The 57671-nt window shown below is 70.1% G+C and carries 44 protein-coding genes and 2 pseudogenes (1 of these 46 only partly in view); 26 read left to right on the top strand and 20 right to left on the bottom strand.

From position 1 onward, the window contains the following. Nucleotides 1–90: 90 nt before the first annotated feature. The gene (locus tag ACFRKB_RS21505; RefSeq protein WP_383107833.1) at nucleotides 91–348 is read right to left on the bottom strand and encodes a hypothetical protein; all 258 of its coding nucleotides are present in this window, start codon (nucleotides 346–348) and stop codon (nucleotides 91–93) included. Between the two features lie 64 nt (nucleotides 349–412). On the opposite strand from ACFRKB_RS21505, the gene ACFRKB_RS21500 reads away from it, so the two are divergent. After that, complete coding sequence (locus tag ACFRKB_RS21500) at nucleotides 413–778, top strand: hypothetical protein (protein ID WP_383107832.1); 366 nt, start codon at nucleotides 413–415, stop codon at nucleotides 776–778. Here ACFRKB_RS21500 and ACFRKB_RS21495 read toward each other — a convergent pair. The 3 genes and pseudogenes from ACFRKB_RS21495 to ACFRKB_RS21485 form a co-directional block, all read right to left on the bottom strand. Further along, the gene (locus tag ACFRKB_RS21495) at nucleotides 775–1251 is read right to left on the bottom strand and encodes a transposase (protein WP_383107831.1); all 477 of its coding nucleotides are present in this window, start codon (nucleotides 1249–1251) and stop codon (nucleotides 775–777) included. The genes ACFRKB_RS21500 and ACFRKB_RS21495 overlap by 4 nt on opposite strands. Before the next feature lie 379 nt (nucleotides 1252–1630). Then, a pseudogene (locus tag ACFRKB_RS21490) lies at nucleotides 1631–1762 on the bottom strand (transposase); the annotation flags it as partial. 141 nt (nucleotides 1763–1903) lie between these two features. Continuing rightward, complete coding sequence (locus tag ACFRKB_RS21485) at nucleotides 1904–2560, bottom strand: MarR family winged helix-turn-helix transcriptional regulator (protein WP_383107829.1); 657 nt, start codon at nucleotides 2558–2560, stop codon at nucleotides 1904–1906. A gap of 203 nt (nucleotides 2561–2763) precedes the next feature. On the opposite strand from ACFRKB_RS21485, the gene ACFRKB_RS21480 reads away from it, so the two are divergent. The 5 genes from ACFRKB_RS21480 to ACFRKB_RS21460 all read left to right on the top strand — a co-directional run bounded on the left by ACFRKB_RS21480 (nucleotide 2764) and on the right by ACFRKB_RS21460 (nucleotide 8492). Next, nucleotides 2764–3735, top strand: coding sequence for an aldo/keto reductase (locus ACFRKB_RS21480; RefSeq protein ID WP_383107828.1), 972 nt, complete (start codon nucleotides 2764–2766; stop codon nucleotides 3733–3735). A 42-nt stretch (nucleotides 3736–3777) separates the two neighbouring features. Beyond that, nucleotides 3778–4956, top strand: a complete 1179-nt coding sequence (locus ACFRKB_RS21475; RefSeq protein WP_383107827.1) for a Gfo/Idh/MocA family protein — start codon at nucleotides 3778–3780, stop codon at nucleotides 4954–4956. 237 nt (nucleotides 4957–5193) lie between these two features. Further along, complete coding sequence (locus ACFRKB_RS21470) at nucleotides 5194–6309, top strand: NAD(P)-dependent alcohol dehydrogenase (protein WP_383107825.1); 1116 nt, start codon at nucleotides 5194–5196, stop codon at nucleotides 6307–6309. 48 nt (nucleotides 6310–6357) lie between these two features. Then, complete coding sequence (locus ACFRKB_RS21465; protein ID WP_383107824.1) at nucleotides 6358–7440, top strand: MBL fold metallo-hydrolase; 1083 nt, start codon at nucleotides 6358–6360, stop codon at nucleotides 7438–7440. A 143-nt stretch (nucleotides 7441–7583) separates the two neighbouring features. Continuing rightward, entirely contained in the window at nucleotides 7584–8492 is a 909-nt protein-coding gene (locus tag ACFRKB_RS21460; protein WP_383107823.1) for a TIGR03619 family F420-dependent LLM class oxidoreductase, read from the top strand. A gap of 160 nt (nucleotides 8493–8652) precedes the next feature. Here the strand turns inward: ACFRKB_RS21460 and ACFRKB_RS21455 are convergent, their stop codons facing one another. The 6 genes from ACFRKB_RS21455 to ACFRKB_RS21430 all read right to left on the bottom strand — a co-directional run bounded on the left by ACFRKB_RS21455 (nucleotide 8653) and on the right by ACFRKB_RS21430 (nucleotide 16671). Continuing rightward, a complete protein-coding gene (locus ACFRKB_RS21455) occupies nucleotides 8653–9243 on the bottom strand; it encodes an antibiotic biosynthesis monooxygenase (protein WP_383107821.1) in 591 nt (196 codons plus the stop codon). Nucleotides 9244–9270: 27 nt separating this feature from the next. Next, nucleotides 9271–10710 carry an aldehyde dehydrogenase family protein gene (locus tag ACFRKB_RS21450; RefSeq protein WP_383107820.1) on the bottom strand — a complete coding sequence of 480 codons (1440 nt, stop codon included), beginning with the start codon at nucleotides 10708–10710 and terminating at the stop codon, nucleotides 9271–9273. Between the two features lie 157 nt (nucleotides 10711–10867). After that, entirely contained in the window at nucleotides 10868–13579 is a 2712-nt protein-coding gene (locus tag ACFRKB_RS21445; RefSeq protein WP_383107819.1) for an AAA family ATPase, read from the bottom strand. Between the two features lie 59 nt (nucleotides 13580–13638). Further along, nucleotides 13639–14433, bottom strand: coding sequence for an LLM class flavin-dependent oxidoreductase (locus ACFRKB_RS21440; protein WP_383107817.1), 795 nt, complete (start codon nucleotides 14431–14433; stop codon nucleotides 13639–13641). Then, the gene (locus ACFRKB_RS21435) at nucleotides 14430–14933 is read right to left on the bottom strand and encodes a hypothetical protein (RefSeq protein ID WP_383107816.1); all 504 of its coding nucleotides are present in this window, start codon (nucleotides 14931–14933) and stop codon (nucleotides 14430–14432) included. Before ACFRKB_RS21435 ends, ACFRKB_RS21440 begins: the two co-directional genes overlap by 4 nt. Further along, nucleotides 14851–16671 carry an LLM class flavin-dependent oxidoreductase gene (locus tag ACFRKB_RS21430; protein ID WP_383107815.1) on the bottom strand — a complete coding sequence of 607 codons (1821 nt, stop codon included), beginning with the start codon at nucleotides 16669–16671 and terminating at the stop codon, nucleotides 14851–14853. The genes ACFRKB_RS21435 and ACFRKB_RS21430 overlap by 83 nt, the downstream gene beginning before the upstream one ends. A 119-nt stretch (nucleotides 16672–16790) precedes the next feature. Here ACFRKB_RS21430 and ACFRKB_RS21425 point away from each other — a divergent pair, with 119 nt between their 5' ends. Then, nucleotides 16791–17195, top strand: coding sequence for a winged helix-turn-helix transcriptional regulator (locus tag ACFRKB_RS21425; protein ID WP_383107813.1), 405 nt, complete (start codon nucleotides 16791–16793; stop codon nucleotides 17193–17195). 388 nt (nucleotides 17196–17583) lie between these two features. Here the strand turns inward: ACFRKB_RS21425 and ACFRKB_RS21420 are convergent, their stop codons facing one another. Beyond that, a complete protein-coding gene (locus tag ACFRKB_RS21420) occupies nucleotides 17584–18480 on the bottom strand; it encodes a quinone oxidoreductase family protein (protein ID WP_463291746.1) in 897 nt (298 codons plus the stop codon). A gap of 191 nt (nucleotides 18481–18671) precedes the next feature. On the opposite strand from ACFRKB_RS21420, the pseudogene ACFRKB_RS21415 reads away from it, so the two are divergent. After that, nucleotides 18672–19040, top strand: a pseudogene (locus ACFRKB_RS21415) (IS701 family transposase); the annotation flags it as partial. 160 nt (nucleotides 19041–19200) lie between these two features. On the opposite strand, the gene ACFRKB_RS21410 reads toward ACFRKB_RS21415, so the two are convergent. Continuing rightward, on the bottom strand, nucleotides 19201–23058 hold the full coding sequence (locus tag ACFRKB_RS21410) for a CHAT domain-containing tetratricopeptide repeat protein (protein WP_383107812.1): 3858 nt from the start codon (nucleotides 23056–23058) through the stop codon (nucleotides 19201–19203). Nucleotides 23059–23119: 61 nt separating this feature from the next. Here ACFRKB_RS21410 and ACFRKB_RS21405 point away from each other — a divergent pair, with 61 nt between their 5' ends. Together ACFRKB_RS21405 and ACFRKB_RS21400 are read left to right on the top strand one after the other, a co-directional pair. Next, on the top strand, nucleotides 23120–23515 hold the full coding sequence (locus tag ACFRKB_RS21405) for a hypothetical protein (protein ID WP_383107810.1): 396 nt from the start codon (nucleotides 23120–23122) through the stop codon (nucleotides 23513–23515). Between the two features lie 21 nt (nucleotides 23516–23536). After that, entirely contained in the window at nucleotides 23537–24463 is a 927-nt protein-coding gene (locus ACFRKB_RS21400; protein WP_383107808.1) for a hypothetical protein, read from the top strand. 63 nt (nucleotides 24464–24526) lie between these two features. Here ACFRKB_RS21400 and ACFRKB_RS21395 read toward each other — a convergent pair whose 3' ends face one another. The 3 genes from ACFRKB_RS21395 to ACFRKB_RS21385 form a co-directional block, all read right to left on the bottom strand. After that, entirely contained in the window at nucleotides 24527–25624 is a 1098-nt protein-coding gene (locus tag ACFRKB_RS21395; RefSeq protein WP_383107807.1) for a carboxylate-amine ligase, read from the bottom strand. A gap of 405 nt (nucleotides 25625–26029) precedes the next feature. Further along, nucleotides 26030–26602, bottom strand: a complete 573-nt coding sequence (locus ACFRKB_RS21390; protein ID WP_383107805.1) for a snapalysin family zinc-dependent metalloprotease — start codon at nucleotides 26600–26602, stop codon at nucleotides 26030–26032. Between the two features lie 1116 nt (nucleotides 26603–27718). Then, a complete protein-coding gene (locus tag ACFRKB_RS21385) occupies nucleotides 27719–28069 on the bottom strand; it encodes a VOC family protein (RefSeq protein ID WP_383107804.1) in 351 nt (116 codons plus the stop codon). A gap of 201 nt (nucleotides 28070–28270) precedes the next feature. Here ACFRKB_RS21385 and ACFRKB_RS21380 point away from each other — a divergent pair, with 201 nt between their 5' ends. Continuing rightward, complete coding sequence (locus ACFRKB_RS21380; RefSeq protein WP_383107802.1) at nucleotides 28271–29089, top strand: phosphotransferase family protein; 819 nt, start codon at nucleotides 28271–28273, stop codon at nucleotides 29087–29089. Nucleotides 29090–29328: 239 nt separating this feature from the next. Here the strand turns inward: ACFRKB_RS21380 and ACFRKB_RS21375 are convergent, their stop codons facing one another. Further along, complete coding sequence (locus ACFRKB_RS21375) at nucleotides 29329–29757, bottom strand: hypothetical protein (RefSeq protein ID WP_383107801.1); 429 nt, start codon at nucleotides 29755–29757, stop codon at nucleotides 29329–29331. A 263-nt stretch (nucleotides 29758–30020) separates the two neighbouring features. Here ACFRKB_RS21375 and ACFRKB_RS21370 point away from each other — a divergent pair, with 263 nt between their 5' ends. Beyond that, nucleotides 30021–32240, top strand: a complete 2220-nt coding sequence (locus ACFRKB_RS21370; protein ID WP_383107800.1) for a beta-N-acetylhexosaminidase family protein — start codon at nucleotides 30021–30023, stop codon at nucleotides 32238–32240. A 34-nt stretch (nucleotides 32241–32274) separates the two neighbouring features. Then, entirely contained in the window at nucleotides 32275–33294 is a 1020-nt protein-coding gene (locus tag ACFRKB_RS21365; protein ID WP_383107798.1) for a BtrH N-terminal domain-containing protein, read from the top strand. Nucleotides 33295–33343: 49 nt separating this feature from the next. Here the strand turns inward: ACFRKB_RS21365 and ACFRKB_RS21360 are convergent, their stop codons facing one another. Continuing rightward, the gene (locus tag ACFRKB_RS21360; RefSeq protein ID WP_383107797.1) at nucleotides 33344–34204 is read right to left on the bottom strand and encodes a helix-turn-helix transcriptional regulator; all 861 of its coding nucleotides are present in this window, start codon (nucleotides 34202–34204) and stop codon (nucleotides 33344–33346) included. Nucleotides 34205–34331: 127 nt separating this feature from the next. Here ACFRKB_RS21360 and ACFRKB_RS21355 point away from each other — a divergent pair, with 127 nt between their 5' ends. From ACFRKB_RS21355 to ACFRKB_RS21335, 5 genes are all read left to right on the top strand, one after another. Next, nucleotides 34332–35327, top strand: a complete 996-nt coding sequence (locus tag ACFRKB_RS21355; RefSeq protein WP_383107796.1) for an aldo/keto reductase — start codon at nucleotides 34332–34334, stop codon at nucleotides 35325–35327. 153 nt (nucleotides 35328–35480) lie between these two features. Next, nucleotides 35481–39767 carry an nSTAND1 domain-containing NTPase gene (locus tag ACFRKB_RS21350; protein ID WP_383107794.1) on the top strand — a complete coding sequence of 1429 codons (4287 nt, stop codon included), beginning with the start codon at nucleotides 35481–35483 and terminating at the stop codon, nucleotides 39765–39767. Nucleotides 39768–39852: 85 nt separating this feature from the next. Then, the gene (locus tag ACFRKB_RS21345; protein ID WP_383107792.1) at nucleotides 39853–40830 is read left to right on the top strand and encodes an aminoglycoside phosphotransferase family protein; all 978 of its coding nucleotides are present in this window, start codon (nucleotides 39853–39855) and stop codon (nucleotides 40828–40830) included. Nucleotides 40831–40840: 10 nt separating this feature from the next. Then, nucleotides 40841–41365, top strand: coding sequence for an SMI1/KNR4 family protein (locus tag ACFRKB_RS21340; RefSeq protein WP_383107790.1), 525 nt, complete (start codon nucleotides 40841–40843; stop codon nucleotides 41363–41365). Nucleotides 41366–41505: 140 nt separating this feature from the next. Continuing rightward, nucleotides 41506–41982 carry a hypothetical protein gene (locus tag ACFRKB_RS21335; RefSeq protein ID WP_383107788.1) on the top strand — a complete coding sequence of 159 codons (477 nt, stop codon included), beginning with the start codon at nucleotides 41506–41508 and terminating at the stop codon, nucleotides 41980–41982. Between the two features lie 85 nt (nucleotides 41983–42067). Here ACFRKB_RS21335 and ACFRKB_RS21330 read toward each other — a convergent pair whose 3' ends face one another. Continuing rightward, on the bottom strand, nucleotides 42068–42700 hold the full coding sequence (locus tag ACFRKB_RS21330) for a TetR/AcrR family transcriptional regulator (RefSeq protein WP_383107787.1): 633 nt from the start codon (nucleotides 42698–42700) through the stop codon (nucleotides 42068–42070). A gap of 92 nt (nucleotides 42701–42792) precedes the next feature. Here ACFRKB_RS21330 and ACFRKB_RS21325 point away from each other — a divergent pair, with 92 nt between their 5' ends. The 6 genes from ACFRKB_RS21325 to ACFRKB_RS21300 all read left to right on the top strand — a co-directional run bounded on the left by ACFRKB_RS21325 (nucleotide 42793) and on the right by ACFRKB_RS21300 (nucleotide 47744). Beyond that, nucleotides 42793–44289, top strand: a complete 1497-nt coding sequence (locus ACFRKB_RS21325; RefSeq protein ID WP_383107785.1) for an FAD-dependent monooxygenase — start codon at nucleotides 42793–42795, stop codon at nucleotides 44287–44289. 185 nt (nucleotides 44290–44474) lie between these two features. Beyond that, nucleotides 44475–45086, top strand: a complete 612-nt coding sequence (locus ACFRKB_RS21320; RefSeq protein ID WP_383107783.1) for a hypothetical protein — start codon at nucleotides 44475–44477, stop codon at nucleotides 45084–45086. 112 nt (nucleotides 45087–45198) lie between these two features. Then, nucleotides 45199–45783: a GNAT family N-acetyltransferase gene (locus tag ACFRKB_RS21315; RefSeq protein ID WP_383107781.1), complete on the top strand. Its 585-nt coding sequence runs from the start codon at nucleotides 45199–45201 to the stop codon at nucleotides 45781–45783. After that, nucleotides 45767–46720: a phosphotransferase family protein gene (locus tag ACFRKB_RS21310; protein WP_383107779.1), complete on the top strand. Its 954-nt coding sequence runs from the start codon at nucleotides 45767–45769 to the stop codon at nucleotides 46718–46720. The genes ACFRKB_RS21315 and ACFRKB_RS21310 overlap by 17 nt, the downstream gene beginning before the upstream one ends. Before the next feature lie 103 nt (nucleotides 46721–46823). Beyond that, a complete protein-coding gene (locus ACFRKB_RS21305; protein ID WP_383107777.1) occupies nucleotides 46824–47198 on the top strand; it encodes a VOC family protein in 375 nt (124 codons plus the stop codon). Nucleotides 47199–47333: 135 nt separating this feature from the next. After that, nucleotides 47334–47744: an ester cyclase gene (locus ACFRKB_RS21300; protein ID WP_383107775.1), complete on the top strand. Its 411-nt coding sequence runs from the start codon at nucleotides 47334–47336 to the stop codon at nucleotides 47742–47744. A gap of 18 nt (nucleotides 47745–47762) precedes the next feature. Here the strand turns inward: ACFRKB_RS21300 and ACFRKB_RS21295 are convergent, their stop codons facing one another. Continuing rightward, the gene (locus tag ACFRKB_RS21295; protein WP_383107773.1) at nucleotides 47763–49466 is read right to left on the bottom strand and encodes an alpha-keto acid decarboxylase family protein; all 1704 of its coding nucleotides are present in this window, start codon (nucleotides 49464–49466) and stop codon (nucleotides 47763–47765) included. 247 nt (nucleotides 49467–49713) lie between these two features. Between ACFRKB_RS21295 and ACFRKB_RS21290 the strand changes: the two genes are divergently transcribed. Beyond that, nucleotides 49714–50232 (top strand): DUF4232 domain-containing protein, encoded by a 519-nt coding sequence (locus ACFRKB_RS21290; RefSeq protein ID WP_383107771.1) that lies wholly within the window; start codon nucleotides 49714–49716, stop codon nucleotides 50230–50232. Nucleotides 50233–50405: 173 nt separating this feature from the next. Next, nucleotides 50406–57062, top strand: coding sequence for an SDR family NAD(P)-dependent oxidoreductase (locus ACFRKB_RS21285; protein ID WP_383107769.1), 6657 nt, complete (start codon nucleotides 50406–50408; stop codon nucleotides 57060–57062). Nucleotides 57063–57164: 102 nt separating this feature from the next. Here ACFRKB_RS21285 and ACFRKB_RS21280 read toward each other — a convergent pair whose 3' ends face one another. After that, on the bottom strand, nucleotides 57165–57671 hold the end of the coding sequence (locus tag ACFRKB_RS21280) for a glycoside hydrolase 5 family protein (RefSeq protein WP_383107767.1). Its footprint extends 714 nt past the window's final position; the window shows 507 of its 1221 coding nt (coding positions 715–1221); its start codon lies off the right edge, out of view; the stop codon is at nucleotides 57165–57167.

Below are 57671 nucleotides of genomic sequence, written 5' to 3'. Positions count from 1 at the left end.
GGCACGCGAACCAGCCGGATCATCGACCTCGAAGGCCGGCTGACCGAGGTGACCCGACACCCCGGTCGCCTGCTGCGGCAGATGCGGATCTCACAGGACGCCGGAGGCATCGAGATGGTCGGCGACACGATCGACCTCCGGCGCCTGGACGCGGCCACGGCGGCGCGTTACACCGCCGTGGCCGTACGGCACCGGGCTTTTCCCGAGGACCGGGCGCCGGTGACCGAGCCGGGCGAGGAGTCCCGGTGGATCGTGGACAGCCTCCCGGGTGAAGCGGCGGCGTTCGGCTCCGTCGGCCGACGGTGGTCGCGCCGCGGTGGCGTTCTGGTGCGGGCCCGGTTCCTGCACATGACCCCCACGTACACCTTCCAGGACCACGGGCCGGTCCTCGACACGGTGTTGCGCATCCATCTTGCGGACGGCCCCCCCGTTCGACGCCGCCCGACGGCTGACGGTGCCGATGAACTACCTCGCGGTCCTGCACCGCACGAGGGACGTCATCCTCTACGCCAGCCCGAACGGCAGGTCGTACGTCATCGACTGGGCGCGCACCAATCTCCTCGCCGGCACCACCACGGCCAAGGTCATCGCCCCCGACGGCCAGGAACTCCCCGTGCGGGGACGCCCGGACGTGATCTGGGCCCTGATGAACCTGCCGGCATCCCAGGGCCTTTCGTGCCCGACACCTGTCCTGGATCTCCGCAAGCACCGGATGAGCGCGGTGGCGGGGACGTTGATGGACGTGATGCGGGGCGGGACTTCGGACTTACTCGTCTAGGGCCTGTGGGGAGTCGCGATCAAGGTGTCGGTTGGAGACTGTGAAGCCAGATGACGGTGCCGCGGAGGTGGAGGGCGGCGAGGTAGCTGTCCGGCGTCTTGTCGTACCGGGCGGCGATCCCGCGCCACGCTTTGAGCTTGTTGATCAGGCGTTCGACGGTGTTGCGGTCCTTGTACAGGTCCGCATCGTGAGTGACCGGCCGTCTGCCCCGCCGTCCCCTTCTTCTTCCGGTTGGCCGCCTGGTCCTTTTTCTCCGGGATGACGGCCTTGATGCCGCGTTCACGCAGGTGGGCGCGGTTGGCGCGGGAGGAGTACGCCTTGTCGCCAGCCACCGCGTCGGGGCGGGTGCGGGGGCGGCCGGGCCGGCCGCGGACCCGGACCTTGGCCAGGACCGGGACGAACTGGGGGCTGTCGGCGGCCTGTCCCGGGGTGAGGGTGAAGGCCAGTGGGCGGCAGCGGCGGTCGGCTGCCACGTGGACCTTGCTGGTCAGCCCGCCGCGTGAGCGGCCCAGGGCGGCTGCTTTCAGCCGTGCCCGGCGTCGTCGGTACAGGCGTCGGCGCTCGTCCCGGGGGCGGCTTCGGCCGCATCGCCAGGTTCTGCGGCACCTTGATCCTTTTGTTCCTTGCCGCGGCCCCCCTTTCCTCCGCCGGTGCCTTCTCCAGCGCTGACAGCGTCTTGGTGTCCACCCTCATGCCGGCCGCGTCGTGATGCGCTCTCGTTGTGGTGGAGTCCACGCTGACCAGGGAAAGGTCCACCTGGTCCCGCCGTGCGGCCTCAGCGATCACCGCCTCCATCAGGGCCTGGAAGACGCCCGCGTCGCGCCACTGGCGGAACCGGTCGTAGCCCGTGGACCAGTTCCCGAACTCCTCCGGGACCTCCCGCCACTGGGCCCCGGAGCGAAACCTCCAGATCACGCCCTCGAAGTGATCCCGCAGGCGGTGCGGATACGGGCCGTAGGCGCCTGTCGGGAGCAGCGGCTCCACCAACGCCCATTCGTCATTGCTCAGTTCACGCCTCGCCACACGAGTGTTCCACCAACCGAATGATCACGACCCCTACAGGCCCTAGAACGCCGAGGACCGCGCCGCGGACGTGCTGGCGGACCGCGTGGCGCTGCTCCTCCATCAGTCCGCGGTACGCCTCGGTCCGCTGTGGATCGTCGGTGCTTCGGGCGGAGGCGAAGCCGCAGAGCCCGCGTCGGGATGCTCTCGCTTGATGGCTGCGTCCACTGCGGCACCGATGCGGCGCAGTGCCGCCAGCTCTTGGGGCTCGAGATCATCGATCAGGTACTCGCGGACTGCGGCGACGTGTCCCGGCGCCGCTGCCACGACTACCTCGTAACCGGCCTCGGTCAGCGTCGCAGTGGTGCGCCTTCCGGAACCAGGGATCCGGTTCCGTGCGAGCAGTTCGCGCTTCTCAAGCCGACCGACGACATGGGACAGCCTCGACAGTGACGCCGCCGTTCGCGCGGCCAGGGCGCTCATCTGCATGGTGCGAGCCGGCTGCTCGGACAGGACCGAGAGCACCATGTACTCGAAGAAGGTCAGCTGAGCCTCGCGCTGCATTCGCGCATCCAGCGCAGCCGGCAGGCTGATCATGATCGCGGAGTTGGCCAGCCACGCCGCCAGCTCGTCGCCGTTCAGCCATCGCGTCTCGGCAATCGGACCAGTGGACTTCCTCAAGCCGGAGCTTTCTTCGGCAACCGCCGTCGCCTCGGATGTCGACCCGTTCCGTGCACGCCGGCGGTGCTGGCCGTTCGTGTCATCTGCCGTGCTCGCCATGAGGACATCCTAGACGCACTTATTGACGCGTCAAGTTCCAAACGGTAGAACTTGACGCGTCAAGTTCTCGGCGCTGCCGACCGGGCGCGTAACCGATAGCGGCGCAATGTGCCATCGACGCCGTTACGCACCCTTCTGTGGCGCTGAGGCCCGCCCCACACGGAAACGCGGGGCCGGCAGACAGATTCAGGAAAGGACAACAGATGCAGTCCACGTCGCTCGGCAGGCTCGATGTCTCGCGCATCGGCCTGGGTGTCATGGGGATGTCGGCGTACTGCACCGGCGCCGGTCGGGACGAAGCCGAGTCGATCCGCACCATCTATCGCGCCGTCGACCTCGGTGTCACCCATCTGGACACCGCCGAGGTGTACGGGCCCTACGTCAACGAGGAACTGGTGGGTCGCGCGATCAAGGGCCGCCGGGACGAAGTTGTTCTCGCCACCAAGTTCGGCCTCGTCTCCCACACCGGCCGGACGGGCCCGGACAGCACCCCCGCCAACATTCGCACGGCTGTCGACGGCTCACTGCGGCGGCTCGGAACCGACCACATCGACCTCTACTGCCAGCACCGGGTCGACCCCGGCACTCCCATCGAGGAGACGGTGGGGGCGCTGAGCAAGCTGGTGGAGGCGGGCAAGGTCCTCCACATTGGACTGTCGGAGGCGGCAGCGGCGACCATCCGCCGGGCCCATGCGGTCCATCCCGTGGCCGCTGTCCAGAGCGAGTACTCGCTGTGGACACGAGACCCCGAGGCCGAAGTGCTGCCCACGCTGCGTGAGCTCGGCATCGGACTGGTTCCCTATTCACCGCTGGGACACGGCTTTCTCGCCGGTGACATCCGCACCCTGGACGGCCTGGACGCCGCCGACTGGCGTCGCTCCAATCCCCGGTTCACCGGCGACAATCTCACGCGCAACCTACGCATCGTCGACCAAGTACGCGAGGTCGCCGACGAAGTCGAGGCCACGCCCGCGCAGGTCGCTCTGGCCTGGCTGCTCGCGCAAGGAGACGGCATCGCGCCCATTCCGGGGACGAAACGTATCGACCGCCTCAAGGAGAACAGCGCCGCCGACGGCATCCGACTCACCCCAGGCCAGATCACCCGCCTGGACAACCTGACACCGGCGTCCGGCGAACGCCATGCCGAGCCCGACATGGCCGCCATCGACCAGTGACAAAAGCACGAATTCGCCGATTCGCCCCACGCCATCCGCCGAGTGAGCACTTCGAGCCCAGGCATCAAGCGGCGAACCGGGCGAATCAAACCAAATCTTGCTGCAGTGAAAGAAATGGAACACCACATCATGTCAAGCAATCTCATTCGTGTTGGCATCATCGGCGCGGACACGAAGGCGAGCTGGGCGGGGGCATCGCACATACCCGCGCTGGCGGCACAGCCCGACTTCCACCTGGCCGGTGTGGCGACGCGGCACGAGGAGAGCGCGCGCAGCGCTGCCGCGGCGTTCGGCGCCGAGCGTTGGTTCGCGGACCCCTACGAGCTCATCGGTGACCCTTCGATCGACCTCGTCACCGTCGCGGTGAAGGTCCCGGCTCACCGCGAGCTCGTCCTGGCGGCCCTCGCGGCGAACAAGGCCGTGTATTCGGAGTCGCCGCTGGGCGCGACCGTCGCGCAGACGGAAGAAATGGCTGACGCGGCCGGCTCACTGCACACCGCGATCGGCCTGCAGGGCCGGCTCAACCCTTCGGTACGCCGCGCGGCGGAGATCATCGCTCAGGGACGGCTCGGGCGGCTGCTCTCGGCGCGAGTCGCCGCGACGACCTTCGGCAACGGCCCGGAGTCGGTGAGCGCGTACGAATACTTCGACAAGGCAGCGTCCGGAGCCGGCTTCCTCACCATCGCCGCGGGCCACGTTCTGGATGTGGTCGAAGCCGTTCTCGGCGACATCACCGAAATCGACGCCCGCACCGAACTCCTCTGGCCACAGGTGAAGTTGGTGGACACCGGCGCGATTTCCGTCCGCGAGGTCCCGGATCACCTCGACGCCATCGCCAAGACCGCCTCGGGGGCGCCGGTCGGAGTGCAGATCCTGGCGGGCGTACCCGCCCCCGACGCCCACTTCAGCCTGGAAGTACGCGGATCGGAGGGCTGGCTGAAGCTGACCGGCGACCATCCCGCAGGCGTTCAGGTCGGCGACCTCACCCTCTCGTCGAGCGTCGACTTCACCGCCCCCGACAGCCTCGTCGCCACCGGCACGGGACCCACCGCCGCAGACATCTGGACGGGCGCTTCCATCAACGTCGGCGAGGTCTACGCCAGCCTGGCCCGCGACATCACGAACGGCACCCACCACACCCCGGGATTTCAGCACGCCGCCCACAACAGCCGACTCATCGCCCGAGTCGAACAAGCCGCTCGGACCGGCGTCCGGCACTGACGCCACCACACCCCTCGGCACCGTGCACCACTGCCGGAGCCAGGGGCCCCATGGCGGCAGCCTTCGAGAACCGGGCCGTGACGGATACAGCGACCGATCCGCGAGTACGGGCAGCCGACATAGGTTCGGACCCGCTGAAGGGTTCCGGAGGCCCACAACCCCGATCAGGGAGTCGTTGATGATTTCAGTCCCTTGTCACCATGGCGCTCGCGGCGCTTCGCGGCAGGCTCACGACGTATGACCACCTCCGCGCGCGCCGCCGTTCTCGAAGCGCAGGATGGGCCCTTCGAGTTTCGCGACATCGAGATCGAGGACCCGCGGCCCGACGAAGTACTCGTTCGCATGGTCGCGACCGGAATATGCGCGACCGATGCTCACGTGCGGGCGCAGCGAATAGCGACGCCGCTGCCGGTGGTGCTGGGGCACGAGGGAGGAGGAGTCGTCGAACGCGTGGGGGCCGCTGTCACCACCGTCGAGCCCGGTGACCACGTCGTCCTCTCCTACCACTCGTGCGGCCGCTGCAAGCCGTGCATGTCCTCTCACGCGGCCTACTGTGACAACGTCTGGGCAGCCAACTTCGCAGGTGCCCGTCTGGACGGCTCGAACGGTCTCCACGTCGCCCACGGTACTGAGCCACACGGTCACTTCTTCGGCCAGTCCTCGTTCTCCACCCACGCCCTGACCCACCAACGGAACACGATCAAGGTCCCCCGCGATCTGCCCCTCGACGTCATGGCGCCGCTGGGGTGCGGGTTGCAGACGGGCGCGGGGGCCGTGCTCAAGGCCCTCGCTGTTCCGGCGGGGGCGTCCTTCGCGGTCTTCGGCGTGGGCGCGGTGGGCCTGGCGGCGGTCATGGCGGCACATGTCGCAGGTGCTACCACCATCGTCGCCGTCGACGTCGACGCCGGCCGCCTCGAGCTGGCCCGCGATCTCGGAGCGACGCACCTCGTCAACCCCGGGAAAGTCGAGGATCTGACCGGCGCGCTCCGCGCCGTCGACGAGCGCGGTCTGGAGTACGTCCTCGACACGAGCGGCCGCGCGGAGAACCTCGACGCCGGGGTCGGCGCCCTGGCACCGCTGGGCCGATTCGGCTTCGTAGCGTTCCATGAAGGAGCGGGCGCCATGCTCGACGCCGGCCGGCTCACGCTCGGCCAGTCGCTTCAGGGCATCATCCAGGGAGACGCTGTCTCGTCGCTACTGATCAACGATCTTGCCCAGCTCTATCGAGCGGGCCGGTTTCCCATCGACCGACTGCTGTCCCTCTACGACTTCGGCGACATCAACACCGCGTTCGAGGATGCGGGCTCAGGCCGCGTGACCAAGGCGATCCTTCGATTCACGTCACCGGGATAGACCCACCCGTTCAACAGATTTCCAAGAACACAGAGAGGCGTCCCGTCGATGTGCCAGAGCAGTCAGATACCCATCAGCGTCGAAGAAACTCCGAGTTTCTACGGGATCGACCACTATGGATTCCCTCGCGCGGGGTCGGACGACCCGTTGGACCCCGAGGGGTATTATCCCCCATATTTCCAGAGCGAGCACTTCCAGAAGTACGGCTACCACGTTGAAGAACTGCGCGGCGGCTTCTACTGGGTCACCAGTGCCGGCTACGACGCCGCATTCGTGGTGACCGAGGAGGGCGTGGTCGCCATCGACGCACCTCCGACACTGGGCGAGAACATGCTGGCGGCGATCGAGGACGTCACCGACCAACCGGTGACCCACGTCGTCTACAGCCACTGGCACGCCGATCACATCGGCGCGGCCTCCGTGTTCGGTCCCGACGTCGAGATCGTCGCCCACCGCATCACCAAGGAACTCCTGGAGCGCTTCCCCGACCCGAAGCGTCCCCTGCCGACGAGGACGTTCGACGACGAACTCGTTCTCGAAGTGGGCGGCGTGAACCTGCAGCTCTCCTACAAGGGAGAGAACCACTGCCCCGGCAACATCTTCATCTTCGCACCCCAGCAGAAGGTGCTCACAGCCGTGGACATCGTCAGTCCGGGAAGCGTCACGTTCATGCACTGCGACGCCTCGCAGAACATCTCCGGCTGGTACGAGGCTCAGTCTCAGATCCTCGAATACGACTTCGACTACTTCGTCGGCGGGCACCACATGCATTACGGCACCTACGAGCAGGTGAAGCTGTGCGTGGAGTACTTCGCCGACGTGCTCGAGGGGGCGACTGCGGCGGTCGAGCGGTTCAGCCGCTCGGATGCGCTCGCCGACATCGTGACCGGCACCGGCTGGGACAGGATTTTCGTCGGTACCGAGAACTGGATCAGCTCCATGGCGAACTACACCACCCGCCACGTCCTCGAGAAGGAAACGAGCGACGGCCGGCTCTGGTGGGAACGGCTGGCAGGAGCCACCACCCAGACCAAGTACCACGCGTACACCGTACTGGAATCGATCCGCCTCGAACGGCCCCGACCCGACTACCGCCTGCGGGGCGAGAATCCTCCGGTCTTCCTGACCTGACACCGTCCTGAACAGTACGAGCATCTGCGCGGTGCGGCGGACTCTGTCGATCCGTCGCACCGCGCACAGCTACGTACCGAAAGCCCAAGCTGACGCTTCCCTGTTCTTTCGGTCAAATGACCGTTGCCTCCCCGGGAGTTCACATGCACATCGGTTTCTCGCTTCCTCAGTACGGCGCGATGTCTGACCAGCTCGACAAGCTCGCCGGCTTCGCCCGGCAGGCCGAGGAACTTGGTGCCGACAGCCTGTGGGTGGGTGACCGCGTACTGGCCGCCGTGAATCCGAGCGTGGGCTACATGGGCACGGACACGATTCCGTGGCAGCTGCGCACCATGCTCGACCCGTTCGTGGCGCTGAGCGTCGCCGCGAGCGTCACCGAACGAGTGCTGCTGGGCACATCCACACTCATCGCACCCTGGTACTCCCCATTGCTACTCGCCCGGTCGCTGACCGGTGTCGACGTGGTGAGCGGGGGACGTCTCATTCCCGGCCTCGGAACCGGCTGGTCGCCCGAGGAGTACCAGGGCGTGGGCGTTCCCTGGCAGGAGCGGGGCGCGCGGCTGGACGAGTGTCTGGACGTGCTGGAAGCCGTGTGGACCACCGAGCCCGTCGCGCGACACGAGGGCAGGCACTACGCCTTCCCCGCCGCCCACATCGGGCCCAAGCCGCTCCAGCGCCCGCGGCCCCCGATCTACCTGTCCGGCTTCGCCCCGGCCTCCCAACGCCGGGCGGCCCGCCGCGCGGACGGCGTACTTCCCGTTGCGGTGCCCGTTCGGGGTTCCGCATTCGACCCTGCCACCGTGATCAATCAACCGCTGCAGGAAGTCCGCCGCATCGCCGAGGCCGAAGGCCGCGACCCGGCCGGCATCGACGCCATCCTGAGGATCAACCCCACCACGGAGTCGACCGTGCCGGAGATCGCGGACATCATCCTCCGTACGGGAGACGAGACGGACGTCGACCACGTCTTCGTCGACTTCGTCCACCTGGCCGACCAAGGCGTGGACCAGGCCCTGGAACTACTGCGTCAGACGATGGAACTGTCCCGCTGAAAGCCGCGGCACGGCAAAGTCCTGTCAGCTCACCGTCCTCGTGTCCCGGGGCGGTGAGCTGAGCCTCGAGGGGCGGGAGCCGTGTCCTCGTACGGTGCTCAGCCGCCGGGAACGGGCCCCGTCGAAGCCGCAAGGCGGCGCGGCCCGCCCGGGGGCTGCGTTATCGCGTCGGTCCCTCGCGTGCGGTTGAGGTGGTGGCATAGAGCCAACGGCGAAGGACGAGGGTCACAGTCGGCATCATCAGATACGTCATCAGCGTACTGAACAGCAGCGCGAGAATCAGCACCCGCGCCAGCAGCGGCCAAGCACTGAGCGCCGGCCCCAGAAGACCGTTGCCGATCAGAGAGATCGGGAGTACGGCCGCGAAGGCGGCGAGCGCCATCTTCCACCGAGGCGGCGCCATCGTAGGCGTGTCGTGTGGAGTGGTGAACAAGGTCTCCATTCCGGAGAGTTCGCGACGCGCCACCTCGCTCTGATGATGGCCCTCGCAGTGGTCGAACAGTGCGGCCCGCTCAGGTGATGCCGTCCAGTGCTGCGCGGACTCGTGGTCGCGGAACCGGTGGATCAGAACCCACGGCCCGGCGGCCGTGGGAGGCCGGAACAACCCGTCCCCCAGGTGACCGGGAAACGCTGAGGCGGTGTCGGTCACCCGCCCGAACCACTCCCGGAAGTGCTGCTCGTAGCCAGGCTCCACAGCGCGCGCGGTCAGCAGGGTCACGTCGGTCGGGCCGACGTCGTCCGTCTCGGTCATCGATTCTCATCCCGCCGTCGAGAGCTGTCAGAGCTGTGGTGCCACATGCACGAGGTGCTTGGTCTCCTGGAATTCCTCGATCCCGCGGATGCCGTTCAGACGTCCCACTCCTGACTGTTTGAAGCCGCCTTCCTCGAACTGGTCGTGGACCATGGCCCAGGTGTTGGTCCAAACGGTCCCGGCCTGCAGCTCACGGCCGACGCGCAGGGGGCGGTCGACATCACGGGTCCAGATGCTCGCGGCCAGGCCGAACTCGGTGGCGTTGGCACGCGCCACGGCGTCGGCCTCGGAGTCGAATATCTCGAAGGTGGCGACCGGCCCGAACACTTCGCGCTGCACGATCGGCGAGGACACGTCGGCGACCTCGATCAGGGACGGGCCGAGGAGCGCCCGATCCCGCTTGCCCCGCACGAGGACGGTGGCGTAGTCGGCCGCGGCGGCCACGGTCTGTTCGACCCGTTGGGCGTTTCTTTCGTCGATCATGGCGCCCATCTCGCTGGCGGGGTCGTCGCCGGGCCCGACCCGGACCGTTTCGAGGGCGGCGACGAGCCGCCGCCGGAGTTCGTCGGCCACGCCGCGCTGGACCAGTACCCGACTGCCCGTCATGCAGAACTGGCCCGCGAACATGGTGATGGCCTTGGCGAGCACGGGCACGACGGCGTCCAGGTCGGCGTCGTCGAAGACGAGCATCGGGGTCTTTCCGCCCAGCTCCATGGACAGCGTTTTGAGCGTCGGGGCGGCCTGTTCCATGATCACGCGGCCGACCGCGGTGGAGCCGGTGTAGCTGACCACGTCGACATCCGAGGAGGAGACGAGCTCCGGAGCCCCGGCGTTGCCGCTTTCGGTGAAGACGTTGAACACGCCCGGATCCAGGCTCGGAGTGTCGGCGATGATCTCGCTCAGCACTCCGTTGACCAGACCGGTCTGCGCCGGCATCTTCATGACCACGGTGCAGCCGGCGGCCAGGGCGGGTGCGAAGGATCGCGCCGAGAGGATGACCGGTGAGTTCCACGGCACGATCACCGCGGCGACGCCCGCGGCTTCGCGCAGGGTCATCGAGTACATGCCGGGCCGCACTTCCCCGGCCCTGCCGTAGTCGGTGAGGGAAAGCGCCGCGTGGTAGCGGAGCTTGGGGATGGTGCCTTCGACTTCGAGGGCCGCCTCGGCAAGCACTTTCCCGTTCTCTCGCGCCAGGAGAGTGATCAGTTCGTCCTTGCGGTGCTCGAGCCGGTCGGCCAGTTCGTGCAGCGCTGCCGCACGCCGGTGGCGATCGCGGGACCAGGCGGTGGAGTCGAAGGCCCTTCGGGCCGCGGCCACGGCGGACCTCGCCTCCTGCGCACCGCCGTCGGCGAAGGTGCCGAGCAGGCCGTTGGTCGCGGGGCTGCGTGACTCGCCGCGGGAGCCGGTGTCCTGCCACTGCCCGTCGATGTAGTGGCGCGCGTGGGGCAGGGTTTCGGATGTGGGCATGAGGTGACCTCTCGTCATGCGTCGACCGGCGTTTCGCCGTGGGTCCGCGGGACAACGTCAGCGACGCTACAAATCAGGGCCTGTGAGCGAATCGGGCGGGCAATCCGTCGTTTCGCCGGAGGCATCGCGCGGCCGCCCCATCGCGGCCTCCCTCCGCTCACGGCGGCTCGGAACCGGCGTGGATGTAGCTCAGCTCGGTTCGCGTGTTGATGCCGAGCTTCGCGAACACGTTCCCGAGGTGGTGGCCCACGGTGCGGTGGCTGATCCGCAGCTGTACGCCGATCTCGCGATTCGTCAGCTGTTTTGCGGCCAGCTGGGCGACTCGCTGTTCCTGGGCGGTGAGCCGGCTCACCGCTTTGGTGTCCGAGCTCCCGCGGCGTCCCGGCGGCCCGGTGAGGTCCTGCTCGCGCTGCGCGCGATTGTGCAGCGGCTCGGCCCCGAGCCGGTCGAACGCCTCCAAGGCGGCGCCGATCTGGACACGCGCATCGATCCGCCGACGGCCCCGCCGCAACCACTCGCCGTAGGACAACTGAGCGCGCGCGTAGAGCAGCGGGTGGGAACGGGCGCCCGGCACGTCGAGTGCGGCCCGGAAGGCACCCTCGGCCCGGGCGCCTCCGAGGAGCCCGCGCGTGACGTGCGCGGCACAGCGGGCCCACGGCGCTCCCGTGCGCCGCGCCCAAGCTTCGAGCACCCGTACCCGTTCGTCCGCGAGGTCGCTTCTTCCGACGCGCACGGCCGCCTCGGCTGTGTCGAGAGCGGCCAGGAGCGCGAAGGTCGGGTGCTCCGCGCCATGGCCCGGCTCGGTCAGGTGCACCAGGATGTCCAGTGCTTCCTCGGGACGCTCGTGAAACAGCGAGGCCATACCGCGGTTCCAGTACGCGGCCGCGCTCAGCGCGCGGACGCCCTGCGGGAGTGACGTCTCCAGTGTTCTGGCGGTGGCCTCCGCGACGGCGCGCTCGTCACCACGCGCGGCGGCGAGCCAGCCCAGGCTGGTGCGGCAGTGGGAGGCGATGTGGTCGGCACCCAGGTCCTGGGCCAGCCGCAGTCCCTCCGTGGCCGAGGACTCTGATTGCGGCCAGCGGCCGGCAGCGTTGTCGAGCATCGCGGTCTGGGCCAGGACGATGGCGAGTCGAGCGCGCTCGCTGCGCCGCCGCAGGTCCGGTAATCGGCGGCGCAGCGCATCCACTATCGGCTTGTCGATCCCCCAGGCCAGGGCGAGGGGTGTCGGTGGCAGCAACGGCAGGATGGTCGTACGGGCCCGCGCGGCAGCGTCGCCGGGGTCGGGGGTGTCTGCCGGCGCCGCGTCGGCAGACACGTCGTCGCTCCACCAGGCCAGCGTGCCGGGTAATCCGGTCCGGCCCTCGACGTCGCCTTCGAGCAGCAGCTCCAGCGCCGTGTCCCGCAGGTCGCCGCGTCCGACGGACCAGGCGGCGCGCATGGCCAGCGTGCCCAGTTCCAGCGCCGTTCCCGGTTCCGAGATGCGCTTCATGTCGTTGATCAGGAAGTGGTGCGCCATTTCGGGCATGCCTCGGGCGAACTCTATGATCCCCCGCAGACCCCGGCTCCGCCGGGCGACGTGAGCACCGGGGGCCAGCCGTTCCGCGTCATCGAGCAGGCGCTCCGCCGTGGCTGCCCACCCGGCGTCCCAGGAAGCCCTGGCCGCCTCGGCAAGGCGTTGTGAAGCGTCGATCGGTGCGGCCGACAGTTCGGCGGCCCGCCACCACGCCCGTGCCGCGGTCTTCGTGGCCCCGCGGAGTCGGGAGCGGGCCGCGGTCCGTTCGAGGAGCCTCGCGACGTTCTCATCGCGGTCATGGGCCATGGCGGCGAGATGCCATGCGCGCTCCTCCGCCTCGTCCGGCATCGTGGCGGCCAAGGCGCGGTGAGCCCGGCGCCTCGTCGCGGCACCGCAGCCCTCGTAGACGGCTCTGCTCACGACGGGGTGCCGAAAGCCGACGCGGTTGCCCGCCACGTGGAGCAGGCCCGTGTTGGTCACTTCTTCCCAGGCGGCGTCGCCGGCACCCGACGCACGGCCGGCACGCTGCACCGTGAGCCGGTCGCCGTGTTCCTCGGCCGCCGCGAGCACGGTCAGCAACTGCGCCGGAGGGCTCAGGGCCTCGATCCCGGCACGGAAAGCCCGCTGCAGGCGCGGCCCGACGGGCGGTCGTCCTCGCTTCCGGCGATGCTCGGCGTCGTCGAGGTCGCCCCCGAGCGTGGCCAGTTCGTGCAGCGCCAAGGGGTTGCCCCCGGCCTCCCGGACCATGTTCCGCGTCGTCGCCTCGTCGGTGAGCGGCGCCACGGTCGCCAGAAGCTGCCGCGCGCTCTCGTCGCTCAAGCCGTCGACCCGCACGTCGGCCACACCTTCCCAGGGCCGGACGGCCGGATCGCTGTGATCGGCAAGCACGACCACCACGGGATGCGCCCCTACGCGTCGAGCAACGAACCCCAGGCACAGCGCGGTGGCCTCGTCGAGCCACTGCCCGTCGTCCACCACGACGAGCACAGGCTGCCGCTCGGCGAGCCCGCAGAGCAGCGACAGCACAGCCGCCCCCACCACCAGGCGGTCCGTCGGCTCACCGCTCAGCCCGAGCGCGGCACGCACAGCAACAGCCTGGGCCGTCGCCAGCAACTCGACACGATCGGCCAGCGGCCGCAGCAGCCCGTGCAGCCCCGCGATAGCCAGGTCCGACTCGGGCCGGGTGGCCGAGTGGCTCAGCCGGACGAAGTCCGCGGCCTGGCCGTGCACGTAGCGAAGCAGAGCAGACTTGCCGATACCCGGCTCGCCCCACAACACGAGCGCGCCACCGCTCCCGCCGCGGGCCTGCGAGAGAAGCCCGTCGAGAACCGCGGTCTCCTCGCGGCGTCCGAACAACTCCGCCCGCGCTGCCGCTGTCGCAGCTCTGTCACCGTGCCCGCCACGCGCCAACCGCATCACGTCACGCGTTCGGACTGGACGAGTTCGCGGGCGCGCGGCGCGACCTCGTGACCGAAGAGGTTCAGGTCGGCAGGCTCGTCCGAGGCAAGGATGAACCCGGATACGCCATACTGCAGGGCGAGGTCGGCGATCTGTTCGGCCCAGTCGCCGGGAGCCCCCTCGAACAGCCCGCCGCCGGCGCAGGACGTGAAACGGCCGCTCAGGTTGAGCAATCGGCTGACCGCTGCGGCCTCGCGGCCGGCGGCGGAGGCGGCCTCGTCAATCTGCTCGTTCATCGCGCGCAGCGATGCGGGGCCCTTGGGCAGGAATCCCAGGGAGGGCAGCCAACCGTCGGCGATCTTGCCCGTCAGCCGGAGCATGCGCGGCTTGTAGGCACCGATGCGGATCGGGATTCGATGGGCGGGCGCCGGCCCGCGCTTCGCGCCGTTCGCGGTGTAGAACTCCCCCGTGACACGGAGGGGACCGGTCTCGTCGGTGGCCCACAGCCCTCGGATCACGTCCACGGCCTCCTCCACCGCCCGAACGGCCTGGGCCGGCTCGAGCCGGCGGCCTCCCATCGCGACAATGCCGTCCCAGAACGCGCCCGCGCCGATACCCAGTTCGACTCGCCCGCTGGTCAGCCGGTCCAAGCTCGCGGCGGCGCGGGCCAGCACGGCCGGGGGCCGCAGCGGAAGACTCAGCACGAGGCCGGCCCTCTCGGACGTCAGGGCCAGCTCGACCGGCGCCTGAGGCGGGCTGGCGGTGGGGGTGATGAAACTGCCGAACCACAGTTCGTGGCCGTAGTCGCTCATGGGGTGCTTCCTCCGGGGTGGTTCGCGGCGGGCGTGAGAGCGAAGTTGTCGCCGAACACGCCATCCGGGTCGTAGACGTTCTTCAGCTCACGCAGACGTGAGAGGGTCCGTGGGGGCCAGGCCTCGGCGATCCGCTCGGGCCGGAGGCTGGACTCGAAGCTGATATAGAGGCCATCGAGGATGGGGCTCAGCTGGACCCAGCCCCTGTCGACCACCTCGTCGGCACCGCCCATCACCACGAGCGAGAAGTTCGCGTCGCGGTGGGCGTAGGCCGTGGCGTCCGCGGGAACATCGGCGACGGCGCCGCCGACCGAGCGGAGCTGGAACCATCCGATCGCGCCGCTGCGGATCACGCGAGCTGCCGCCGCGGCGAACTGCGGGGTCACGTGCCGGAGCAGACCGCTGCGTGAGACCGGTTCACCGTGGGAGACCGGTGGGTCGTCGCTCGCGTTGTCCATCACGGCCGCGTAGGAGGTGATGACGATGTCCTGGGCGTACATCGCAGAGATCGCGGCCAGTGGCTCCAGCCGGGCGCGCACGGTCTCCGGGTCCGAGGAGTCGACCATGGTGCGGCTCACCGCCAGCGCTGGTCGCCCGCCCCGCGGGGGCGGCACGATGACGAAGCTGGGGAGGTCCCGCGGTGAGTCCTCGACCGCCCGGCCCCACTCGACGAGGTGGCGCTCGAGGTCGCTCGCGCCCTGGGTGAGCTGGGCGAAAGCGACCGCACCTACGTCGTCGGCCTCGAACTCGAAAGCAGTGACGATCCCGAAATTCGCGCCCGCCCCCCCGAACAGCCCAGAAGAGATCAGGGTTCTCCGAATCGCCGGCCCGCACGACGGAGCCGTCCGCGAGCACCGTCTCCACGGCCCGCAGGCGGTCGATCGTCAGACCGTGCCCGCGCGCGAGGTACCCGATGCCCCCCGCCGTGGTGAGGCCGCCCACCCCGACGCCCCCGTAATCACCCGAGCTCAACGCCCAGCCGTAGGGCTCCAGTGCGGCCGCCACCTCGGCCCAGCGCGCACCCGGTCCGATGCGCACCCGGCGTGTCTTCCTGTCGAGCACCTCGATCGCATTCATCAGTGAAACGTCGATGACGATCCCGCCGTCATTGGTGGAGCGGCCGGAGACCCCGTGCCCGGCGCTTCGCCGAGACAGGGCCACGCCGGGATGCCGGCGGGCGAAGGCGAGCGCCTGTGTCACCTGCTCGTTCGTCGCCGCCCGCAAGATGATCCCGGGCGCACCACCGCGCAGGTATCCGGACCGCAGCCGGGCGTAGGCCAGATCACCGGGCTCAACGACCTCGGCCATCCCCGGCGGAGCGCCCTCGTAGTCGATCCCCGGCCGGCGCCTGGCGAGCACGCCGGACCGCCGGACCCGCGCGCCCGACCATCCGCGAGGAAGCACCGCGTCCACGGCCGCCCGCAGGGCCGGTGCGACCTCGCTCGCGAAGCCTGCCGCGACGTCTCGCTCCTCGGTGTCCAGCACGATGGTGCCCACCCCGTGTTCGACGACGAGTGGCAGCAGGTCGTTCACCCAGTCCGCGGCGGTCCCGGTGAACTTGCCTGTCCGCTCGCCGAAGCCACCGCGGATCGTGACCCGTCTGCGGATCTCGCGGGGATCGCGGCCTGCCCCTCGCGCCGCCTCGTCGACTGCGCGGTCGCCCTGCGTCAGCGTGGGGGCGTCGCACCCCGTCGACCACTCGTCAGCCTGCAGTCCGACCAGCCGGAGCAGGTCTTGGTTCTGGCCGTCCACGGAGATCGGCACGTCGCGCGCGGGCGCGGCCTTCTGAGTTCCCGCAAGACGGTAGAAGCGGCCGGTGAACCGGCCGAGGCCACGGTCGAGGACATTCCACAGCTCGCGAACGACGGCGATCGCTTCGCCAAGTGCCGCGACCGAATCGGCTGTCCCGGATGCGGCGGCTGACGGGCCCGCTTGGAGAGCCACTTCGACCCTGCCTTCGGTGAGCTGATCCAGGTTTGCGACGGCTCGCGCGAGCATCGCCGGATGGAGGGTGGCGGGGCGTGCCTCCAGCACCAGTCCGAGAGAGACCGTCGCCCCGGCGACCCAGGACGCCACAGTCGACGGTTCGAGATCGTCGCCAGCGGTTCCGGCCGAGATGACCAGCAAGTCCAGTCCCCACTGCTCGGCCAGGCTGACCACTTCGACCAACCGGCCGGGCCCGCAGCCGGCGTCAGAAGGCAGGTGCAGCCCGAACCTCAGCGCATGCCCGTAGTTCATTGCGCGTTGTGACAGGCCGAGTGTGCGTTCATGGCCCAAGGCTGCACGGCGATGATCACAGGCAGCAAACGGGACATGACCAGGTCATCAGAAGCGACACGCTCTAGTATCATGACCGTATGACCAGTCCTCGACAGCCCGATGAGGCCTCCGCTACCGCGGGGCAGAGCCGCCCGGAAGTGGGCTACGAACACATCGACGACGACGTGTGCCGTAGTTTTCAGCGCTCGGTCGAGACCGTGGGCAAGAAGTGGAGCGCCGCGGTGCTTCTGGCGGCGATGCGGGGCGCGCGCCGATTCGTCGACTACCGAGCGCGGATCCCCGGAATCTCGAACCACCTTCTGTCCCAGCGTTTGCGTGAGCTCGAGGGCCACCAACTCATTGAGCGGCTCGTGGTACCGACGACGCCGGTCCAGATCACGTACCGGCCCACCGAACAAGGCGCCAGCCTGATGCGTGTTCTGCATCCACTGATCGAATGGAGCGCCAAGAACGAAAAAATGGACGTTGATTCCTCCAGCTAGAGCTCACTCTCGCCCGCCTTGGCGGCCCGTGGGCGAGCAGGGTCTGGAAGGCCCTGAAAGCGAGTAATCTCCGGACGCGAACGGCGTCGCTGGACGAACTCGACCTCGACCGGGCACCTGATGACCTGCGGCAGTTGGTCGTACCGCTGGATCGATACCTGACACCGTTAGTCGCCAAAGCGACCCGGCCTTAGCTGGGTCCTCAACGCTTCCTTGTGCGTCAGTAGCCGCCGGCATCGCGCCCCGAGCCCACCCGACCGCAAGCTTGCAAGAAGGTTGAGAAACGGGTCAGCGTACCGCCCACGAACCCGATCCGGTTCGTACTCGAGTCGGTGATTGCGCGGGCGGCCGCTCGCGGCATGGCTTCCACGGTGCGGACAGGAACGGGTTACGGAACCAGGACGATCTTTCCCGTGGTGTGGCCGGCCATGATCTTGCGGTGGGCAGTGGCGGCCTCGCGCAGAGGGTAGCTGTCCGCGATCACGATGCGCAGGCGGCCGGCTGTTGCGGCTTCCGTGAGCTGCAGGCGGGCGGCTTCCCGGATCTCGGTCCCGGGATCTGCGCCCGGCACACCACCCAGGAGCTTGATTCCCGCGCGAACCCCGCGCTCGTGGCCCGCAATGGTGGCGATACGCAAGCGGTCCGGCACGAGCTCCACGGAGACGTCTACCGCCTCCTCGGTGCCTACGAGATCGGCAGCCGCGTGCACGCCCTCCGGCGTCACCGCGCGCACCCTGTCCGCCAGTCCCGGCCCGTAAACGACCGGGATCGCTCCCAGCTCTTGCAGGAGGTCGTGCTTGGCCCGGCTCGCCGTGGCCACAACCGTCGCGCCGCGTGCCACTGCGAGCTGCACGGCCACGAGACCGACGCCTCCCGCGGCACCGTGGATCAGCACCCTCTCGCCCTTGCTCAAGTTGATCGCTTCAAGCGTGTGTACGGCGGTGACCCCGGCGGCCAGCAGCCCGCCGGCCTGCTCCCAGGACAGGGCGACAGGTTTCGGCACCACGGACGGGGCCGGCACGACAATTTCGGCGGCGTAGGCACCCGGTGCGGAGTAGGTGATCACTTCGTCACCCACTGCGATCGGACCTGCGGGACCGATCGCGTCGGCACCGACCGCTGTCACCACGCCCGCCGCCTCGACACCGAGCCGCACCGGCAGTCTCTCCGGATCGGCACCGAAGGCACCGCTGTATGACTTGTAGTCGAAGGGATTGACGCCGGCCGCGCGGACCGTGATCCGTACCTCGTTCGGCTTCGGCTCTGGGACGGCGACATCGATCACCGACAGGACCTCAGGGCCGCCATATGCGCCCGCCACTACTGCAATTGTTTCGCTCATACGAGAGGACAACAGTTGCGCGAGGTGCCCCATTCCTTCGGTCCAACGGGACCCATCACCCGGGCCAGGCACCATGCCAGAAGACTGTTGTGAGGCCGTGCATGCCCTGACCCGCACCGGCCGGAGCCAACCGTTTGACGGCCGATGCCGCCTACGGCTACAGCAAGAGCTGGCGGCACGAACTCGAACAGGCCGACAGCTTCCACGTCATGGCCACCACCCGGCACGACACCGTCGTCACACGCTGGGCCATCGACCACCCCGTCCGCGACCTGTTCCCGGAACTGTCCCGGCAGAAGTGGAAACGCCGCTCGTGCGGCAACGGCGCCCACGGCCCGCGCGTGTTCGACTGGGCCCGCGTCGAAGTCCGCCCCTGGCACCGGCCCGACCGGCAGCACTGGGCCTGCCTCACCGTCCTGCGGGCCGGCGAGCTGGACACCGGGAAAGCAGAAACGGATCCTCCCAGCTCATACCCCTCAGCCTCCCCGAACTCCGACACCTGATGAGCCGGCTCACCCGGCCCAGCCCGAGCATCGAGCACGTCCTGCACTGGTCCAACTGACGCCGCCGCAGACAACACCAGGCACGCCCCAGCCACTACAAACAACGAGGCCACACACCACCAGAAACCGACCCACCGTCACACAAAAGACCGTTGCAGTACTAGGGACCCGCGTGCACCTGGCAGGCCCACAGGCTCGGCGTACGGGGATACGTGTCGCGCAGCGCGCGTACGGTGATGTGCAGGGCTTCGGCTGTCCGGCCGACGTCCAGCGCGCCGTCGCCCGTGCTCAGCGCCTCGTACACGCCCTGAGCGACACCGGCTCCGATCGTGTCGTCGACGTGCCACAGCGAGCCGACGACATGGGGGAAGCCCGCGATCTGGAGGGCGCTGACGATGTGGACGGCCTCGTCGGCGAGTTCGGGGCTGGTCCGCAGGGTGTCACAGGCGGAGAGGTAGGCGAGCCGCACCGACGGCAGCCGGAGCCGCGCGAGGTCGCGGACGGTCAGTGGGCGTTCGGTGTGATCGTGCAGGACGAGCCGGCTGCCGGACGGGTGCTCAAGATCCCCCAGGGCGTGGCAGGCGAAGTGCGCGTACGCGTACCGGGGCAGGGCGGCGAGCACGGCGGAGTGGGTGGCGGTCGCGCCGGTCAGCACTTCGGGGCCGGGCAGCAGCCGGGCAAGGTGTTCGGCCTCGCGGTGCGCGGCGGGCAGTGGCGCGAGACCGTCGGCGTCGCCGACCGCGACGATGAGCGCGCCGGTGCCCGCCGGGCGGGCGACGCGTTGCCTGGCGTGGTGCAGCGCCCGCAGAGTCGGTGTGTACGAGGAGACGACGAGGTCCAGCGCACCGGGCGCACCCTCCTGGGGCGTCGCGGCGTGCAGTGGCAGGGTGCCCAGGGCGCCGCCCGGCGACCACCACACCCGGGGCAACGGTCCTGTGGTGGCGGCCGGGATGCCCAGATGGCCGAGGACGGGGCCGGTGACCGTCTGCCACAGCCAGGCGAGCGTGTCGCGGACGACTCGCTGCGCGCGCAGCGACTCGGTGCGGGAGGCTCCGGGCGTCTCGATACGTAACAGCGCGCCCTGGAGGGCCTGCCGACGGGCCGCTGTCGTCCGTGGGTCCAGCCCGGGGAGCGGTACGGCGTCGATGGCGCGCTCGGTGACGACCAGTGCGTCGCTGCCGTACGGGGAGACGTTGACCAGCACCACCGGGCCCGCCGCTGCCGCCGCGCGCAGTTCCCGCTCGTCCCACTCCCGCACCGGCCGCAGCAGGCCGAGTTCCGGGTGCTCGGCGCGGATCCGCCCGGTCAACTCCCGCCATTCGGCGGCCAGTCGCTGCCGCAGATCGGCGCGGGTGTCGGGGCCGTAGGGTCCGTGCGCGTCGCCGAGGGGGCCTTCTCCGAGGAACTCCCGCCCCCGGCTGTCGGTCGTCGTGTCGAGGGCCTCACGGAGTTCCTCGAAGCGGGCGGCGAGGTGCGGGGCGGTCTCCCGGAGCCGGGTCAGATCGCTGTCGGTGTCGAAGGCGTGGGACAGCAGCACACCTCTGGCCTGTTCGAGGAGTCCCACCGCCAGCTCGGGCCGGCCGCAGCGCACCGCGCAGGCCGCCGCCGCGGCACCCAGCCCGACGGTCCCGCCCAGCAGGAACTCCTGGTCGTCGCGGACGAGATGGCGCGGTGCGACGGAGTGCAGCAGGTCGACCGCCACCGTATAGCCGTCCAGGGCGCCCGCCCAGTCGCCGAGATCCGCCCGGACCGTGCCCCAGGACCGAGCGGCGTCCAGACGCTGGGAAGGTGCGCAATGTTTTTGCGAGGCCGCTTCCTGGAACACCTCGGCCGCCTTGATCAGGTCGGCTCGACGGCGGCCCGACCCCCGGACGACCAGGGCGTGGCCGAGATTCGCGAGTCGCAGGGCACGCCGGGGATGGCTGGGCGGAGTGGCCTCGACCGTCCGGCGGAACAGCGCGGCCGCCTCGTTCCGGGCAGACGATGACCACAGGTTCCGGGGGCTCAGGAGGCGCGAGCCCGCGGCCACCGCCAGGGCCCCCGGCAGTTCGGGGGAGTTCACGGGCAGCGCCGCGATCACCGAGTCGGCCAGCTTGCGCGCCTCGCGGGCGTCGCCGAGCCGGTACGTATGCGTACAGCGGGCCATCAGGGCGACGGCGAGGTTGTGGCGCCGACGGGGCAACAGCGGGTCGCCTTCCGGGGTGAGGGCGAGTGCCTCCCTCAAGAGCCCTACCGCCTCGTCGAGTTGACCGTCCGAATTGACCGCACGTGTGAAGTTCGTCATCAGACTGATCCCTGCCGTGCCCAGCAGCGTCGCGTGGTGCGCGCGGCCCAGACCGGGCAGCGCCGCCGCCCGGCGCGAGCACTCCTGAGCGTCCCGCAGGTCCGCGCCGTCATCGGTCAGCAGGTGCCGCAGCCCCAACGTCATGCCCAAGTTGATCAGCCGCACGCCGAGCATCTCGTGCCCATCGGCGGTGAGTGCCACCGCCTCCCGCTGAAGTCGTACCGCCTCGTTCAACTCGTCCGGGTTTCCCGAGCGCTCGTAGCCGCTCTTCAGTACCTGGCCGAGATCATTGAGAGCCACGGGCCGCTCCGGGTGATCCTGCGTCAGGAGTGCGACGGCCTGCCGCAGGAGCCGCAGCGCCTCGGCGAGATCTGTCCTGTTTCCTTCTGGATCGCGCTCGTACCGGGCGTACCGGGCCATGGCGGGACCGAGTAGCTGTGGCGCGGTGTGAGACGTCGCCTCCGCGGCCGCGGCGGCCGCGTCGGAGAAGTGTGTGATCGCCGTGTCCAGCTCAGCCGGATCGCCGCCGATCAGGGTGAAGCGGGCGCGCCGCGCGTTGCCCAGGACTCGGCCTATCGATGCGCTCTGCTCCGAGTCCCGGGACACTCGGAGTGCCTCGGTCAGCACGTCGACCGCCTCGTGCAGGTCGTCGATCCGGCCGGTGCGCTGAGTCCTCAGTACGAGGGCGATGCCCAGGTTGAGGCCCGCCGCCGCCGGTCCTTTCGGGTCGTCGGGAGCGGCCCGGCGGAAGAGATCCACCACCTCGTCGCACTCCTCGCCCGTGCTTCCTTCTCGTTGCAGGAGCAGCAGCAACGCGCTCCCCAGGACGCTGAGACAGTGGGCCAGATGCGGGCTGTCCGGGGGCAGTTGGGCCAGTACGTCACGCGCGATGCCGACCGATTCGTGCAGGTCCTCCGGGTCGTACGACTGCCGGTACCGCTCCAGGAGTTGGATGCCCAGATCGCTGAGGGCGAGGAGCCGGTCCGGGGAGTCGTTCGGGATGCCCTTGAGGATACGGTGACCTGACTGGACCGGATCGACGGGCAGGTCCCCGAATGGCCAGGTCATCCCGGCGAGGGTCAACGCCCAGGACAGACCGTCCAGCCGGACCGTGAACGTGGGGTCGTCGTCAGGTGTCGCGAGGACGGCGAGGCTGCCGTACCCGATCGCGGCGGCGAGGCTTATCTCGCGTGAGGGTGTCATGGCGTCGTACCGTGCGGCCAACTCGTAGAGCGCGAGGACGTCTTCGGAGGCGTCCGGCGGCGGATCGCGCCGCTGCCCCTCCGCGGCGAGTACGAACGCGGCACACTCGGCCGCCCACTCGGCGGGACCGTCGGCGTTCGCAGGGTCGGGGCGCGTGACAGGGTTGAGATGTGCGAAGCTCGCCGCCAACTCCGGGGGCACGAGGCGTGGATCAACCATCCACACCGGAAAGAGCAGCGTTCCGGCCATGCTCCCGTGGATGCGGCTGTGATCCGCCGAGTCGTGCGTCGAGTCCTGCGTCGAGTCGTGCGCCGCGCGGGCGCCGCAGAGCCAGCCGACCGCGTGCCGGGCCTCCATGTCCGTCCTCATGTCGGCGGTCCGCAGCAGTGCGCGAAGTTCGGCATCCGCCTCGTCGCCGAACACGGCGTCCCTGTTCACACGCCCGTCCGCGGTCACGGACCGCGAGACGCGCTCACGGATCGCCCGGACCAGCCGGTCCCGATCATCCCGCACGTTGCCGAACTCTCCCATGCCGACTCCGCCACCGCCGCGACCACCCTCAACCGCAGTCGTTCTGCGGCATACTTGACGCATGACGGTACAGCCCGACGGCTCCGCGCTCGCCCAGCGGACAGCGGCGCTGTGCGCCCTGCTCGGCTCGTCGGACCAGGTGCGGCGGCTGCCCGGCATCCAGGCGGCGGCCGAGCGTGCGCTGACGCTGCTGCGGTCGGGCGCGGACGCCACCGTACTGGCGGCCTGCTTCGACGACCTGGACCACGTGTTGCGCCAGGCCGGGGACGCGCGCGGGCTGCTCAACGGATCCCGAGGCGCCACCACGCCAGGCGTCGCGACACACATCAGGGTGGCCGTGTGCCCGGGACCGGCCCGCTGCGGCCGACTGGAACGGGCCCGCGACCTGCTGCCCGCGCCGCACTGTGCCATCCACGACACTCGTATGCACAAACGGCGCCTGCGCCCCGACGAGTGACCGCCCCGGGCCACCGACCCCATGAACCCACTCCTCGCCACCCTGGGCGGCAAGCTCACCGAACGCTGGCTGAACCTGCTGGTGCTGCCGGGTGCCCTCTTCCTCGCCGTCACCGCCGTCGGTGCGACCCTGGGGCACCGCCACTGGCACGACGTCGACCGGCTGCGCGCCACCCTGGACGACCTGGCCGTCCTCCCCGCACTCGACCGGACCGGCACGGCCGCACTCCTGGTGGCCCTCGTCCTGCTCACCGCCGCCGCGGCCTCGCTCGCGGCGCAGTTCCTCGGCGGTGCCGTCGAGCGGTACTGGCTGCGTGCGGGCCGGGACCCGTTCTCGCGCGCCCGCACCGCACGGCGTTGGCGGCGGTGGAAGCAAAGGGACACGGAGCTTGAGGACGCCGTCGCGCACGCCGGTCCGACCGGTGCCGGAGCCCATGGCGCGGTGACGATCCCGAGAAACACCTGGGACCGGATCCAAGCCCGCACGGAGGCTCGCGACCGCATCGCACCGCGCGCACCGACACGCCCCACCTGGTACGGCGACCGCATGCAGGCGACAGCGGACCGGGTCGAGGCCGCCTACGGGGTGGACCTCGCCGCCCTGTGGCCGCGTCTGTGGCTGATCCTCCCCGAACCCGCCGTACGGCAGATCCAGTCGGCGCGCGACTCCTTCGGCGCCGCGGCCCGCCTCACCGCCTGGGCCGTGGGATACGCCCTGCTCGCCGTGTGGTGGTGGCCGGCCGCGCTGGTCGCTGTCGGCTGCGGGACCGTGGCCCGTTCCCGCGCCAGGACCGCGCTGGACGCGCTCGCGGGCCTCATCGAGGCGGCCGTCGACGTACACGGCCGGGAACTGGCCACGCGCGTCGGTCTGATCGCGCTGGACGCGACGGGACTGCTGGCCCATGACACGGGAGACGGGATGTCGGAGGTGTTCAGGAAGGCCGAGTGACGCTCATGCGACGGCTCTGAGAGGAGCTTGACGCCGCCGGTGTCCGTGGGCGCGACGTCGTGCTTACTTCAGAAAGTGGGAGCGCAGATAGGCCGACACATCAGTCAGGCTGCCGCCCTCCTGGATGATCCTCCGTTGCCGGCCGGCCCAGGAACCACTCTGGCGCATCTCCACCAGGAGATCGTTGACCAGAGCGAGGTCCCCCGCATCGGACAGCGCGGGAGTGACATGCTTCACCAGCCGTTCCACCAGGGTCCAGGCGGGGAGCGGGCGCCCGGAGGACATGTCCAGGGCGTCGCCCTCCAGGCCGTACCGGGCAGCTTGCCAGTGGGCCGCGACCAGCAACTGTTCGGATACCGACGGCGGTTGGGCGTCGCGTTCCACCGCCTGCAGGCAGGTGGAGACCAGCGCGCGGGTCAGTCCCGCCAGCAGGATCACGGTGTCGCTGGTGGGGCAGACATCCATGACCCGTATCTCGATGGTGGGCACCTCCTCGGCGGGGCGGGCGAACCAGTACGCCATCTTGCGGTCGATGATGACGCCGGAGGCGACCAAGCTGTCGAGCAGGGCGTCGTACTGTGCCGCGTCGGCGAACAGCGGAGCCGGACCGGCCACCGGCGTGTACGCCCACCACGTTGACCGAAAGCTCGCGTATCCGGTCTCCGTTCCCAGTGAGATGGGTGAGTTGGCGGCCAGTGCCTGCAGTGTGGGCAGCCAGCCCCGAAGGTGGTTGCTCACCCGGACGGCATGTTCCCGGTCGGGCATACCGACGTGGACGTGCAGGCCGCACGGTATATGACCGAACACCAGCTCACCGTACTTCTCGTGGATCGCGCGATAGCGGGAGCCGCCGGTCGGTGGCATGTACGGGCCGGACACCAGTTCCGTTCCGCACGCCAGCACCGCGCAACCCGCCTCCTCCGCGGCGGCCGCGGCGGAGGAGCGTAAGGAGCGCACGTCATCGGCCAGCAGGGACAGTTCGCGATGCGGTTCCGTCACCGCCTCGACCACCGCCGCGGACACCTCCGGCTTCAGCCGTTGAGCGGGTCCGTTGGCGGGCGCGGCGGCAATCACTGCCTCGAAGGCGGGCACGGCCGCCCCGCTGTCCGGATCGACCAGGAGGAATTCCTCCTCAGCACCGACAGTGAGCGGTTGCGCCATGGGGTTCTCCTCCCGGGCTTCGGAGCCTTGAGTATGTGCACGGCCGGAGCCTCACCGCCATACCGCCGACCCGTAACCGGCCACCCGCCCCGCACGCCGCATCGATGGATCGTTGGCCTCAAGTGGCTTGATTCACAGGGGTGTTGGGGCGTGCCGGACCGTGATCCGGTGTGCGCCGTGGCAGTTCCGGGCGGGTCCGTACGGAGTCCCGCGAAACGGCTCACCGTTGCGTTCGCGCTGGCGTCGCGGTCGCCAGATCGTGGCGGAGATCCGGGAGATCCGGGGGCGCCGTGGGATCCGGGGGAGCCGTGGGATCGCGGGGAGCGCATCCCCGTACCGTGCACGCCCCGGAACACGATCCGCGCTCCGGGGCGTACGGTCACTCCCGCTTGGGGGTCCCGCGTGTCAGTCCACGATCATGACGTTGAGCGGCACTGCCCCACCCGTCCGCGCGAACGCGCCGCCGAAGTTGCCCTCGACCTCCGCCTTCTCGGCCGTGTTCGGGTAGGGGTTCGTGCAGGTGGTTCCCGCGCTGGAACCGGACATCAGGCTCGAACAGGGGCCCGGCTTACGGTCCGGCAGACCCAGGATGTGGCCCAGTTCGTGGGAAGAGATGCGTATGGTGTTGTGTCCTTCGACCACCGCCTGCCGTCCGATGTAGACGGTTCCGTTGCCCAGCGAGGTGGTAATGGCACGGGGCCAGCCGTCGTCCGCCAGGACCCGTATGTTGGCCCGCTGTCCGGCCGCCGCCGGCCGCAGTTCGACGGCATCGACGCTCTCGTTCCAGATCGCCGCGCCCCGGTCGACCGCGGACCTGAACTCCGCGGAACCACTGGCGTCGTAGGTGACTACACGCGCGGCCAAGGCCCTGTCGGCGTCCGCGTCCGCGGAAGGGGCGGCCACGGCCTGGCCACCCATCAGAGAAAAGGTCAGGGCCGCGGCGGCAGCGAACCCGCTGGTCAACTTACGGACGTGCATGGTCGACCTCCTAAGGGAGAAATAGTCGTGCACATGACATGACTTTCCTGCTCACTGCCCAGAGAAGACTGAAGCCAATCCGTCAATCCAGACCGGCCGTACCGAAGGCCACGGCCGGCGTGAGCGGACCATCATGTCCGTATGTCATCCGACCGATGGCTGGACCACGACGGACAGACACACCATTCGCGGTCCCCGAGGTTGTCCAATACTCACCCAGGACCCGCGGCTGTCGCGCCGATAGGCGCCTGATGCGTGGTGACGGAGTCCCCGCTCTTGACAACGAGGTCCGTGCGGTGAGGCTGGCTCGCGGGAACGTCAGCCGGCACACTGAGTCACCGCAGTCGCCCCGCACACTGATAGTCGGATGCGCGTCGGCGTACATGACCGTACTCTCACGCGGATGGCCAGCTTTGAGACGCATCGTCGACGCGTGCACGACACGAGCCGTACCGTCCGTGCCCGTCATGCCGCGTTCCGGACGTGCGTCGTCGTCTTCGCCCCTTACGGCTTCCGTGCCACCTACCATCACCTGTGTCGTAGCGCACGGATCCCCACTGACCTGAACCAGGACCCGGCGTCACTGATCCGTGCCGTGGAGGAGCTTCACGCGGCCCGCCAACTCTGGCTGGCGAGTGAGGCCGCGTTCGCGGCCCGCCGCCGACAAGAGAAGGCCGCCGGACTTCGCGCGCCCAGGGCCGATGGCAGCTGGCGGGACCAAGGACGCGGTTCACAGGGGCGCCTGGCCTACTGTCCCAATCCCGAATTCCACCCCACCGAACCACTTCCGATAGTGGTGGAGCGCTTACTGCGCTCCACGGTCCCGTCCACAGCGGCGTCCTCGTCGTGCCGTGTCTGCGGCGGGGACGAAGGAACGACTCGTTGGAGGACGGCTTATTTCCTGCACCGGCTGTGCGCGCGATGCGGGGTGAGTCTCCACATGACAGGGGCCGCCGTCGCCGACCGGAAGGTTCTTCGGTTTCGAGCCGAGCGATGGAACGAGATCTGGAGCCGCACAGCTTGACCAAGCCCCCCAACCGCGTGTGGGCCGCACAGATCTTGGAGACAGTCTGCCGCGCGACAGACAGAGGATCGGCTACTCGGTGCCGGGATTCCTCACAGATCGGTGGCCCGCTCATGGCGGGGCTCGTACAAGCCCACCTCGCCGCCACCCGGCAAACGGAGCCTGGTCAGCCGTCCCCAGCGCGCCTCGGTGACCGGCCGCGTGAACTCGACGCCCTTCGCGGCCAGGTTCGTCATGGTCGCGTCGACGTCGTCGCACATCAGATAGAGCTCCTGCGTTTCCGGGCCGTCCGTGGGATGTACGGCGACCTCGGTCGGCGGAAGCTTGAAGATCAGCCAGCCGCCTCCCGCGTCAACGTGCGGATACTCCAGCACATCCCTGAAGAACGCCCGGTCCGCTTCCGCGTCACGGCTGTAGATGATGACGTGTCCACCATTGATCACGCGGCCAGGGTAAGTCCTCACTGGGGCCATGCGGTGCTGTCACGTCATACAGAGTGTCGACGGACGGTGCCGCGATCGCGCGACTGGTAGGGGCGGGGCGAATGGGGACACTGCGCGGAACATGATCCACGGGAGGGCGGCGGCCACAGCCTCGCACGGTCATCGCTCCAGGACCCAGGGACAGGGATCTAGAGTCGTGGCATGGGAAGTCCGAGCCGCGGAAGCCTGAGCCGCGATCGTGCCACAGATGCCCGTCGGGCAACGGCCGCGCACCTCCCCGGCTACCGGATCGACTCCGTGGTGCCGCTCGGTGAAGGTGAGGACAACATCGCCTGCGTGGTCAACGGCGAGTTGATCGTACGCTTCAGCAAGGACCCCGATCCGGCACGCCGGGCCGCGCAGGTGAACAACGAGGCTCGCCTGCTTGCCGCCGTCGCGGGCTTCTCACCGCTGCCCGTCCCCGAGCCGAGCTTCACGGTCGCCGAGCAGGGCTGTCTGGCCTACTTCACACTCCCCGGCCTGCCCCTCATCGACCTGCCCGTGTCGCAACGGTCGGCCCACGCCAGGTCGATCGCGGCCACGCTCGGCGAACTGCTCACCGCGCTGCACAGAGTTCCCGTCGGCCCGATGGCCGAGCTGGTGGACACCGATGACCAGCCGAAAGCGCTGTGGCTACGCGAGGCCGCGGAAACCTACGCCGCGATCGCCGAAACGGTACCGATGGCGCACCGCCCGGCTGTGGAGGCATTCCTCGACGCGCCACCGCCGACCGATCGATACGCCCTGGCGTTTTCCCACAACGACCTGGGGATCGAGCACGTTCTCATCGACCCGGCCACGTGGACGGTGACCGGCGTCATCGACTGGAGCGACGCCGCGATCGCCGACCCGGCCCATGACTTCGGCCTCCTGTACCGCGACCTCGGTCCTGCCGCCCTGAGCCTGGCCTGCGCAACTACCGAACCGCCACACCGACTTCTGCTCCGCCCCAGCGCACGGCCGCTGTACGCGCAGCCGTGAGGCCGACGAATCCCCTCGCGCTCGGCGACAACGACAACGACGTGGACCGTTTACGCCTCGCTCGGCGGGGCCCGCAGCGGACCGACGCGGGCCTCGTCCCCGGCGTTGAGGCGGAGTACGAACGGGCCTCGCATACTGGGACAGGAGACAACAGAGCTTCCGAGGAGAGGGCGGGCGTGGCGGGGGAGCGGTACGAGTGAGCAGAGGAACGTCCCGTTACGTCGGGACCGTGACGGGGATCAGGGGCGCCCGTAGCGCTTGCACAGCAGGTACGTGACCGGGGCGCTTGTAGCACCGTCATCGAGGCAGATTCGCACGAAGGCCGCACCACCGGGAACGTTCGCATTGACGACAGGCATGCTGATTGTGTCGCTCTTGCCGCACACGTTGTAGAGGCTGTACTGCTTGTCCAGTTCGTTGCCGGCGCTGTCGAGGGTGAACGCCGTGGTGCCCCGGCAGCTTGCCGGGTCGACCGACTTGTGTTCGCCCGTCACGGTGACCGACCGGTTGTACCAGGTGATCGTGCCCCTCGTATATGTGTTCCCGAGGGTGACGTCGAACGCGCTGGTCGGGTAGGCCGAGGTCTGGGCGGTGGCCGGGGGCGCGCCCAGGAGTGTGCCCGTGGTCAGTGTGACGGCGCTGAGTGCAGCGGCAAGACGAATGCGCATGAGATCCCCCGGAGTTGAGCCTGTCACGGCTGCGGTTCAAACGCCTCCAGTCTCCGGGTTGGCATCGACTGCGTCCATAGGGCTGATGGAGCCCAAATGCGCCTGGATGCGGGGCTGTTGACCCGTTCCTTCCCGGCTGTAAGACTCACACCAACAGGCGGTTTAGACCACTTGGGCTCCGCGTGTCCCATCATGCCCATTTCTCCGGCTCGCGGAGAGCCACGCCATGACCGAGCGACACGGTGCTGAGCATGGGAGGAACGATGAGAAGAAGGATCGCCCGGGGCACCCCGGCCGCCGCTGTCGCTGTCGCCGCGGCTCTCGCGTTGAGCAACTCAGCACCAAGCACCTCAGCATCAGGTAACTCAGCACCCCTTCCGGCCGCTGCCACCCAGCTCGCCCCGGCCCCCCAACTCGCCGCGGCGGACCTGCCCGCCGTCTTCCCCACCCCCCAGTCCCTTGCCCGTTCGGGTGACGACATCGCCGTCACCGACAGGGTCGTCGTGGTCACCGACGCGCGGACGGACACCTCGGCCAAGGCCCGCCTCGTGGAGTACCTCACAGCGCACGGTGCGGCCCGCGTCGATGTCACAGATCCCCTACACACCCCGAAGCCTTCCCCGCACCTGCTCACCGTGCTGCTGGGGCCGGCCCAACGGCCCGACATCGCACGGACGCTGGGCCGGACCCGGGCCCCCGACCGCACGGACGGATACGCGGTCTCGGTCCGTCCGGGCCGGCACGGCGCCCCCGACGTCGTCGCACTCGGCGGCCACGACGGCGCCGGGCAGTTCTACGCCGTCCAGACGTTGCGGCAACTCTTCCACCGTGCCGCAGGCAAGCGTTGGAAGGTGTCGAACGTACAGGTCAGCGACCATCCTTCGATGGCTCTGCGCGGCACGATCGAGGGCTTCTACGGACAGCCCTGGACGCATGCCGAACGCCTGGACCAGATGGATTTCTACGGCGACATCAAGGCCAATACCTATGTCTACGCGCCCAAGGACGACCCCTACCACCGCGGCAAGTGGCGGGACCCCTACCCCGCCGACAAACTGAACGAACTCGGCGCACTCGTCGGGCGAGCGGCGGCCAACCACGTGCGCTTCACCTTCGCCGTCTCTCCCGGCGAGTCGATCTGCTATTCCGACCCAGCCGACCGTACGGCTCTCACGGCCAAGCTCCAGGCCATGTACGACCTGGGCACCCGAGCCTTCTCCATCCCACTGGACGACATCAGCTACACCAAGTGGAACTGCGACGCCGACCTGACGACCTATGGCGCCCCCGGCCGGTCGGCCGCTGCCGCCGCGCAGGTTGATCTGCTCAACGATCTACAGCGGAACTTCATCGCCACCCACGAGGGCGCCCAGCCCCTGCAGATGGTCCCGACCGAATACGGTGACCTGACGGACACCGCGTACAAGCAGAAGCTGCGGGCCTCACTCGACCCCGCGGTCGTGGTGATGTGGACGGGCACGGACGTCGTACCTCCCAGCATTACCAACACCCAGGCCGACGCGGCCTCCCAGCTGTTCGGCCGCAAGGTCTTCGTCTGGGACAACTATCCCGTCAACGACTACGGCAACACCTCCGGCCGGCTGCTGCTCGCCCCGTACGACAAGCGCGAGGCCGGTCTGTCCGACCATCTCAGCGGCATCGTCGCCAATCCGATGAACCAGCCCTACGCGAGCAAGGTCGCCGTCTTCGGCGCGGCCGACTTCGCCTGGAACGACCGCGCCTACCAAGCCGCCACGAACTGGCAGCGTGCGATGTCCTACCTCGCCGGCGGCAACACCGCGGCCACCGAGGCGCTCCTCACCTTCGGCGACCTGGAGCATCTCGCTCCCACCTTCGGCGCCACGCCCTGGCAGAGCCAGGCGCCCCGGCTCAGCGCGCACGTCACCCGCTTCTGGACCACTTGGGACGACGGCGACCGTGAGAACGCCGTCCGGGAACTGCGCAGGTACGCACGGGGTGTGGAGCGGTCCGCCGCCACCATCCGCGGCGGCGCGGTGCAGAAGGGATTCACCACCGACGCGGCACCCTGGCTGGACGCGACCCAGTTGTGGGGCAGCGCGGCCGTCAAGATGATTGACGCCCTCTCCGCCCGCGACCACGGCGACCAGCCGGGGTCGGACAAGCTCGCCGCCGAGTCCCGCTCCCTCCAGGCTCAGGCCAGGGCCGTGCGTACCGTCCCTGCCCGCAACACCTGGGGCGAGGTCGCGCCGAAGGTCGGCGACGGTGTACTCGACAGCTTCCTGGTGCAGGCGGACTCTCGCCTCACCCTTTGGGGATGCGGGGAGTCGAGCGCGCGAGCACGTGGGGATACTCGATCCACGAGTTCGGCATCCACGGTACGCCGTCCGCCGGCGGGAACGGCGGCGTTCGCAGGCTCCCGTCCGTCCTGGCGTATGGGTACAGCGGTGGACTCTCGCACCGTGGGAGGGTCCACTATGGTGGCGTGCGAGAAGAACTGGTGACCCGGCCGGTCATCCCCCTCCAGGAGCACATGGCATGACCACGGTCATCAACATCGACGCTCGCGGTACGCGGCACTGCGAGACGACAGCCCTCGGCGTGCTGCTGAGGCACCGAGGGCTCGATCTGTCCGAGCCCATGCTCTTCGGCCTCGGCTCCGGTCTGTCCTTCATCTACTGGGACAGCAAGAACATGGACTTCCCCTTCCTCGGGGGACGGGTCAAGCCTTTCGACCTCACCAGGAACCTGGCCGCCATACTCAAGCTGGAACTCCTGGTCCAGGAGACCAGCTCGCCCCGCAGGGCATGGCAGAACGTGGCGACCCCCATCAGCGCCGGCGACCCCGTCGGACTACAGCTCGACAGCTACTACCTGGAGTACTTCGGGTCGACGGCGCACTTCGGCGGTCATGTCGTCGCCATGTACGGCTATGACGACCACAACGCCTACCTGGTGGACACCGAACAGCAGGGCGGAGCGGTATCCACCAGCCTGACCAGCCTCGCCCAGGCCAGGGCCGCGCGCGGCCCGATGACCGCCAGACACCGGTCCTTCACCCTCACCGCTTCAGGGAACCCGCCCTCCCCGCAGGGCCAGATCGTTCCCGCCATCACCGCCTGCGCCGACGCCTTCCTCCACCCGCCCATCGCCAACCTCGGCCACCGAGGCATGGAGAAGGCCGGCAAGCTGGTACGCACATGGCTCCAGCGCACCGACAACCCGGAACGGGACCTGCCGCAGGCCGCCCTCCTGATGGAGAAGGCCGGCACCGGCGGCGCCCTGTTCCGTAACCTCTACCGGGACTTCCTCGCCGAATGCACCCAACTGCTCGACAGCGGCCACCTGCGCACCGGCCACGCACTGTACGCGGAGGCAGCCGCCCTGTGGACGGAAGTCGCAGCGCTGATCACAAGGGCCGGTGCATCAGGCGATGTGCGCTGCCTCGTCCAGGCAGGCACCATCCTCTGCGATCTTTCACGAGTGGAGCGCGAGGCCATGCAGGCGCTGAGCCGCCTGGGGCGTTCAGCAACTCCGGACCACCCTCGCGCGACGTGACCGGGGGATGACGGCCCTCGAACGAGCCGGTGCGCCGCGGTCGGGCGCTTCACCGTACGGGCGTGTCCGTTGTCCCCGTGGGGAATTCCTCGATGCCGAGTACCCGTAGCAGTTCCAGCCGCTCGCGGGCCTCGGCGTCCGCCGGGGTGAGCACCAGCAGTTGCTGCCCCTGGTCGGGCGTGACCAGCGTCTCGCAGTCCATCAGCAGACGGCCCACCCGGGGGTGCAGCATGGTCTTGCGGTCGGCGCGCCGGACCGCCACCTCGTGCTCGGCCCAGAGCCGCCGGAAGTCGGCGCTCGCGGCCCGCAACCGGTCGACGAGCCCGGCGACCGCGGGGTCAACGGACCGGCGGCCGGCGGCCGCGCGCAGGTCGGCCACGAGCTGGCGGGCGTGGTGGTCCTGTTCCTCGGGCGGGCTGACGGCGCGGGTAGCGGGTTCGGTGAACCAGCGGTACACGAGGTAGCGCCGGTCGCCGGTGAAGCCGGTGTGGTCGCCTGCGAGCAGGACGGAGGCACGGTTCTGGGCGAGGATCTCGCCCAGGTCGGACAGCACCAGGGCCGGGGTGTCGCCGAGCAGGTCGAGCATGCGCATCAGGCCGGCGCGGGCCAGCCGGGCCACCCCGTCGGCGGGCGGTGGCTGGTGGCCGGCCAGGTGGAACAGGTGGTCACGCTCATCGTCGGAGAGGCGCAGCGCCCGGGCCAGCGCGCCGAGCAGCTGGGGCGAGGGCTGACTGCTGCGGCCCTGCTCAAGGCGTACGACGTAGTCCACCGACATGCCGGCGAGCATGGCCACCTCTTCCCGGCGCAGCCCGGTGGTGCGGCGGCGGGGGCCGTCGGTGATGCCGACCTCGGCCGGGCGGATCGCCTCGCGGCGGCGGCGCAGGAAGTCGGCGAGCTGGTCACGTTGCATGGCCCCATGGTCCCTCGCGGCGGCCGAGCCGATCCAGGGAGCGGCGCTCCCATGATGAACGCTCCGCTCCCGTAGCTCGCGGCGCGGGCGCAAGGTGGGTGACAGATCGACGACGAAGGAGAACGCGATGCAGACACGAACCCTGGGCAGCACCGGCCCGGCTGTATCCGCGCTGGGCCTGGGCGCCATGGGGATGTCCGGCGCATACGGCGCGGCAGACCGCGCGGAGAGTATCGCCACCGTCCACGCCGCGCTGGAGACCGGCGTCACGCTGATCGACACGGGCGACTTCTACGCCATGGGCCACAACGAGCTGCTGCTCGCTGAGGCGCTGCGCGGCCGGGATCGGGACAGCTACCGGCTGAGCGTCAAGTTCGGCATGCTGCGGGGGCCGGGCCCCGGGTTCGGCGGGCACGACAGCCGTCCCGAGGCGGTGAAGAACTTCCTGGCGTACTCACTGACCCGGCTGGGCACCGACCACATCGACATCTACCGTCCCGCCCGGCTGGACCCGGCGGTGCCGATCGAGGAGACGGTGGGCGCGATCAAGGAGATGATCGACGCCGGGTACGTACGGCACCTCGGCCTTTCCGAGGTCGACGCGGCGACGGTCCGCCGGGCGCACGCCGTGCACCCGGTCGCCGACCTGCAGATCGAGTACTCGCTGATCTCCCGCGCGGTGGAGGCGGACATTCTGCCTGCGCTGCGCGAGCTCGGCATCGGCCTGACCGCGTACGGCGTCCTCGGCCGCGGCCTCATCTCCGGGCACTGGTCCGCCGGCCGCACCGCCGGCCCCGGCGACAGCCGCGGCTTCGGCCCGCGGTTCTCCAGCGGGAACGTGGAACACAACCTCGGCCTCGTGGAGGCTCTGCGGCGGGTCGCCGAGGCGAAGGGGTGCACCGTCGCCCAGCTGGCCATCGCCTGGGTGGCCGCGCGGGGCGAGGACATCGTGCCGCTGGTCGGTGCCCGTACCCGCGAGCGGCTGGCCGAGGCGCTGCCCGCGCTGGAGCTGGACCTCACCGCGGCCGACCTCGCCGAGATCGAGAAGGCGGTGCCGCCGGGCGCGGCGCGCGGCGACCGTTACCCGTCCGCGTTCATGTCCGGCCTCGGCGTGGGGAACTGAGTCCGGCGCCCCCGGGTACGACCCCCACCGCACCCCCCAGCGGTCGGTTCCGCGGTCACACCGGCCTGGAATAGAAGTGACCGCGCAGACTCCAACGGGGATACTGCGTAGGGCAGTTGACCCAACGGGGGTCGCGGTGACGCGGAGGTCGCGGTGACAGCTGCGGAGACGGGCACGGGGGCCGGGTCGCGGAGCCCCGAAGAGGCGCTGGCTGCTGCCGTGGTCCGGGTCAAGGGCCCCGGTGGTGAACTCGCGGGCGCCGGCTTTCTCGTCGCCCCCGAACTGGTGCTGACCTGTGCCCACGTGGTGAACGACGCCCTTGACCTGCCCCGCGAGGACGAGGTGGCGGCGGGCACCGAGGTCTTCGTCGACCTGCCCTTCGCCGAGGGCGGCGGCGCGGCGGAGGTCGAGCGCTGGGTGCCGGTACGGGCGGACCAGACCGGTGACATCGCGGTCCTCCGGCTGCGGGCGGCGATCCCCGGGGCCCGCCCGCTGAACATGGCCGACACCGAGCGGGTGTGGGGCCACGACGTACGCGTGCCGGGCTTCCCGCGCCGCTCCCCGGGCGGCGTCTGGCACTACGGACGGCTGCGCGGCGGCACCGCGGAGGGCTGGGTGCAGCTGTCGCAGGCGGATCCGCACGGCGTCCCCGTCGAGGAGGGGTTCAGCGGCAGCCCGGTCTGGGACGAACAACTGCGGGCCGTGGCCGGCATGGTCGTCGTGGTCCAGCCCGGCGGGGTCCGGCAGAGCTTTCTCATTCCCACCCGCACCCTCGTCGCCGAACTGCCCGAACTGGCGCCCGTGGTCCGCCCCGCGTCGCCGTTCCGCGGTCTGTCCACCTTCCAAGAGGCCGACGCGGACGTCTACTTCGGGCGGCAGGACGACATCACCGACGTCACCGAACTGCTCGCCGGCTCACACCCCTGCGTCACCCTCATCGGTCCCTCCGGCTGCGGCAAGTCCTCGCTCGCCCGCGCGGGCGTGGTGCCGCGGATGCGTGAGCGGGGCCATGTCGTCCTGGTGGTGCGCTCCGGCGAGGGCGCCTCCCTGCGGGCGGCGCTCGCCTCGGAGCTCGTCACGGCCGTACGTCCCCGACTGCGCGGAGCCGCGAGGGCTCAGGAGGTGCGGCAGCTGGAGGATCTCCTCGCGGAGCGCGGACTCATGGACGCCCTGCGCATGACCGGCGGGGAGCGGGAGCGGCGGCTGCTCGTCCTGCTCGACCAAGGCGAAGAGCTGCTCGCCGGACCGGACGGCGAGATCGAGGAGGCTGTCCGGCTGCTGTTTCCCGAGCGTCGTCCCGACGGACTGCGGGTGTGTGTCACCCTCAGATCGGACTTCACGGACGCGGCCCTCAGCCATCCGCTGCTCGGCCCGGCACTCGGCCGCGGCCCGGTGCGGCTGATCGCCCCGATGTCCCGCGCGCAGTTGGAGCAGGTGATCCGCAGTCCCCTTGAGGCGATGCCTGCCGTGACATACGACGACGGGCTCGTGGAGCGGATGCTCGACGACGCGGGGGACGGCCCCGGCGCGCTGCCGCTGCTGGGCTTCGTCATGGCGCAGCTGTGGGACGGGCAGGCCGCGGGGCGGCTGAGATTCGATACGTACCGTGAAGTCGGCGGCGTACAAGGCGCGTTGGGGCGGTACGCCGAAACCGTCTGGCGGCAGTGCGTCCGCGAGGCCGACGAGGCCGAGGCGATGTGGCTGCTCACCGATCTCGTCCGGTTTCTGCCGGGCGGCGAGGCGCCGCTACGCAATGCCCTGAGCCAGGAGGAGGCGGGTGCGGGGCGGTGGCGGATCGCGACCGCGCTCGCCGAGCGGAGGCTGCTCGTACTGCGCGGCGGTGGCGGGGAGGCGGTGACCGCCGAACTCGCCCATGAGGCACTGATCGGCGCCTGGAAGCGGCTTGAGGAGCGGGTGCGGCAGGACCGGCAGTTCCTGGCCTGGCGTGCGGAGCTGCGGCACGACGTGGAGCGTGGGCAGCTCCTGGTGGGTGAGCCGCTGGCGGAGGCGGAACGGTGGGTGGCGCTGCGGGGCCCCGAACTGACCGGCACGGAGCGGCAGTTCATTGACCGGTCGGTCGGAAGCCGGGTGGCGGGGGAGGAGCGTGCCCGGCGGCGGGTGCGGCAGAAGCGGTGGTTCATCAGCGGACTCGCCGTCCTGACCGTGCTCGCGGTGGTCGCCTCCGGGCTCTTCGTATGGCGCAACGCGGAGCTGGACGGGCAACTGCGGCGGGCCGCGTCCGAGCAGTTGGCGGTACGGGCCGAGCAACTGGACGACGTGTCGGTGGTGACATCGGCTCTGTTCTCGGGGGCGGCCTATCGGACGGCTCGGGAACCGGCCGCCCGCGCCGCGCTGATCAGGCAGTATCTGCGGCTGCGCCACGTGGAGCGGGTGGTGTGGGACAACCACGCTCCGGTCCGTGATGTCGCGATGAGCGAGGACGGCGAGCGGATCAATGTGGGCATGACCTCCGGCGACGCCGTCGGACTGACGCTCGGTGCCGACGAGGTGCACGAGCGCGGCCTGCCGACCGGATCGAGGATCGTCACGCTCTCGCCCGACGGGCGCATTTCCGCGCGGGCGTCGGTCGAGGGGAAGGTGTCCCTGGGAATCGCCCCGGAGGACGGGGACAAGTGGCGCACGGTGGTCCTGAGGGACGGCGACGCCCTGCGGGAGAACGCTCGCGCCGCCACCGACCTCCGCTTCGACGGCACCGGGAGCAGAGTGCTCGCCGCACTGCCCGGCGAAGGAGTCCTGGCCTGGGAGGCCGAGAGCGGCAGGCGCGTGGGCAAGGCGCTGCGCGCGCCGGAGGGATGGGAGACGGCTCAGGCGTGGTTCGGTCCGGAAGGAACGGTCATCGGCCGGATCACTCAGGAAGGCGCGGCCCAAGGCGCCGAGGGCCGCCTCGTACGCTGGAACCTCGACAGCGGCCAACGGGACTCGGCGACATGGGGAACGGACCGGACCGCCGCCGTCACGGTCAGCGGCGACGGCCGGACGCTGGTGCGGTGCACTCCGGAAGGGCTCCTGCAGTCCTGGGACCTGACCGGCAGTCCGAAAGTGCGCAATCAGTACAGCACGCGGCAACTGGGCCTGGTCTGCCCGCTGTACGTGCCGCGTCTGGACCAGTCCGGCCGTTACCTCATCAACCCGGTGCAGCGCTTCGGCGCCTCTCTCGGCAGGTTCCGGTTCCTGGTCATCGACCTGGTCCAGGGACGCCCCAGCACGCTCGACCTGCCCGCGCCCGCACAGGAGGACGAGTCGTTCACCGGCAGCTCGCAGTTGCCCGCCGTGGCGCTGACCGGGCCGCCCGGGAAACTCCGGGCCGCGGTCGGCGTCGGGGCGACGGTGATCGTGGCGCGTGTTCCGGAGCCGTCCCCGTTCGACAGCGCCATGCTCACGGCCGGGATCAGGACCGTGGACGCCGACCACAACCGCGTCATCAGCGTCGACGCCGACGGCAAGGGGCTGCGCCTGTGGGACCTGCGTACGCACAGGTCACTGGCGGCGGTGCGGCCGTCGCGTCCGCTGGCCGCCGTGTACAGCGCGTACAGCCCGGACGGCACCCGGGTCCTCACGCCGGCGGCGGACGGTCGCACCGTCGTGGTGTGGGAGGTGAGCGGGAGCACGCTGAAGGAAGTGGACCGGATCGATCTGCCCCGGCCCCCGGACATCGACCCCACGGGCCCGGACCCGCGCTCCGGGCGCACACCGGCATGGGTCAACATCACCTTCGACGGCCCGGACCATGTGGTGATCTCGGCGCTGTCGTACGTCGTGCGCTGGGACCTGACACGGGGCCGGGAAGCGGGCACGGCCTACCGGCCCAGGGCCCAGGAGTCCGTCGAGGTCTCGTTCGCGGCCGCCGGCACCTGGGCGGTGGCACGCCCAGGCCACGGGCAGGCGGCGGTGCGCACACCGGACGGGGAATACGACATCGTGATCTGGGACTTCGAAGAGGGCCGGGAGGTCGGTTCGATCGACGTCAAGGAGTTCGGCGCGGTCAAGCAGTTGGGCTTCGACCCCACGGGACGGCTCCTCGCGGTGCTGACCTACGACGGCGCCGTACGGGTGTGGGACATGGACAAGGAAGGCGAGGAGAAGTGGCTCAAGCCACTGACGTACCGGGGTGTCCAGTGGCTCGGCGCCTTCGCCTCGGAGTCCACCCTGAGCACCCAGAGCACGCTGAACGAGTACACCACCTGGGATGTTCGCAGCGGCACCGAGCGCTACCACTTCACACCGGGGTACGGCGCGACCGCCGATCTGACCGCGGACGGCGCGTTCATGGGTCTGGTCGACGGATCGGACGGCCATATCCTCGAACTCGATCCGGAGCGATGGCTGAAGAAACTGTGCGAGGTGGCGGGGCGCGGCTTCTCGTCGGGGGAGAAGTCCCTGGCGCCGCCGGGGAGCAGGACGGACCAGGTATGCGACTGACAGTCCGATCCGCGTCCGCCGCGGGAGCGTGACCCGGACTCGTCCGGAACCGGGCAGGGCCGCCGCCCGGCTACTGTTGCTCCGCATGACCCACATCGAGAGCGCGATCACCGCGGAGCTGGTCCGGGATCTGCTGCGCGACCAGCACCCCGACCTGGCGGATCGCCCCGTGCGGCTCGGCGCGCGTGGCTGGGACAACCAGCTGTGGCGGCTCGGTGACGATCTCGCCGTCCGGCTGCCCTGGGCGACACAGTCCGCCGACGCGCTGTTGCGCAAGGAGCACGCGTGGTTGCCCGCTCTCGCGCCGCGCCTTCCCTTGCCGGTCCCCGTCCCGCAGCGCCTCGGGGAGCCCTCGGCGCTGTTCCCGCGGCCCTGGATCGTCACCACCTGGGTGCCGGGCGAGCCCGCCGACCGCGCCCCCGCCACGCGCGCCGCGGAGTCGGCCGACGCCCTCGCCGCCTTTCTCACTGCCCTTCACCGTCCCGCTCCCGACGAGGCGCCCACGGGCCGAGACCGCGGGGGCCCGCTGGCCGACACCGCCGACCACTTCACCCAAGGACTCGCCTCGGCCGCCGAACTGGGGCTGATCCGCGACCCGGACGCCGTCCGCGCGGTGTGGGAGGACGCCGCTGCCGCGCCCGACTGGGCGGGCCCACGTCTCTGGCTCCACGGTGACCTGCATCCGGCCAACGTCCTGACCACGAACGGCACCGTCTCCGGCGTGATCGACTTCGGCGACCTGTTCGCCGGCGACCCCGCCTTCGATCTCGCCGCCGCTTGGATCCTGCTGCCGGACGGAGCCGCCGACCGCTTCCACGACGCCTACCGGCCGAGCCCGGACACCGCGACCCTGCGCCGCGCCCGCGGCTGGGCGGTGCTGCGCGCCCTCAGCTGCCTCCACATCGGAGAGGCCGGCGTCCATGGCCGCCCCGGGGGCAAACCCACCTGGGGCCCGCCCGCCCACGCCGCACTGCGACGCCTCACCCAGAGGGTCGAGGAGACTGTCCCCCGTACTGCGGTCAACTCCAGGACCGGACACAACCGGCATCGGCTCGACGTGTGAGAAGGACATCGTGGTGGCAGCGCTCCCAGAGATAACAGCCCTGTTGGGCGAACCCCGGTTCAACTGGTCGGATCCGGCTCCGTGGACCGAACTGGAGCGGGAACTCGTTATCGCATTTCCTGCGGACTTCCGTGAGATCGTCGACGCCTACGGTTCGATCGAGATCAACAAGCAGTTGTATCTGAAGCACCCCGCCGGCCACCTTCTGCACAGTCTGGGAGATGACATCAGGGGGGATCTCGATCTCTGGCGCGAGGAGGACATGGCGGAGTTCCTGCCGAGTCCGGTGGGGGCGAACCCGGGAGAACTGATGCCGGTGGCATCGGCCACGACGGGCGAGGCGGTTTTCCTTCGCATTCCCGACGACTCCTCGTCGCCCTGGCGTGTTGTGGTCCAGGAGTTCGACAGTCCGGCCTGGACTCTCTACGAGATGACGTTCAGTGAGTGGTTGCTGGCTTATCTCAAGGGCAGGGACGTCACGTTGTGTTCTCGTAACGTCGCGCCTGACGGACCGTACTACGAATTCCTGCCCTGAAAGGTGGGTCCGACCGGGCCCTTCGACCGCTATTCGTACACGCGCTCGCGAGCGTCGGACTGTTGCCGGGACAGCTCATTGTCGTTACGACTTGACGTCGCACTCGGCCTGGTGGTGCGCCACGAGTGCAGGTTGCACTCATGGAGAGACAACCGCAGGCCCCGACCGGTCACGGTGGGGGATGCCTGTTCAACGGGTGCGTGGTTCTCTGTGTTCTGTTCGTCCTGACCTTCGCGGGTATGTGGATCTGGACAGCAACGCAGCCGGCCCGCGATGAAGCCGCAGCGCGTGCGGATCTGCGCGAGACCGTCGACGAGCGCCGGAACGACCTGGTCGAGGCCGCGGCCGACGGCGTTCTGCAGGACGACGAAATCATCCGGCTGTTTCCTCCGGAGAAGCCGGCCAATGGGCTGGTGGACGTGGAACGACGAGGCGAGACCACCACCGTCACCGCGGGCCTGCTCGGGCACGGTCCTGCCAGAGCGTTCATATTCGTTGTCGAGGAGACCGTGCCGGGCTGTTACGCCTTCGACGTGACTCCTTCCGCACACGGGAAGGTGCGAGTAGCCGCACGCGAACTGCCTGACGACACATGCGACGCACGGTCAGCCCGGTGAGTGGCGATCCGAATACGGTCACACGGTGAGTGCGTCGTGGCCCGGCGCCCCCCGTGCGTCCCCGTGGAACAGCCCCTCACCGTTGCTACGTCAGCCGGCGCAATCCGTTCTCCAGCAGCGCGAACGCGTGCTCGGCGTCCTTCACGGCACCCGCGTAGCGCTCGTCGGCGGGTTCCCCGTACGCCAGGCGTTCGGCGTTGTCCTGTGCCAGCGCCCACTGCACCGCGACAATCTGGACGGCGGCCAGCCGCGCGGTGAGTTCGGGAGTATCCGCTGTTTCGCGCAGTGCCTGGGCGAGCGCGTGTTCGGCGCCGGTCTTGAACCGTTCCATCCGGGCCACCAGCGAGGGCGCGTCGAGGATCATCCGGTGGAGCCTCCGCACCTGGGGATGGTCGTTGAGCCCGGTGATCGGGTCCCGCTCGCGCAGCCCCTGGAGGAAGTGCTCGCGTACCGCGGTCAGCGGGGCGGTGCGGGGCGGGCGGGCCCGTACGACGCGTGCGATTTCGGTCTCGTGGTCGGCGAGGCGATGCACCACGAGGTCTTCCTTCGTCGGGAAGTAGGCGAAGAGCGTGCGTTTGGAGACCTCGGCCGCCTCGGCCACCTGAGCCACCGAGACCTGGTTGAAGCCGTGTGCGAGGAACAGCGTGATCGCCGCCTCGGAGATCGCCGTGCGGGTCCGCTGCTTCTTGCGTTCCCGTAGCCCTGGCGTGCCGTCCACGGCATCCACGGTAGCAAAGACCTGCTCCGAGGTTATTTCTGCACCGGGTATACTTTTACCCCAAGGTGAGAGATGCGAGAGAGGGAGCGAAGGTGTTGGCGGAGATCGAGACCGAGGTCGCCATCGTGGGTGCCGGCCCGACCGGGCTGATGCTGGCGTGCGAACTGGCCCTGGCCGGGGTCGAGACCCTGGTGCTGGAGAAGCTGCCCGGACGCGTCGAGCAGGTGAAGGGCGGCGCGATCCAGCCCCGTACCGCTGAACTGCTGGAGTCGCGCGGGCTGCTGGAGCCGCTGCTGAGGCGGGCCGTGCCGAGTGATCCGGTGGGCGGGCACTTCGCGGCCCTGCCGGTGCCCTTGGACTGCACCCCCTGGCAGACCAGGCACCCTTTTCTGATCGCGATTCCCCAGTGGGGGATCGAGGAGGTGCTGGAAGAGCGGGCGACCGCCGGCGGTGCGCGGGTTCTGCGCGGCACCGCGGTCTCAGGGGTCGAGCCGGACCACCACGGCGTGACGGTGACGGCGGACGGTCTGCGTGTGCGGGCACGCTATCTGGCGGCATGCGACGGCGGCCACAGTACGGTGCGCACACTGCTCGGGCTGCCGTTTCCCGGCAGGCCCGGCACTCATCAGGCGGTGCTGGCCGACATCCGTCTGTCCGCCGTATCGTCGCTGGTGCCACGGCAGTTGGGGCACATGAGCACACTGACCCGTCAGGGCGGCGGCCACTGGGCCATGCTGGCCCCTCTCGGTGGTGACCGGTACCGGTTCACTTTCTGGAGCGCGGCCCAGGAGGACACCGCCCGCGAGACCCCCGTCACCCCTGAGGAGATCACCACCGCGCTGCGGGCGGTGTACGGCGAGGAGACCACCCTCGGCGCGGTGGACAACTCGTCGCGGTACACCGACGCCACGCGGCAACTGGAGCACTACCGCGCGGGCCGCGTCCTGTTCGCCGGGGACGCCGCGCACATTCATCCGCCGCTGGGCGGCCAGGGCCTGAACCTCGGCATCCAGGACGCGTTCAACCTCGGCTGGAAACTGGCCGCGACCGTCCAGGACCGGGCGCCGAGCGGCCTCCTGGACAGCTATCACGCCGAACGGCATCCCGTCGGAGCCCAGGTGCTGCACCACACCTCGGCACAGCGGGTCCTGGCCGATCCGCACCCGAGCGAGGACGTGTCCGCCCTGCGCGACATCTTCATCGACCTGCTGCGCCTGCCCGACGCGAACCGTCACCTCGCGGGACTCATGTCCGGCCTGTCGCTGCGCTACGAGCTGTCCGGCGAGCATCCGCTCACCGGCCGGCGGTTGCCGGACGTCGATCTGGTCACCGAGGCCGGCCCCACCCGGCTGTCGGCGCTGTTCGGTTCGGGGCACGCCGTCCTGCTCGATCTGGCCGGAGTCGTCCCGGCCGGTCTCCGACTCCCGGCACGAGTCGACCTCGTCCGCGCCGCATGCGCCGACGATGTGGGTGCCGCCGCCCTGCTCTTCCGGCCCGACGGCTATCTCTGCTGGGCCGCGGACAACTCCGCCGCCTGTGGCGAAACCCTGCTCTCCACCATCGCCGGCGGTCTTGCGGTGGTGCCATGAGCCCCCTGTCCTCGTCACCCGCTTCGAGGGGCGCCGTCCACGGAAGTCCTCTCACAACCAGGGTGCGGTGCGGGACAGTTCCGATGGACTGCCAAGATGGCGGCTGATCATTTGGCTGATCATTTCTCGGGCCGGTCCTGTGGTGGCCGCGGGCGGCCGAGTGCGGGCAGTGCGAGGGGGCATATATGTGTGCTGCGAGAGGCGACGGCGCGAGAGCCGTGACGAACGGGATGGACGAGGCTTCGTATCCGGAGGACGCGGGCGACTCGGATCGCGGGGGCTCCGGGTCGCGGCGGCGACTGTCGTGTCTGGCGGCCGTGGTGGCCGTCCTCGCCCTGGTGGCGGGAGGAGTCGTCTGGCTGTTCCAGGACGAGTTGTTCCATCCATTCGGGGACGCCCGCGCCTGTGAGGGCAGCGACACGGCGCTGCCGGGGGTGATCTCGGCCGGGGGCGTGCCGATCCCGGCCGATGCCTCGGACATCCACTACGTCACCGAAAACGGCAGCGCCCAGGTCTCCTTCCTGAGTGATCAGTTGCCGGACTACCTGCACCGCGCGGGAATCGTCCCGGAGGGAAAGTCCGTGCTCGACAAGACCTACGGCGGGGCGTACGGGCTCGGTGAGGGCGAGGGTGAGCTCCCCGAGGGGCTCTGCGGACCGGCTCTCAAGGGACCTGCCTGGGGCTATGTCAGCATGGATCCGGGCCCGGACGTCAGCATCCTGGTCGAACGTTCCCCCATCGACGAGAGCACCTTCCGCTCCCCGGCCCGTGTGATCGCCTCCTTCCCCGTTCGCTGAGCGAGAGAGGCCAGGCTGCGCGGCTGGGGAGCACTTCGAGCGTGCCTGGTCGGGCAACGGGCAGCGGATAATGCGTTGTCGGTCTCAGCTGGGCTGCGAGAGCATCCGGTGCATGGAAGAGCCCGCCGAAAGCCTCAGTTCCGACCAGGTTGAACTGCGCCGGTGGCGCATGAGCGATCTCGACGCCTTGGAACGCGCGATCTACGAGTCGCTGGACCATCTGGTGCCGTGGATGCCCTGGGCGGCTGACCCCGGCAGGCAGCAAACCGCCGACTTCCTCGCCAGAAACCAGGAGGAGTGGGAGACCGGGCAAGCCTTCGGCTATGCGATCACATCGGATGCCGCGGTGATCGGCAGCTGTGGCCTGATGCGCCGTGTCGGGGCGGGTGGCCTCGAAATCGGCTACTGGCTGCACCCTCAGTGGACCGGACGGGGTCTGGCCACGATGGCCGCCGCGGCTCTCGCCCGCCAGGGCTTCCAACTGGCAGGCACCGACCGCGTCGAGATCCATCACGATGCCGCCAACCCTGCCAGCGGAGCCGTCGCCCGCCGCCTGGGATTCACTGAGGTTGAACGCCTACGAGCGCCTGAAGGGCCCGAAGCTCCTGGCGAAGCGGGGATTGATGTCATCTGGCGGATGACGGCGGACCAGTGGAAGGCAAGCGCGGTGAGGTGGCACGGTGACCAGTCACGATGAGGCGACGGCTCTCCGGCCGTTGACACTGGCCTGGGTGAGCCGGCACCTGGCGGCCGGCGAACGGGTCGTCAGAACCGAGGCGTTGCACGGCGGCATCACCGCCGAAATGCGGAGGCTGACCATCGGCACGCGGGACGGAGGCACCCGTGACCTGGTGCTGCGGAGCTTCGTCAACGTGGAGAACGCCGAGGACGGGCTGAACAGGGAGGCCGACGCCCTGACCCTGCTCACGGGGACCGGCGTGCCGGCTCCTGGGCTGGTCGCGGTTGATCCCACCGCCGCGCATTGCGAGTATCCATCGCTCCTCATGACACATCTGGCGGGCCGGACGGTCCTCGACGACGAGGGAGTGGAGACGCGCGTCCCTCTGCTGGCCCGTCAGCTCGTGGCGATCCACGCCCTGCGGCCCGCCGAGCGGCCCCGGACGTATGTGACGTTGACGACCGCCGACACCGTCGTGACTCCGAAGGGCGCCGACGCGGCGGCATGGGCCGCGGCGATCGACCTGATCCGCAAGCCCGCGCCGCCCTATGAAGGGCGATTCCTGCACCGCGACCTCCACCCCGGCAACGTGCTGTTCGACGTGCCGCCTTCAAGGCCGGCAGCTGCCCGGATCACCGGCGTCGTCGACTGGACAGGGGCCTCCTGGGGCCCGGTGGACCTCGATGTGGCGCACTGCTCCACCAATCTCGCTCTGCTGCACGGCCCGGCCTGGGGTCCGCGGTTCGCCGACGCGTATGAGGAGGCCGGCGGGGTGCTGGCCGCCACCGCGAGCGAGCGGCTGTACTGGCGGGTGCGGGACGGGCTGGCGTTCTCGGAGGACGTGCGGTTGGTGTCGCGGCCATGGCGGGAGGCAGGGCGGACGGAGCTGACGGCGCGGGCCGTGGAGGAGCGGCTGGACGCCTATGTCACCGCCCTGATGAACGCGCCGGGCTGAGCCAGGACGGTCCGGGGCACGGTCCCAGCCTCATCGTTCACCGCTCAACCAGCCGCCCCTAGGGTGTTCCTCGCGGAAGTCCACCGACTGGCCCGGAGATGCCATGCCCCTGCACATGAGGTTGAGCGCGATAACACTCGACTGCCCTGATCCGCCGGCTTTGGCGGCGTTCTATCAGCAAGCCACCGGACTCGAACCTCATCCAAAGTCGAACCCCGACTTCGCGGGTCTCAACCATGCGGACGGACTCCTCATGGGCTTTCAACGGGTCGACGACTACCGGGCTCCCTGCTGGCCCGACCAGACAGTTCCCCAGCAGCTTCACATCTGCTTCAAGGTCGAGGAGCACTTGGACGAGGTTGAGGGCCGGCTGCTGGAACTGGGCGCCGGCAAGCCGGATCACCAGCCTCATGATGCCGCCAAGGCGCGGGTTCTCACCGATCCGGCGGGGCATCCCTTCTGCATCGTCCGTAGCTGACCAGGGGGTGTCCCGCGGGGCGCGTGCATCGGTAGGCAACCAGAGGCCATGACACCTACCGTGGGAAGCGGGAAGGGGCGACTGCGGCAGCCAGGACCGGCACGCACGCCCGAGATCACAACGCCGAGGAGCGCCATGTCGCGCAACAGCAACCTCGCCATCCTGGAAAAGCTCGGATCGGCGGTCAACAGCAACCATCTCAGCGAGCTGGACAACTACTTCGCGCCCGACTCGGTGGATCACGACCCAGCCCCCGGGCAGGTCCCGGGGCCGGAGGGATACGAAGCGATGTTCGCCACGATGAGGCGGGCCTTCCCGGATTTGCACATCGAGGTCGAGCACGTCGTCGCCACCGACGACGAAGTCGCGTTCGCGTACACCATCACAGGTACGCATCGCGGTGAGTTGCTGGGGCACAGCGCGACCGGGAAGACGGTGAGCTACCGAGGCATGCAGATCAGCCGGTTCGCCGACGGGAAGCTCGTCGAGCGATGGGGCAGCAGCGACGAGCTCGGCATGCTGCGTCAGCTCGGTCTCACGACGTGATGGCCCTCGAAACCACTGTCAGAGCTGGACGCCGGGCCGGTGCTGCGGGCCGCGGGGACCGTAGTCGACCTCCGCCATTCCGTGGCCGGAGTCGATGACGAGCTGCGGGGCGTCGTACTTGTCCATGATCGCCTCGATGAAGATCATGCTGTCGTGCGGGGCGGCCAGTGCCTCCTTCAGTTCGGCCGGTGTCCGCACGACGAATGTCCGGGCGGTCGTCCCCGGGTGAAGGACCTTCGGCAGCTCGGCGTAGGCCCAGTTGGCGATGTCGTTGAAGTGCCCCTGCTTGCCGCAGATGGTGCGTTCGACCGTGTAGCCGCCGTTGTTGATCAGAAAGATGACGGGCTTGAGGTCGTGCCGGAGAATCGTCGACACCTCCTGCGCCGTGAGCTGGAAGGCCCCGTCGCCCACGAAGAGCAGGTGCCGCCGCTCCGGCGCGGCCAGGAGCGTGCCGAGGACCGATCCCACGCTGTAGCCGATCGAGCCCCAGACCGGCTGGGGGACGATGGAGCACTTCGGCGGCAGCCGCAGGCTCCAGCAGCCCGCCTCGGAGGTGCCGTCCTCGGCGATCAGCACGTCGCCCTCGCGGATGAAGCCCTGGACCATGCTCCAGTACGCCGCCTGGGTGAGCGGGCCCGGCATCACGGCCGCGCCCGGCTCCTGCGGTGTCTCGGCCTGCCGGGAGTAGCCCGAGGTCCTGGCGGGTGCCCTGTCGACGACCTGGCGGAGCAGTTCCTTCAGATAGACGGCCTGGTAGTTGTCCGAGCCGATGTCCACGGCGTCACCGCGGGCGTCGATCCGTCCGGCGGGAAGCGCGTCGCTGAAACCACCGGACGTCGTGTCCACCCGCCGTACGCCGACCGCCAGCAGGCCGTCGCTGTTCTCCACCATCTCGCGGATGTCGGACTTGCTGCCCGCTCCCGCGTAGAGGCCGAGGAAGTACGGGCTGGTCTCGTCGACGAGCCCCTTGACGGTGTTGACGGCGGCGATCGGCAGCCGCATCCTGTCCGCCAGCTCCAACAGCTCGCCGGTCACATCGAAGCGGTCTGCGTCGATGTCGACGAGGATCACGGGCGAGCGCGCGCTGGTGAGCCGGGCGACGATCGCGTCGGCGCAGGTGCTCAGCCGTTCGGGATCGCTCGCCGGCATGGCCAGCTCCAGCGGCTCCGGCGGGACCTCGACATCCAGGTAGGCGATGTCGGACGGCAGTTCCAGGTAGACCGGGAGCTTGCGCTGCCAGGCGGTGCGGATGAGCCGGTCGATCTCCGTCACGGCGTTCTGTGGCGTCAGCCTGGCCTGTGCCACCGTGACCTGGGTGTAGCCGCGCATGACGTCGTCGTACTCGGTGTCGCCCGAGGTGTGGTGCATCAGCAGCTTGCGGTCCAGCGCCTTCAACGGAACCGACCCGCAGACGCACACGACGGGTACGTGCTCACTGAAGGCGCCGGCGACACCGTTGATGGCGCTCCAGGCGCCGACGCCGTGGGTCACCACGAGGCCCGAGATGCCGGCGAGCCGCGCGTACCCGTCGGCCGCGTAGGCGGCGTTCAGCTCGTTGCAGTTGCCGACCCATGTGAACTCGTCGCGCTCCTCCATCTGCAGCAGGAACTCAAGGTTGTAGTCGCCGGCCACTCCGAACAGGTGTGAGATGCCCGCCTCCTTCAGGCGGCGCAGCAGGAAGTCGCCGATGGTCATGGTCGAACGCGCGGTCGTGGTCGTCATGTCGTTCCCTGTCTCGCGGCTTCCCGAGCACCTCGTGCCTCCCCCAGGCAAACCCGCCGGGAAGGCCCCCGCGACCCGGAGGCAGCCGCAGGAGTGACCAGGTGGGGTGGGCGCCGTCGCCCCGGGCGACTCGGCTGTGGTCGTCCTGAGACATTCTCCGCGAGAGCAGGCGGGCAGGAATGGTGTCGACCATGGCTCTGACGGTGAACACCCGCGGAGCCGTTGAACAAGGCAAGGAGTGTTCATCATGCGTACCAACCGGAAGATCGCCGTCACCCTCGCTGCCATCCTCGCGGCCACCGCGCTGACGGGTGCCGCCGGTGCGGGAGTCGCGCAGGCTTCGCCGGCGACGGGCGGGAGTGCGGCCCCTTCCGCCTGCCGTCCGGCCAACCACACCGCGAAGATCACCGACGCGCCCGCCAGCGCGGGGCACCGTCACTACCGCGTCACCCTGACCGCGCCGCGCGGGTACGAGCCGTGCGAGCTGGCCGGTTCGCCCACCGGCGTTCGGTTCTCGAACCATGGCTCGGACAGCGGGGTCACCGCGGGCAGCTACGGCGGCCAGGGGACTGTGGTGACCTTCGGTCCGGGCCGCCCGGTGCACTTCGACATCCAGGTTCCGAGCAGCCGCCCCGGTACCCCCGCGGACGAGGCATCGTTCACGCTCCGGGCCCCGGGCGGGCAGATCCCCGGCACATCTGTCGCGGAGGGCAGGCTCAAGGTGGCCGCCGGCGCCCTCGTCGGTCCGGTGCAGCGCGGCGCCTGACCTGCTTCCGTACCCCGGTGACGTACCCCGGTGGCGTTCCGCAGCGGCGCGAATTCGGCGATGTGAAAGGCTATTTGAGGCAAAATCCGGGCCTGGGGGCATTGCCGACGCGGTCGGCGGTGTGCCGGAGAATGGGGTGATGACCGCGCCCCGCGTTCGGGAAGGATCCTTTGGTGTCATTCGTCCGGGAAGAGTTGATCAGGCCGTTAGTGGTGTCGCTGTCCGGGCACGCGACCGACCGGCGGGCTTTCACGGACAGCCGGCGCACCGTGACGTACGGGGATCTGCTCTCCGTCAGCGGTGCGCTCGCCATGGGGCTCGGGGCGGGGCGCGGTGACCGGGTACTGATTCATATCGGCAGTCGCGTCGACTTCGCCGAGTACTGCCTGGCGGTGCTGCGGTCGGGCGCGGTCGGCGTGCCGGTGAGCGTGCGCTCGACCGAGGCGGAACTCTCCTACTACGTCGATGACTCCGGCGCGACGTTGTTCATCACCGAAGCCCGGCACGCGGCGATAGCGCGGCGGCTGTGCGAGGGACGGCCGCGGCTGCGCGTGTTGATCGTCGAGGACGGGCCGGTCGCCGTGGCGGGTTCGCCGGCCGACGACCTCGGCCTGGACGAACCGGCCTGGCTGCTCTACTCCTCGGGCACGACGGGTCCGCAGAAGGGAGTGCTGACCACGCAGCGCGCGATGCTGTGGTCGGCGGCCGCGTGTTACGGCCCGATGCTCGGGCTGTCCGAACAGGACACGATCCTCTGGCCGTTGCCGCTGCACCACTGTTACGGGATGTCGCTGGCGTTCGTCGGGACGGTGGCGATCGGCGCGCACACCCGGATCGCCGACGGCGACCTGGCCCCGTTGTTCGCCGAGTATCCCGGGTGCGTCCTCGCCGGTGTGCCGGCCACCTATCTTCAGCTCCGGCACGAAACGCGGAGCGTGGCCACTCCGCCCCGGCTGAGCGTCACGGCGGGCGCGCCCTGCACCGAGGCGACGCGCGCCGCGGTCATGGATCTGTTCGGCACCCCGCTGCTGGACTGCTACGGAGCCACCGAGACCAGTGGCAAGATTGCCGTCCAACTGCCGGGCGAGACCGGCCTGACGCCCGTGCACGGAGTCGAGATCCGCATCGCGGACGGGGAGATCCTCGTACGCACCCCAGGACTCATGTCGGGGTACCACGGCCGGCCCGCCACCTCGGTTGACGACGGCTGGTACCGGACCGGCGACGCGGGCCGGATCGACGACGGCCGGCTCACCGTCGCCGGCCGGATCGACGATGTGATCGTCTGCGGCGGCCAGAATGTGCACCCGCTGGAAGTGGAAGCCGTGATCGCGGAAGCGCCGGGGGTGCGCGATGTGCTGGTCGTCGGCCGGCCCGACGACCTGGTCGGCGAGATCCCGGTGGCGTTCGTCGTACCGGAAGCGGATGGCTTCGATCCCGAGGAGCTGCGCCGGCTGTGCCTGCGCCGGCTTTCGGTGTTCAAAGTGCCGGTGGAATTCCGGCGGGTCGACGCGCTACCCCGTACGTCCTCGGGGAAACCCCTGCGCAAGGCCATGGCGGAGCGGATCGCGGACCCGGCCGAGCCGAGCCCGGCGGCGCTGGAAGAGCTGGTACGCGGCGAAACCGCCGCCCTGTGCGGCGGCGGGGAAAGCGACGGAAACGGGGAACGCGACGGCAACGGGGAACGCGGCGGCGTCGCGGAGAGCGGCGGCCGATGGCGCGATCGTGCGTTCACGGAGCTGGGCCTGTCGTCGCTGGGCGGCGTGCAGTTGCGGCACAGGATCGCCGCGCTGACCGGCATCGCCCTGCCGCATTCGCTCATCTACGACTTCCCCACCCCCGGCGACCTGATCGGCGAGCTGACACGGATCCGGGCCACCGGGGCGGCGTCCGTCTCCGCGGCGTCCGCCTCCGCCGCGACCGTACCCGTACCCGTACCCGCCTCCGAGCCGTCGGCCGGGCGGCGGCCCGCGCCCGAGCCGATCGCCATCGTGGCGATGGCGTGCCGGTATCCGGGTGGTGTCCGGTCGCCGGAGGATCTGTGGCAGCTGGTCTCCGACGGTGTCGACGCGACCGGCGACTTCCCGGCCGACCGGGGCTGGGACCTGAGCGGAATGTACGACCCCGATCCGGACCGGATCGGCGGCTCCACCACCCGGCGCGGCGGCTTTCTCCACGACGCGGCCGAGTTCGACGCCGGGATGTTCCGGGTCTCACCGCGCGAGGCGCTCGCCACCGACCCGCAGCAGCGGCTGCTGCTGGAGACCTCGTGGGAGCTGTTCGAACGCGCGGGTATCGATGCCACGACGCTGCGCGGCAGTGCCACAGGTGTGTTCATCGGCGTGATGAACGAGGATTACGCGAGCCGGTTCGACACACATGAGCTGGAGGGGCGGCTGGGCATCGGGTCGTCGCACGCCCTCGCGTCCGGGCGGATCTCCTACACATTCGGGCTCACCGGTCCCGCCGTCACGGTCGACACGGCGTGCTCGTCGTCCTTGGTCGCCCTGCACTGGGCGGCGAAGGCACTCCGTACGGGTGAGTGCGACCTCGCGCTGGCCGGTGGCGCGACGGTGATGGCGACGCCGAGGACGTTCCTGGCGTTCAGCAGACAGCGGGGCCTGTCGCCGGACGGCCGCTGCCGGTCGTACGCGGCGGACGCCGACGGAACGGCCTGGTCGGAGGGGGCCGGGACGGTACTGCTGGAACGGCTCAGTGACGCCCGTCGGCACGGGCACCCGGTACTGGCGGTACTGCGGGGTTCGGCGGTGAACTCCGACGGGGCGTCCAATGGGCTCACCGCACCCAGCGGACCTGCGCAGCGCGCGCTGATCACCTCGGCGCTCGCGGACGCCGGCCTGTCCGCCGGGGACGTCGACGCGGTCGAAGGGCACGGGACGGCGACACCGCTGGGCGACCCGGTCGAGGCGGCGGCCCTGCTCGCGACCTACGGCCAGGGCCGGGAGCGGGACCGGCCGTTGTGGCTCGGCTCGGTGAAGTCCAACCTCGGGCACACCCAGGCGGCGGCCGGTCTGGCCGGCGTGGTCAAGATGGTCGAGGCGATACGGCACGGGCGGCTGCCGCGCTCGCTGCACGCGGACACCCCGAGCCCGCGTGTCGACTGGTCGGCCGGTGAGGTGTCGCTCCTCGCGACGGCCCGGCCATGGCCCGAGACCGGCCGGCCACGGCGTGCGGGCGTGTCCTCGTTCGGGATCGGCGGCACCAACGCGCATGTGATCATCGAGGAGGCTCCGCCCGCGGACCCGGTCACGCGGGGCGGGTTCCCCGCCGCGCCATGGCTGCTCAGTGCCGCCGACGGCACCGCGCTGCGTGCCGTCGCGACCGCGCTGCTGGAGGCGCCCGACGATCTCGATGTCGGCTACACGCTGGCGGTGGGCCGGGCGCCCCTCGACCACCGGGCCATGGTCGCCGCGGGCGACCGGGCGGCCCTGCGCGCGCTGGCCTGCGGCGAACGCGAGGGGGCGACCGCGCCCGCCGACGCGCGCGTCGCCTACCTGTTCAGCGGTCAGGGCGCGCAGCGAGCCGGCATGGGCAGGGGGCTGGCCCGGCGGTTTCCCGTGTTCGCCGAGGCTTTCGACCGAGCCTGCCAGGCGCTCGGCGGGCAGGCGCTCGGCGGCCAGGTCCGCGAGGCCGCTTTCACCGGTGCGGCACTGGATCGCACCGACCGCGCGCAGCCGGCCCTGTTCGCGTTCGAGGTCGCGCTCTGCCGGCTGCTGGAGTCCTGGGGCGTACGGCCGGACGTGGTCGTCGGACACTCGGTCGGTGAGATCGCCGCCGCGCATGTCGCCGGTGTGCTGTCGCTGGAGGACGCCGCGACGCTCGTCGCCGCCCGCGGGCGGCTGATGGCGGAACTGCCGGCCGGTGGCGTCATGATCGCGGTGGCGGCCACCGAGGCCGAGGTCGCACCGCTGGTGGCCGAAGTCGCCGACCGTGTGTCGATCGCGGCGGTCAACGGCACGCATTCCGTCGTGGTGTCCGGGGAAGAGGCCGCGACGACCGCCATCGGCCGCCGGTTCCGCCGCGCCACCCGGCTGCGCGTCAGCCACGCGTTCCACTCGCCCCTGATGGAGCCGGTGCTCGACAGGTTCCGCGCGGTCGCCGAGAGTCTCGTCTACCACCGCCCGGGGATGCCAGTGGTCTCCGGGCTGACCGGGGGACCCTCCGACGCGATGGACTCGGCCGAGTACTGGGTGCGGCACGCGAGGCACACCGTACGGTTCTCCGACGCGCTGTCCGCCCTCGTCGGGTCCGGTGTGACGACCTGTCTTGAAGTCGGCCCCGACGCCGTGCTCAGCCGCGCGGCGGCGGCCGTGCTGCCCGCACTCCCGGCCTCGTCCAGTCCGGCGCGCTCCGGACAGGACGAGGCCGGGACGCTGCTGAGCGCGGTCGGCGCCCTGCACACGGCCGGGATCTCCGTCGACTGGCGATCCGTGTACGCGGGCAGCGGCGCCCGGCTGTTCCCGCTGCCCACCTATCCCTTCCAGCGCAGGCGTTACTGGCTCGATCCGCCGCGGCCCGCAACCGGCGGCCCCGGTCACGCGCTGCTCGGTCCCGCCCTCGTCGCACCCGATTCACCCCGGATCGTGCACGGCGGCTCGATCGGCGTCCGGGCCCACGGATGGCTGGCGGACCACGCCGTCGGCGACTCGGCCGTGGTACCGGCGAGCGTGTTCGTCGAGATCGCGTTGCAGGCCGGGGCGGCGGCCGGCGTCGATGAGCTGACGATCGAGGCCCCGCTGCGGCTGACGGCCGAAGACGTCCAGCTCCAGGTGGTCGTCGACGGACAGCGGATCGACATCTACGCCAGGCGGCGACCGTCCGACCCGTGGACACGGCACGCGTCGGGCCGGCTGCGGGCCGTGCGCGGTCCGGCTCCTGAGCGGTACGGGGCCGAGTGGCCACCCGCCGGCGCCGAGCGGATCGAGTTGGCGGACCGTTACGACGCCTTCGGTTACGGTCCGGCGTTCCGCGCGGTGACCGCCCTGTGGCGCCGGGGCGACGAGGTGTTCGCCGAGGTCGGTCTTCCTGACGGCGTGGACGGCAGGTTCGGGCTGCATCCCGTGCTGCTGGACGCGGCCGTGCACGCGGCGGCGCTGGCGGAGGGCCCGGCCGGCGGGGCGCGGGTGCCCTTCGTATGGAACGGTGTCGAGCTGCACGCTCCGGGCCGGGGGACCGCGCGAATCCGGTGTGTGCGCACCGCGTCCGACACCATCGGCGTCGATGTCTTCGATCACGCCGGCGAGCCGGTCGCGACGGTGGCATCGATGTTCACCAGGCCGATGGCGCCGCAGGACACCATGCTGTTCCGGCCACGATGGATTCCGGTGCAGGCCGTGCCGGCCGTGCGGACCGTACCGGCCACCGGCGAGACGACGTTCGTCGAGATCGTCGACGACGGAGGTGACAGAGGTGACGGGGGTGCCGGGGGTGACAGGGGCGAAGGCACGGGCGACGTGGGCGCCGGCATCCGTCTGCTGACGACCCGTGCCCTGGCTGCCCTGCACGACTGGCAGGGCAGTTCCGGCCGCCTCGTCGTCGTCACCAGGAACGCCACCACCTCCGATCCGGACCTCGCGTCCGCGGCCGTCTACGGCCTGGCGAGCGCCGCCGCCGCCGAACACCCGGAACGGATCGCTCTGGTCGACCTGGACGCCGATCTGCCGCTGAGCCGCGTACGGGAACTCGTGGGCGGCAGCCTTGAGCCGCAGCTCGCCATCCGCAACGGTGTACCGCACGCGCTGCGGATCACACCGGCGGCGCCGAGCGACACCCGCCCGATCGACCCGGCCGGGACCGTGCTGATCACCGGCGGAACCGGCGCGCTCGGTGCCCTGACGGCCCGGCACCTGGTCCACGAGCACGGCATCCGGCATCTCCTGCTGGTGAGCCGGCGCGGCCCGGCGGCGCCGGACGCGGAGCGTGTGCGGAAGGAACTGTCCGAGCTGGGTGCCGCCGTGCGCATCGTCGCCGGTGACGTGGCCGACCGTACCGGGGTGGAGAAGTTGATCGCGGAGTGCGACCCGCCGTTGACCGCGGTGGTGCATACGGCGGCCGTGCTCGACGACGGTGTGCTCGGCGCCCAGACGCCGACGCGTATGGACACCGTGCTGCGGCCGAAAGCCGACGCGGCCTGGGTGCTGCACGAGGCCACCCGGCACCTTCCGCTGTCGGCGTTCGTGCTCTTCTCCTCTGTCGCGGGCCTCTTCGGCAAGGCCGGACAGGCCAACTACGGCGCGGCCAACCGGTTCCTGGACGCCCTGGCGTGCCATCGCCGTGCGCTCGGTCTGCCGGCGGTGTCGCTGGCGTGGGGGTTGTGGGAACTGGGCAACGGTCTCGGCGACCAGATCTCCGACCTCGCCCGGCGCCGCATCAACGTGTCCGGCATCGCCGGTCTCGACGCGAAACAGGGGCTCGCGCTGTTCGACGCCGCCATCGGCTCGGCCGAACCGGTCCTGGTGCCGGTCCGGTTGGACCCGGACGCGTCGGTCCTGCCGCCGATCGTCGGCGGCCCGGTGCGCGAGCACCAGCCGCCGGCCCGGCGGAGCTGGCCCGCGCGGATGTCGAAGCCGGAGCTGCGCGCGCTGTTGAACGGCGAACTCTCCGCCGTACTCGGCCGGCCGGACCCGGCCGGGTTTCCCGGCGACAAGCCGTTCGTCGAACTCGGCTTCGACTCGCTGGCGGTGATCGAGGTCCGTACCCGGCTCAACCGGCTCACCGGGCTCGACCTCCCGGCGAGTCTGCTGTTCGACAAGCCGACGGCCGACGCGCTCGCCGATCATCTGTACGGCGAACTGTCCCGCCCGGCGTAAGGGATGCGTGGACCGGCCGCCAGGCCCCACCGACTGGACCTGGCGGCCGGACCTGGCGCGCGTGCCTCTGCAGGCGACGAACCGGTCCATCGGAAGCCGCGACTACATCTCGATGATTTTCGTGATGCCGCGGTCGTCGAGGTGCCCGGGGTCATCGCGGCGGCCGGCCCGGACGATCGCGGGGTGCGTGCCCTGGTCGATCAGGGAGAAGAAGCGCTCGGCGAAGGCCCAGTCGGGGGCGCGGGTGCCGTCGAGGAGGAGGGCGGTACCACGGGGGGCGGGTACCGGCGGGTGGTCGCGAAGACGGGCGATGAGGTCGGCGAGGCGCTGCCCGGCGGGTTTGGGCAGATTGGCGGTGGTGAGGAGGCCGAGGTCGTACTCAAGGTCGGCGAACCCGGTGAGGCTCCGGTCGATGTCGTGGGAGGCCCACCAGGTGATGCCCCATAACTGGTCGCAGGTCAGGGCGGCGGTGGTGAATGCCTCGGTGAAGTCCGGGATGGTTTCCGCGGGGATCCATTGGGGTGCCGCGCCGTACTCCTGCAGCCAGACAGGCCGACGGGCTTCGGACTGGTGTGCTTTGGCGAGTTCGAGGAGATATTCGCCGAGGTG

Origin of the sequence: Streptomyces scopuliridis, assembly GCF_042790125.1 — a bacterium.
Classification (GTDB): domain Bacteria; phylum Actinomycetota; class Actinomycetes; order Streptomycetales; family Streptomycetaceae; genus Streptomyces; species Streptomyces scopuliridis_A.
This window is presented reverse-complemented; position numbering and strand designations above follow the sequence as displayed.

What these genes read in the sequence shown, in the direction of transcription:
- ACFRKB_RS21410 (WP_383107812.1), bottom strand. Translation starts at nt 23,058, where the DNA reads ATGGGAGAGTTCGGCAACGTGCGGGATGATCGGGACCGGCTGGTCCGG.
- ACFRKB_RS21320 (WP_383107783.1), top strand. Translation starts at nt 44,475, where the DNA reads ATGTGTGCTGCGAGAGGCGACGGCGCGAGAGCCGTGACGAACGGGATG.
- ACFRKB_RS21315 (WP_383107781.1), top strand. Translation starts at nt 45,199, where the DNA reads ATGGAAGAGCCCGCCGAAAGCCTCAGTTCCGACCAGGTTGAACTGCGC.
- ACFRKB_RS21395 (WP_383107807.1), bottom strand. Translation starts at nt 25,624, where the DNA reads ATGGCGCAACCGCTCACTGTCGGTGCTGAGGAGGAATTCCTCCTGGTC.
- ACFRKB_RS21430 (WP_383107815.1), bottom strand. Translation starts at nt 16,671, where the DNA reads ATGAACTACGGGCATGCGCTGAGGTTCGGGCTGCACCTGCCTTCTGAC.
- ACFRKB_RS21485 (WP_383107829.1), bottom strand. Translation starts at nt 2,560, where the DNA reads ATGGCGAGCACGGCAGATGACACGAACGGCCAGCACCGCCGGCGTGCA.
- ACFRKB_RS21345 (WP_383107792.1), top strand. Translation starts at nt 39,853, where the DNA reads ATGACCCACATCGAGAGCGCGATCACCGCGGAGCTGGTCCGGGATCTG.
- ACFRKB_RS21435 (WP_383107816.1), bottom strand. Translation starts at nt 14,933, where the DNA reads ATGTACGCCCAGGACATCGTCATCACCTCCTACGCGGCCGTGATGGAC.
- ACFRKB_RS21305 (WP_383107777.1), top strand. Translation starts at nt 46,824, where the DNA reads ATGCCCCTGCACATGAGGTTGAGCGCGATAACACTCGACTGCCCTGAT.
- ACFRKB_RS21470 (WP_383107825.1), top strand. Translation starts at nt 5,194, where the DNA reads ATGACCACCTCCGCGCGCGCCGCCGTTCTCGAAGCGCAGGATGGGCCC.
- ACFRKB_RS21335 (WP_383107788.1), top strand. Translation starts at nt 41,506, where the DNA reads ATGGAGAGACAACCGCAGGCCCCGACCGGTCACGGTGGGGGATGCCTG.
- ACFRKB_RS21290 (WP_383107771.1), top strand. Translation starts at nt 49,714, where the DNA reads ATGCGTACCAACCGGAAGATCGCCGTCACCCTCGCTGCCATCCTCGCG.
- ACFRKB_RS21355 (WP_383107796.1), top strand. Translation starts at nt 34,332, where the DNA reads ATGCAGACACGAACCCTGGGCAGCACCGGCCCGGCTGTATCCGCGCTG.
- ACFRKB_RS21390 (WP_383107805.1), bottom strand. Translation starts at nt 26,602, where the DNA reads ATGCACGTCCGTAAGTTGACCAGCGGGTTCGCTGCCGCCGCGGCCCTG.
- ACFRKB_RS21460 (WP_383107823.1), top strand. Translation starts at nt 7,584, where the DNA reads ATGCACATCGGTTTCTCGCTTCCTCAGTACGGCGCGATGTCTGACCAG.
- ACFRKB_RS21405 (WP_383107810.1), top strand. Translation starts at nt 23,120, where the DNA reads ATGACGGTACAGCCCGACGGCTCCGCGCTCGCCCAGCGGACAGCGGCG.
- ACFRKB_RS21465 (WP_383107824.1), top strand. Translation starts at nt 6,358, where the DNA reads ATGTGCCAGAGCAGTCAGATACCCATCAGCGTCGAAGAAACTCCGAGT.
- ACFRKB_RS21380 (WP_383107802.1), top strand. Translation starts at nt 28,271, where the DNA reads ATGGGAAGTCCGAGCCGCGGAAGCCTGAGCCGCGATCGTGCCACAGAT.
- ACFRKB_RS21440 (WP_383107817.1), bottom strand. Translation starts at nt 14,433, where the DNA reads ATGAGCGACTACGGCCACGAACTGTGGTTCGGCAGTTTCATCACCCCC.
- ACFRKB_RS21480 (WP_383107828.1), top strand. Translation starts at nt 2,764, where the DNA reads ATGCAGTCCACGTCGCTCGGCAGGCTCGATGTCTCGCGCATCGGCCTG.
- ACFRKB_RS21300 (WP_383107775.1), top strand. Translation starts at nt 47,334, where the DNA reads ATGTCGCGCAACAGCAACCTCGCCATCCTGGAAAAGCTCGGATCGGCG.
- ACFRKB_RS21295 (WP_383107773.1), bottom strand. Translation starts at nt 49,466, where the DNA reads ATGACGACCACGACCGCGCGTTCGACCATGACCATCGGCGACTTCCTG.
- ACFRKB_RS21370 (WP_383107800.1), top strand. Translation starts at nt 30,021, where the DNA reads ATGAGAAGAAGGATCGCCCGGGGCACCCCGGCCGCCGCTGTCGCTGTC.
- ACFRKB_RS21455 (WP_383107821.1), bottom strand. Translation starts at nt 9,243, where the DNA reads ATGACCGAGACGGACGACGTCGGCCCGACCGACGTGACCCTGCTGACC.
- ACFRKB_RS21365 (WP_383107798.1), top strand. Translation starts at nt 32,275, where the DNA reads ATGACCACGGTCATCAACATCGACGCTCGCGGTACGCGGCACTGCGAG.
- ACFRKB_RS21375 (WP_383107801.1), bottom strand. Translation starts at nt 29,757, where the DNA reads ATGCGCATTCGTCTTGCCGCTGCACTCAGCGCCGTCACACTGACCACG.
- ACFRKB_RS21450 (WP_383107820.1), bottom strand. Translation starts at nt 10,710, where the DNA reads ATGCCCACATCCGAAACCCTGCCCCACGCGCGCCACTACATCGACGGG.
- ACFRKB_RS21360 (WP_383107797.1), bottom strand. Translation starts at nt 34,204, where the DNA reads ATGCAACGTGACCAGCTCGCCGACTTCCTGCGCCGCCGCCGCGAGGCG.
- ACFRKB_RS21425 (WP_383107813.1), top strand. Translation starts at nt 16,791, where the DNA reads ATGACCAGTCCTCGACAGCCCGATGAGGCCTCCGCTACCGCGGGGCAG.
- ACFRKB_RS21400 (WP_383107808.1), top strand. Translation starts at nt 23,537, where the DNA reads ATGAACCCACTCCTCGCCACCCTGGGCGGCAAGCTCACCGAACGCTGG.